The sequence below is a fragment of the Streptomyces sp. NPDC028722 genome (assembly GCF_040637655.1).
GTDB lineage: Bacteria > Actinomycetota > Actinomycetes > Streptomycetales > Streptomycetaceae > Streptomyces.
The window spans coordinates 57,672-114,126 of sequence record NZ_JBEZWU010000026.1 but is presented as its reverse complement, the minus strand read 5'-3'; the positions used below and the strand labels follow the sequence as shown (position 1 = coordinate 114,126).

The window sequence follows — 56,455 nt, the reverse complement described above, 5'->3', positions numbered from 1 at the left end:
ATGTGGACGAGCCGTCGCCGAAGGTGGACTGGTCGGCCGGCGCGGTGGAGCTGTTGACGGAGTCGCGGGAGTGGCCGACGGTAGAGGGCCGTCCGTGTCGCGCCGCGGTCTCCTCCTTCGGCCTCAGCGGCACCAACGCCCACGTCATCCTGGAAGCAGCCGGGACAGAAACCCCAGCGGACCGTGCGGCGGCTCCGGACGCCGTCGTACCGCTGCTGGTGTCGGGTATGTCTCCGGAGGCGGTGCGGGCTCAGGCCGAGGCGTTGGTGGCCCACCTGGACTCCGCTCGGGACGTGCTTCTCACCGACGTGGCGTACTCGCTGGCGACGACCCGGACGCATTTCGACCATCGTGCGGTGGTCGTCGCCGGGTCGGTGGGGGAGGCGCGGGAGGGTCTGGCGTCGGTGCGCCCGGAGAGCGTGGTGCGTGGCCGTCTGGGTGTGTTGTTCACCGGGCAGGGGTCGCAGCGGGTGGGGATGGGGCGTGAGCTGTACGGCGCCTTCCCGGTGTTCGCCGAGGCCTTCGATGAGGTGTGCGCGGCCGTCGACGGGAAGCTGGGCTGCTCGTTGAAGACGGTGGTCTTCGAGGGCGGGGCGCTGCTGGAGGAGACGGGGTACGCGCAGCCGGCGCTGTTTGCGGTCGAGGTGGCGCTGTACCACCTCTTACGGTCTTGGGGCGTGCGTCCTGATTTCCTGGCGGGTCATTCGATCGGTGAGGTGACGGCCGCGTATGTGGCGGGTGTGTGGTCGCTGGAGGATGCGGCCACGCTGGTCGTCGCGCGTGGTCGGCTGATGCAGGCGCTGCCGGCGGGTGGCGTGATGGTCGCGTTGGAGGCCACGGAAGAGGAGGTCGCGCCGCTGCTGTCGGACGGTGTGAGCATCGCCGCGGTCAACGGGCCGACCTCGCTGGTGCTGTCGGGGGCTGAGGGTGCGGTGTTGGCGGTTACCGAAGCCTTGCCCGGCCGTCGGGTCAAGCGGCTGCGGGTGTCACACGCGTTCCATTCGCCGTTGATGGACCCGATGCTGGAAGAGTTCCGCGAGGTCGCGGCCGGGCTGACGTACAACACCCCGGGCCTGCCGGTGGTGTCCAACCTGACCGGCGAGGTGGCGGACGCAGGGCGGTTGTGCTCGCCGGAGTACTGGGTGGAGCACGTACGCGGCACGGTCCGTTTCCACGACGGTGTGCAAGCCATGAAGGACCAGAGGGTCACCACTTTCGTGGAGTTGGGTCCGGACGGCATCCTCACCGGGATGGTGGCGGTGGACTGCGTACCGTCGTTGCGGCGTGACGTCGGTGAGGAGCGTGCCCTGCTGGCCACTCTCGGACAGCTGCACACACGCGGTGTAGCCATCGACTGGGAGCAGGTCTTCGCCCGCACCGGCGCACGCCGCGTTGACCTGCCCACGTACGCCTTCCAACACCAGCGCTTCTGGATCGAGGGCGACGGCCCGAGCGCTCCTGAGCCGGTCATCGACCCGGTCGACCCGGTCGACGCGGCGTTCTGGGAGATCGTGGACAGTGGGGACGCGGACTCGCTGGCGCGATCCCTGCGACTCGACGCGACCGCCCTGGACGGTGTGCTGCCCGCCCTGTCCGCGTGGCGCCGCCGTCATCGGGACCAGGCGGTGCTGGACGGCTGGCGTTACCGGATCACCTGGCAACCCGTCACGGACGCGCTCGACCCGGGTGCTGCCGTCGCCGACGGCACGTGGCTGATGCTGGTACCCACGGGACACGCCGACGCGACGGCGGTGGCCACGAGTGCCGCGCTGACCGCGCACGGTGGTCGCGTCGTGCGGGTGGACGTGGACGGTGAGGACCGGGAGACCCTGGCGAAGGTCGTACGGGCGCGTCTCGACGCGGAGTCGGGCACGACGGCCGGCGTCGTGTCCCTGCTCGCCCTGGACGAGCGGCCCGAGCCCTCCCATCCGGCGCTGTCGCGCGGTACGGCCGCCACCGTCACGCTCGTGCAGGCTCTCCATGACCTGGACGTCACCGCCCCGCTGTGGTGCCTGACCTCGGGAGCTGTCGCGGTCCGTGAGGACACGGAGGTGACGAGTGCGGCGCAGCCGATGATGTGGGGAGTGGGCACCGTACTCGCCCTGGACCATCCGAAGACCTGGGGCGGGCTGGTCGATCTGGCCGCCGAGCCCGACGGGGCCGCGTGGGGCCGGTTGGTCGCCGTGCTGTGTGGACGGCACGACGAGGACCAGGTGGCGATCCGGTCCTCGGGCTCGTACGCGCGGCGCATGATCCGCGCCGAGTCCGTCGCCGCGAGCGGTGACACCGGACCCGCCGAGGCCTGGACACCGCACGGTACGGTGCTCGTCACCGGCGGCACGGGTGGCATCGGTGCGCACGTGGCGCGCTGGGCCGCCGCCCGGGGCGCGGAGCACCTGCTCCTGCTCAGCCGTCGCGGCCCGGCCGCCGAGGGCGCGGCGGCGTTGGAGGCGGAGCTGACCGCGCTCGGCGCCCGCGTCACCATCGCGGCCTGTGATGTCACCGACCGTGCGGCGCTCGCGGAGGTGATCGCCCGAGTGCCGTCGGACCTGCCCGTCACAGCCGTCTTCCATACCGCCGGTGTCGCGCAGGAGCCGAAGAAGCTGCCCGACAGCACGTTGGCGGAGTTCGCCGAGGTCGGGCGGGCGAAGGTCGTCGGTGCCGTACACCTCGACGAACTGCTGACCGGCCATCCCCTTGAGGCATTCGTGGTGTTCTCCTCCGGGGCCGCCGCCTGGGGTGGTGCGGGTCAGAGCGGGTACGCCGCCGCCAACGCCTTCGTCGAGGGGCTGGCGCACCGCAGGCGTGCCGACGGGCGGCCGGCGCTCGCCGTGGCCTGGGGCGCCTGGGCCGGTGGTGGCATGGTCGACGACTTCGTGGCCGAGGAGTTCGCGGAGGTCGGCGTGGAGCTGATGCGGCCCGAACTCGCGGTCGAGGCCCTGGGCCGGGCGATGGCGAGCGGTGACGGGCATGTCGTGGTCGCGGGCATCGACTGGTCGCGGTTCGCGCCGTCCTTCACGGTCGCCAGGGAGCGTCCACTGCTGCGAGCCCTGCCCGAAGTCGCGGCCCTGACGCAGCCGGCCGGGGCCGGCGCCGGTGCGGACCAGGGTGCGGGCCAGGAGTCCGGGAACGACGGCGCGGCACTGCGGGCACGACTGCTGCGCGTGTCCCCGCGGGAGCGGCTGGCGGTACTGACCGATCTGGTGCTGGCGGAGGCGGGGCAGGTGCTCGGTCACGCCACGGGCTCGACGGCCGTCGAGGACGGGGTCGCCCTCCTCGACATCGGCTTCGACTCGCTGACCGGCCTGGAGCTGCGCAACCGGCTCAATCGGGTGTCGGGACTCGAACTGGCGCAGGGCCTGATCTTCGACTTCCCGACCGCCGGCATGATCGCCGAACTCATGCGGGACGCCCTGGAGCCCGAACTGACCGTCAGCCCGCAAACGGTGACGGAGGAGTTCAGCAAGCTGGAGCTGGCGGTGACCCCGGCGCTGCACGACGACGCGTCGCGTGCGCGGGCCGTCGCGCGGCTGCGCGAGCTGCTGTCCGAGTGGGACCGCCCGGAAGAGGGGAAGTAGCCGGATGTTCGAGGTCGAGACCTATCTGCGTCGCCTGGGCTTCAGCGAGGTGCCCGAGCCCAGCGTCGAGACGCTGCGCGTGCTGCACAAACACCACATGATGTCGCTGGCCTACGACAGCAGCGATTTCATCAAGAGCTTCACGGGCTTCCGCAACGTCGTCGACATCGACGTCGACGCGACCTTCCGGGCGATCGTCACGGGAGGCGCGGGCGGCGTGTGCCACGACCTGAGCGGCCTGTTCCGCAGACTCCTGACCGAACTCGGCTACGACGTCTCGATCCTGGCCGCGTCCCAGCGCTGGCCCGACGGGCGGTTCGGGCCGGACTTCGAGCACACCTTCAACTGTGTGCGGCTCGACGGCGAGATCTGGCTCGTCGACGTGGGCTTCGCCGGTCCGTCGTACCTGGAGCCGCTGCGGATGACCGACGAGGTGCAGCGGCAGTTCGGTTGCTCCTACCGGCTGACGACGGCCGGCACGTACCACGTCCTGGAGCGCAAGGCCGCCACCGGGGACTGGCGTTCGGTGTACCGGTTCGAGCTGACGGCCCGCGCCGTCTCCGACTGGGACAGTCCGCAGGACACCGCCGTCGAGCGGATCGTGAAGGACTCGCTGTTCGCCGGCACCGTGCTGCGGGGCCGCGCCACCGACAACGGGCAGGTCGTCCTCACCGGCAGGCGGCTGTTGCGGGTGGAGAACGGCCACGAATCGGCCCGCATGCTGATCGACAAGGCCGAGTTCGACGGCGTGGTGAAGGACATCCTCGCCGGCTCGGGCAACGGCTGAGGCGGGACCGGACGGAGATGACCATGGAGACGGAGACCAGCGGCGCCGGGACCGGAACGGTCGCCGCCACCGACACGGACGTGGCCGTCGTCGGCTACGGCCCGGTCGGTCAGGTACTGGCGATCCTGCTGGCCGCGCGCGGCTGGCGGATCACGGTCGTGGAACGCTGGCCCCGGCCGTACCCCATGCCGCGGGCGGTCGGCTTCGACGACGAGGCGGCCCGTATTCTCGCGGCTGCCGGCATCGGGCCCTTCCTCGACAAGTTCGGTGAGAACTCACGGGACTACGCCTGGCGCAACGCCGCCGGCGAGACCCTGCTGCACATGGAGAGCGCCGAGAACGGCCACTGCGGCTGGCCACAGGCGACCGCCATGTACCAGCCGGGCCTGGAGGCCACGCTCATCGACCGCGGCACCGACTTCCCGAACCTGCGGGTCGTCCGCGGGCAGGCGGTCGTCGAACTCGACGACCGTGGCGACCTGGTCGAGGTGATCTGCGAGGACACCGACGAACAGGAGCACACCTTCACCGCACGGTACGTCGTCGGATGCGACGGGGCGAACAGCTTCGTCCGGGAGTCGATGGAGAGTTTCCTCACCGACCTCGGATTCTTCTACGACTGGCTCATCTGCGACGTCGTGCTGAACGAGCCCCGCGACTTCCACCCCAACAACCTCCAGATCTGCGACCCGGAGCGGCCCCGGACCGCGGTGTCGGCCGGTCCGGGGCACCGCCGGTACGAGTTCATGCGGTTGCCGGGCGAGAGCATGGAGGAGCTGAAGCGGGACGAGACCCTCTGGCGCATGCTGGAGATGTTCTCCGTCCGCCCCGACAACGCGACCCTCGAACGGCACGCCGTCTACACCTTCCAGGCCCGCTGGGCGGCGGAGTGGCGCAAGGGCCGGCTGCTGATCGCGGGGGACGCCGCGCACCTCATGCCACCCTTCGCCGGGCAGGGCATGTGCTCGGGCTTCCGGGACGTCGCCAACCTGTCGTGGAAACTCGACCTGCTGCTGCGCGGCCTCGCCGACGACTCGATACTCGACACCTACACCGTCGAGCGCCGGGCGCACGTCCGGAACGCCGTCACCACGTCCGTGAAGCTCGGCAAGGTGATCTGCGTGACCGACCCCGCCGCGGCCGCCGACCGGGATGCGATCATGCTGGCCGGGCGTGACCGGGAGAGCGGCGGCGCGCTGCCGATGTCGACCGCGATCCCGCTCACCGACGGGCTGCTCCACCGTGCCGCCGACGGCACGCCGCTGCTGCCCGCCGGCACCCTGTTCCCGCAGGCGCGGGTGGCGGGTGCCGACGGGGACGGGCTGCTGGACGAGATCGTCGGCCTCGGCTTCGTACTGCTCACCGCCGCCGATCCGGCGACAGGCCTGGACGATCGACGGCGGGCCTTCCTCGACGGTCTCGGTACGCGCTACGCGCACGTCCTGCCCGCCGGCACATCACCGCGCGCACCCGGTGACGGCGCCGTGGTCGACATCGAGGACCGGTATCTGCCGTACCTGGCCGAGAGCGACGCGACAGCCGTGCTGGTGCGCCCCGACTTCACCGTCTTCGGCGCGGCGCACGGGCCACAGGAGCTGGGCGCGCTCGTGGACGAACTGGCGCACCGGCTGGGGGCGCCGCTCCTGGCTGCCGGCTGAGGCTTTCCCACCCTGACGAGCACGATGAGAGAGGAACCCGGATCATGGGCGCACGCGAGGACATGTACGGCTTGTTCACGAGTGTCAACGAGATCAATCTGACCGACGACCAGGACGGCCAGAGAGCCAAGGAGGGTGTGCACAAGAAGAACATCTCCACCAGCTACGACCTTCAGGCCAGGATGTCCAAGAAGGGCATCCTGTGGAACTGGGGCTACCACGACGACCAGGTGGCCAAGGAGATCAACGCCCGCATCCCCGGCTTCCTGCACTACGACACGGACGGCTTCTCCGAAGAGCTGTACTTCGCCGCGCTCAGGGAGGTGCCGATCGACCTCGACGACTACGCGGACAGGTTCGTCCTCGAAGTCGGCTGCGGGCTGGGCGAGGGACTGAACTTCCTCTCCCGTGTGATCCACGCGAGGAGCATGATCGGCCTCGACCTGTCGGAGCAGGCCGTCAACCGGGCGAACGCCGCGTTGTCCCGCAAGGGCCTGCGCTACGTCCAGGGCGACGCGGAGAACCTGCCCTTCGAGGACGGCGAGGCCGACGTCGTGGTGAACATCGAGAGCGCGCACAACTACCCGAGGCTGGAGAAGTTCCTCCAGGAGGTGGCACGGGTGCTCAAGCCGGGAGGCTACTTCACGCACGTCGACCTCTACACCACACAGCGGCACGCCTTCCTGAAGGAACTCCAGGCGAAGGACCTGGGCCTGGAGTGGGTGCTCGACCGTGACATCTCGTCCAACGTGCGGGCCGCGATCCACCGGCGTCTGTCTCCCGACGGCTCCTTCCACAAGGCGCTGCGCGAGCAGCGGGCCGGCGCCATCCAGCGTCACATGGCCAAGCGTGTCGGCCCGGAGGCCGTCGGCGGTTCCTTCGCCGGCTACACCGACAGCGGCTCCACCAAGCTGCTGAAGAGGATGGGCGTGCTGCCCTCGCAGTTCATGCCGCCGGTGGACAGCTACCGGCTCTACGTCGCGAAGAAGATCTGATCGTCGGGCGAGGGGCGGCCCGTGCCCGCGGCCACGGGCGGTCCCTCGGCGACGGCGTTCCGGTGCGCCCCGCCGGCCGGGCCGTTCAGCGCCGTGGCGCCGCCGCACCGGCCGCCGGGGTGACGTGTGCCGCGCTGCGGTACGTGCAGATACCCAGGGCCAGCAGCCAGTAGCTGAGGGCGGCCCCCATCAGGGCGGTCGTGCCCCAGCCGTTCGCCGCGTAGAAGAACGCGGGGTCGTTGCCGAAGAACAGCGACGGCACGAAGGCCAGGTTGAGGACGGCCAGGACGTACGCCGAGCGGCCGGTCCAGCGCGGCAGCAGGCGGGTGCGGGTGACGGCGTGGCCGACGGCGGTCAGGAAGAGCGCCAGCATGAGCCGGGAGACGGACCCGTAGAGGATGTAGGTGCCACTGACGTCGATGGTCGGGTCGATCGGATGGTCGACGGCGATGACCGCGCCCGCTTCGAGGCCCATCGAGACCAGGGTGACCGTGGCGTACACGAGGCCCGTGGCGAAGGCGATCGAACCGACCCATTCATGGACCGGCCCGACCCGCTTGACCAGCTCCCGGAAGGCCGTCACGAACACGATCAGACAACCGAACGCGATGATCCCGACGAGCAGCCGGGCCAGGACGTTGGTGTCCGGCGGCGGGCCCGAGTAGAGGAAGTACAGCGGTACCTGGACGATGAGGGCGACGGCGGCGACGACGGCGGCTAGGCCGGTCAGACGCCGGGCGAGTGCTTCGGACATGGGATCCCCCGGGTTCTCGGTACGGCCGATTCGGCGCCGGCGGGCACGAGCTGCTGCCCGTGCCCGCCGACCCCTGAAGCCTGCCGTTGCCGGGGCACGCGGTCCCTGGGCCTGAGCACCGGATCGGGGGTGGCCCCACCACCACCCCTACGGGTGTACCCCGGCCACTCGCTGACACGACGGAGCCCGGGCGGTGCGCACCCGTGCGCCGGGGTTTCGCCGTGCCGAGTGGGGGATCGCGGTCAGGGTGCCACGGCTCGGCCGGTCTGGGGGGAGATCCGGCCGGCGCACAGGCCCTTGCCCGCCAGCGTCTGTGCGATGCGCGGGATCGCGGCGAGCGTGTTGGCGGGCCACTCGTGCATGAGGATGATCTGGCCGTTGGCCAGCCTGGACGTGGCCTGCACGATCGCGTCGGTGCTCGCGCCGTTCCAGTCCTGCGAGTCGACGTCCCAGATGATCTGGGTCAGGCCGTACTTGGCCTCGACCGCCTGGAGCGTGGCGTTGGTCTCGCCGTAGGGCGGGCGGAACAGTTGCGGCGTACCTCCGCCGGCCGTGGCGATCGCCTGCTGGGTGCGGGACACCTCGGAGTCGATCTGCGCCTGGCTCTGCTGGGTGAGGTGGGGGTGGGTGTAGCTGTGGTTGCCGATCCACATGCCGGCGGCTGCCTCGGCCCGGACCTGGGCCGGGTAGGCCGCGGCGTACTGGCCCTCGTTGAACATGGTGGCCCGCAGGCCGTTCTGCCGCAGGGCGTTGAGCAGGGCGGGAGTGTGGGCGTCGGACGGCCCGTCGTCGAAGGTGAGTCCGACGTATCCGGTGCAGCCGGCGGCGTGTGCCGGGGCGGTGCCGACGGCTGCGGTGACGGTGCCGGCCACGGCCGTCGCGGCGACGGCCAGGGCGGTCAGCAGGGGGCGGTGTGCGGCGCGCATGCGGATGGGTCCTCCTCGTGGGGGGCGGCGTGACCGCGGTGGGGGTGCGGAGAGCGGGCGGGCGGGGACGGTCAGCCGCTCATCGTGATGTTGGAGTTGCCGCTGCTCTGGTATCCCTCGGTGGCGAGGATCATGTAGTAGCTGAAGCTGCCCAGCCGCATGCCGTAGCGGGCCCAGGCGTCGAAGTGGTTGCCGGTGGTGATGGTTCCGCCCGTCCTCTTCGACTGCCGCACGCTCCAGTACTGGTTGAAGGTCCTGGTGCCTTCCACGGAGGGGGCGTTGTACCGCGTCGTCTGGTAGACGTCGTAGGTGCCGCCGTCGCTGGTGACCGTGCCCTTGTAGGTCCCGGTGGGCCGGTAGGTGCCCCAGTTGTCGACGATGTAGTACTCCACGAGCGGGTTCGAGGTCCATCCGTACAGCGACAGGTAGCCGTTGCCGGACGGGTTGAAGCTGCCCGAGTACTGCACGTTCCTGCGCCCGCCGTTGCTCCAGCCCTTGCCGGCGACGAAGTTCCCGCAGTTCGTCCACGAGGTGCTGTAGTTGCCGCCGGACCCGAGGGTCATGGAGACCGATCCGCCGCCATCGGTCCAGAACGAGTAGTAGAAGCCGTTGTTGGTGCCGGTCTGGTTGGTGGTGATGGTCGTGGCGGCGTGGGCGGTGCCGGGCAGCAGCAGCCCGGACGCGGACGTCGCCAGCGCCAGGGCGCCGGCGCGGTTGATGAAGCCCCTGCGGCTCATCGGGCGGTCGAGGGCCTTGTCGTTGTCCATGTGGTTGCTTCCTCCTGGTGAGTACGGGTGAGTACTGCGTGAGCGCGAGTGCTGGGAGGGCGCTCAGTGGCCCTGTTTGGCACGTGCATGTCATATCCCGCGACGAAGCCGTACGGCGCCGGGGGAGCTGGGGGAGGGGGGTCGATTGCTGGAGAGTATGCGCCGGGCCCGAAACGGCGGTCAATGCGTCCGTTTCCGAAACTTCCTCGAAACTTCGAGGAAGATGACCGGAGTCTGGCACCGAAAGATTCGGATGCCTGTGATGCGGGAGGTCGAGGGCCCGTGAAGGGCTTCAGGACCTCTTGGCCGAGCTGGCGGGCCGATCTTCCGGGCGACGCGCAGCCTCCGACGATCTCGGTCGTGGCGGTTGACGGAGAGGGTGGGGTTGCCTACCGTGTCGCAACGCTCGGCATGTATACCGAATCTTTCGAACCGCCCTATGCGGAGCCGGAGCCGGAGCCAGGACGGCGATCGCCGAGGCGCGGAGGGACTACGCCGAGCCGGGAGGCTCGCGCAGGATGTCCCGCGTGATGTCGGCCAGTGACCTGCCCGTGCGGAAGGCCTCGGCGCGCATCAGGGCCAGCGCGTTCTCCGGGGTCAGTTCCCGGGTGGCCACCAGGGCGCCGACGGCGCGCGCGGTGTCGAACCAGTGTGCGCGGATGACGTCGACCGGTTCCCAGGACGGGGCCCGGTCCCCGGTGATGATCACGTCCCGGGTGGGCAGGAGCGCCGCCGCCACCGCGTCGGCCACGACGGACGCCCGCTCCAGCGCCTCCTCGTCGAGGGCGTGGGGGCGCAGCGCGAGCAGGTCGACGGAGCCGAGGACGTAGTCGCCGAAGAAGACGGGCAGTGCGTAGACCGACTCCACCTGCGGCAGTTTCTCCCGCATGGCGGCACCGAACAGCGGCCAGGGCGTCACCGCGCCGCGCAGCTCGTCCACCGCCACCGGCTCACCCAGGTGCGCGGCGGTGATGCACGGCCCCTCCAGCACGGTGAACTGGATCTCCTCCAGCAGCAGCGCGGCGTCGTTCGAGGCGGCGAGCAGCTGGCGCGAGGGTGTGTCGGTGAGCAGCGACAGGGTGGCGCCGTCCATCCCGAGTCCCTCGGACACCGCCGCGCACACCCGCCGGGGCACCTCCGTCAGGGGCGCGCCGTCCGCGGCCTCCGCGACCATCCGCACCGCCTTCGTCACGTCGTACGTCATCCGGCCCTCCGCGGCCCGCAGGGACGAGTGGTGAGGGCGCGCGCCGCGCACGGGGCGGGCCGGGGACACCGCCGGCGCGACGAGGGCGCCGGCTGACGAGGACAGACCATGCCCATGGAGTACCCGGCCCGGCCGTAGGCACGCCGCTGCGGTAGCGGGCCGGTATGCGGGTAGCCGGTAGGCCGACAGACAGAGACGGCCGAGTCGGCACAGACAAGGATGATCGTGGACGGACGTTCGCTTCGCGCGGTGGGCTGGGCACGCTCGCTGCCGCTCAACAGCCAGGTCAAGACGGCACGTGACTGGGCACGCTCCCATCTGGACGAGCTGGGCTGGTCGGACTCCGCCCCCGACACGGCGGACGACGTGCTGCTGGTCGTGTCCGAGCTGGTCACCAACGCCCAGATCCACGCGCACAGCACCGCGCAGCTGGTGATGTCGTGGGACAGCGACTGCCTGCACATCGCGGTGCACGACACGTCGCCGGAGCTGCCGTCGCCGCGGCAGCCCGACACCCTCCAGCCCGGCGGGCGGGGCATCCTCCTCATGAACGCCCTGGCCGAGAGCTGGGAGGCCCGGCCCTGCCCGCACGGCAAGACGGTCATCGCCTGTTTCCGGCCGTCTTCGCCGGTGGACGACGGACACCGCGCAGGGCGGTGACCCCGGCGAGCAGCGCGCCGACGGCGAGCACGACCAGCCCCCGCAGCCACACCCGGCCCTCGATCTGCGTGGCGAGCAGGACGCAGGAGGCCGCGCCCAGCACGGGCAGCACCGTCGGGGCCCGGAAGTGCCGCTCCGCGCCCGGTTCGCGGCGCAGTACGAGCACGGCGATGTTGACCATGAGGAAGACCACGAGCAGCAGCAGGACCAGGGTGGACGCCAGCGTGGCGACGCTCCCGGTCAGCGCGAGGACCATCGCCGGGACGGTGGTGGCCGCGATCGCGGCCCACGGTGTGCGGCGGCCCGGCAGGACCGCGGTCAGGGGTGCGGGGAGCAGCCCGTCGCGGGCCATGCCGAAGGCGAGCCGGGACGCCATGATGCCGGTCAGGAGGGCACCGTTGGCGACGGCGACGAGCGCGATCGCGCTGAAGAGGCGGACGGGGACGCCTCCCGCCTCCTTGACGACCTCCAGCAGCGGGCCGCTGGAGGCGACGAGCCGGCCGGTCGGTACCGCCGCGGAGGCGGCGACGCCCACCAGGACGTAGACCGCCCCGGCGGTGGCCAGGGCGCCGAACAGGGCCCGCGGGTACGAGCGGCGCGGGTTCCGGGTCTCCTCGGCGACGTTCACGGAGGTCTCGAACCCCACGAACGAGTAGTAGGCCAGCACCGAGCCGCTGAGGAGGGCGGTCGCGGCGCCCTCGTCCGCGGTGCCGAGCCGGGTCAGCCGTCCGGGGTCGCCGTCGCCGCGCAGCAGCAGCCAGGCGCCGAGGACCACGATGAGCACCAGTCCGCCCACCTCGATGACGGTGGCGACGGCGTTCGCCCGGGTGGACTCCTTGATGCCGCGCGCGTTGAGCAGGGCGAGCAGGGCGAGGAAGACCACGGCGACGAGGCCCACGGGCAGGGACACGAAGGCCGACAGGTAGTCACCGGCGAAACCGCGGGCCAGGGCGGCGACGGAGACGATGCCGGCGGCGAGCATGCAGAAGCCGGCCAGGAAGCCGGCGAACGGGCCGAACGCCCGCGTGGCGTAATGGGAGGCGCCGCCCGCCCGGGGATACTTCGTGGCCAGCTCGGCGTACGAGGCCGCGGTCAGCATCGCCAGGACGAGGGCGACGAGCAGCGGTGCCCACACCGCTCCGCCCACGTCGGCGGCGATCTGGCCGACCAGCACGTACACACCGGCGCCCAGGACGTCCCCGAGGATGAAGAAGTACAGCAGGGGCGTGGTGAGGGCCTGCTTGAGGACCGGACCGCCAGGGGCGGTCTCCGGTGCCTGTTCTCTCGCTATCGACATGTCGGTCCGTGTCCCCGCCGGCACGCGAACCACGCCTGTCTCCTGCGGACGGCGCGAACCGGGTCCGCGCGGGACGCGGGTTCGCGGGCGGCGGGGGCCGCGCCCCTCCCGAGCCGCGTGTGTCTGCGACCGGCGCGGGCCGTGCCTCTCCCGCAGGCGCGAGTTCAGTCCGGCGCGGGCGGCGCCGCGGTGCTCTGGCGCACCACCAGATGCGTGGCCAGTTCGATGCGCAGGGCGGCCTTGCGGGGATCCACGGGCCGCAGGAGCATCCGGGCCGCCTCCTCGGCCATGCGCCGCAGCGGCTGCTGCACGGTGGTGAGCGGCGGACTCGACCACCGGGCCGGCGGTACGTCGTCGTACCCCACCACCGACAGTTCCCGCGGCACGCTCAGGCCCAGCACCCGGGCCGCCTCCAGGACGCCCAGCGCCTGGAGGTCGCTCCCGGCGAAGATCGCCGTGGGCCGGTCCGGGCGGCGCAGCAGCTCCAGGGCGTGCTCGTAACCGCCCTGGACGTGGAAGTCGCCGTAGCGCACCAGCCGCGGGTCCGGTTCCAGGCCCGCCATCGCCAGTGCGGAGCGGTACCCGTCCAGCCGGGCCAGCGAGCACATCAGGTCCTCGGGGCCGGTGATGATGGCGACGCGTTCGTGTCCCTGGTCGGTGAGGTGGCGGGTGGCGGCCAGCCCGCCCGCCCAGTTGGCCGAACCGACGGACGGTACGTCCGGATCGGGATCGCCCGCCGGGTCCACGATGACGAACGGGATGGCCCGGGACCGCAGCCGCCTCTTCACGGCCTCCGGCACGGTGGAGAAGACCAGCAGCACCCCCAGGGGCCGGCGGCGCAGGACTCCCTCGATCCACTCGGGTCCGGGCGCCTGCCGTGTCCCGCTCTCGGTGAGCGCGACGGTGGCGCCGCTGCGCTGGGCGACGTTCTCCACGCCCCGGATCAGCTCCATCGCCCAGACGCTCTCCAGTTCGTGGAAGACGATCTCGATGAGCGGGGCCGGGGGCGGTCCCGGGGTGCGCCGGCGGTAGCCGTGGGCCTCCAGCAGGCGCTCGACCTTGTCCCGCGTGGCCGGGGACACATCCGAACGACCGTTGAGGACTTTCGAAACTGTCGGAAGGGAGACGCCGGCCTCTGCGGCCACGGCTGCCAGGGTCACTCTGCGGCCGACCTCGTCTTCTGCGCCCATGGCCGCAGCATAGGGCATGGCGTCCGATAACGGTTTGGCCGCGTGCGTGCACGACCGTTGACCATTTCTTCGGTCTGCTCCTACTGTCCAGCCGCAGGACTTTCGGCTTTACTGTCGAAACTTTCGGAAGGCGGATGACCATGCGTACACGGATGCCCCGGGTGCTCGCCTGCGGCGCGACGCTCGCCCTGGCGGCGAGCCTCGCCGCCTGCGGGAACAGCGGGGGAGGTTCCTCGGACGACGGCAGGATCCACGTGCTGGTCTACGGGGACGCCAGCAACAAGGTCGAGAAGCGGATCGTCGACACTTTCAACCGGACGTCCGACGTCAAGGCCGTCCTGGACACCATCCCCGGCGCCGACTACCAGCAGAAGCTCCAGACGATCATCAACACGCCGCAGGCGCCGGACGTCTTCTTCAACTGGGGCGGCGGCAGCATCCAGCCCTTCGTGAAGGCCGGGCTGCTGATGCCGCTGGACGACTTCGTGAAGAAGGACCCGAACCTGGACGACAAGTTCCTGCCCGCCGTCTACAACAGCGCCGTCATCGACGGCAAGCCCTACGGCATCCCGATGCGCGGCACCCAGCCGGTCCTGCTGTTCCACAACAAGGACGTCCTCGGCAAGGCGGGCGTGGACCGGCCCACGACCTGGCACCAGCTGGTCGACGCCGTCAAGAAGCTCAAGTCCCAGGGCACCACCCCCATCGCGCTCGGCGGCGGCGACCAGTGGCCGACGCTGATGTGGTTCGAGTACGTCTACGACCGCGTCGCCGGCCCGAAGCTGTTCCAGAAGGCCCTGGACGGGGACAAGGACGCCTGGGCGAGCGCGGACAGCCGCAAGGCGCTCGGCATGCTCCGGGAGCTGGTCGACGCCGGCGCCTTCGGCAAGAACTACGACTCCGTGAAGTACACCAACGGCGCCTCGCCCGCGCTGGTGGCCCAGGGCAAGGCCGGCTTCGAGCTGATGGGCTCCTGGTACTACGCGCAACAGCAGCAGGACGCCAAGGACTTCGCCGCCAAGGGCCTGGGCTACAGCTCGTTCCCGGCCGTCCCCGGCGGCAAGGGCGACCCGTCCGACGTCGTCGGCAACACCAACAACTTCTACTCGGTGCTGAAGAAGACCAAGCACCCCGAGGCGGTCGCCCGGTTCCTGAAGCTGATGTACTCCGACCAGTTCGTCAAGGCCCAGCTGGCCATCGGCAACCTGCCGACCACCACGAACACGCCGCACTTCCTCGGTACGTCGGCCAGCCCCGCCTACTCCCGCTTCCAGTACGGCCTCGTCGCCAAGGCGAAGTCCTTCCAGCTGTCCTGGGACCAGGCCTTCCCGCCGTCGGCCATGACGCCCATCCACCAGGCCGTCCAGCAGTTCTTCGACGGGCAGCTCGACACCGACGGCTTCATCAAGGCCATGCAGGCCCTCCCGGCCGAGTGAACCGCTCATGACGACACAGACCACGAGCGCCCCGCCCGCCGCCACGGCCCCGGGCAAGGCCCGGCGGGGGAGGGCCCGGCGGCCGGCGGAAGCCTTCTGCACCGCCCAGGGCACGCGCCCCGGCTTCCTCTGGGCCCTGCCCGCCACCCTGTTCTTCGCCCTCTTCGCCATCGTGCCGCTGATCATGGTGGCGGTGCTGTCCTTCATGAGCTGGAACGGCCTGGGGTCACCGCGGTTCGTCGGGACGGACAACTGGCAGCGCATCCTCGACGACCCCGTGATGATCAAAAGCGTCTGGCTCACCCTGCTGCTCACCGCCCTGGGCGTGGCCCTCCAGACCCCGCTGAGCATCGTGCTCGGCGTCTGGGCCGCCGGACACCGGCGCAACCGCGCCGTCCTCTCGGCGATCTACTTCGTCCCGCTGCTGCTGTCCTCCACCGCCGTGTCGGTGCTCTGGCGGGCGCTGCTCGACCCGAACTTCGGCATCCCCGCGCGGCTGACCTGGCTGTTCGGCGACGGCAACCTGTTCGGTGAGCAGACCTCGGCCATCGGCGTGCTGGCCTTCGTCAGCACCTGGCAGTTCACCCCGTTCCACACGCTGATCTACCAGGGCGCCGCCCGTGCCGTCCCGCAGGTGCTGTACCAGGCGGCGGCGATCGACGGCGCGGGGCGCTACCGCCGGTTCTTCCACATCACCCTGCCGCAGCTGCGCACCTCGGTGATCACCTCGATGATCCTGATGATCGTCGGCGGGCTCACCACCTTCGAGACCGTGCTGATCCTCACCCAGGGCGGACCGGGCACCGACACCACGATCAGCGCCTACTACATGTACCAGAAGGCCTTCAAGGGCTTCGACTTCGGCGCCGGCTCGGCCATCGCCCTCTGCCTGGTCGTCGCCGCCACGGTCGTCTCGCTGATCGTCGTCCGCGTCTCCGGCTACGACAGGATGCGCAGCTCCATGGAGGGGGTGTCATGAGGCAGCGCCCCAACTACCCGGCCGGCGCCGGCTCGCTCGTCTGGCTCGTCCTGGTGGGCCTGCCGCTGTACGTGATGCTCGCCGCGACCCTGCGCACCCGCGAGGACTACGCGAAGAACGGACCCCTGTCCTTCCCCCGCGACCTCACCCTGGACAACTACACCGGGGCCTTCGACTCGGGCTTCGGCCGGTACTTCCTCAACACCGTCGTCGTCACCGTCTGCGTCGTCGGCGTGGTGCTGCTGCTCGTACCTCCCCTGGCCTACGCGATCGTCCGCAGCCGGGGCCGGGTCACCTCGCAGATCTTCCGGTTGTTCCTGCTGGGCCTCGCCATCCCCGCCCAGGCCGTCATCGTCCCGATGTTCTACCTGATCAGCGAGGCGGGCCTGTACGACAACCTGCTCGGCATCATCCTGCCCACCGCCGCGTTCTGCCTGCCGATGTCGGCCCTCATCCTCAGCGGCGCCATGCGCGACATCAGCCCCGAGCTGTTCGAGGCCATGACGATGGACGGGGCGAGCCCGCGGCGGATGTTCTTCCAGCTCGTCGTACCGCTCTCGCGCGGCGGCCTCTCCACGATCGTGGTGTTCTCCGCGCTCCAGGCCTGGAACGGCTTCCTGTTCCCGCTCGTCCTGACCCAGTCCGACTCCACCAAGGTGATCACGCTGGGCCTGTACAACTTCCAGACCGAACACGGCATCGACATCCCCGGTCTGCTGGGCGCCGTGACGCTCTCCATGGTGCCCGTCCTGCTCGTCTACCTGTTCGCCCGCCGGGCCCTCGTCCAGGGCCTGATGGGCATGGGAGGAAAGTGACCGCCAACGTGGCCGTAGAGACCACCCCCGAAGTCCCCCTCTGGAACGACCCGGCCCAGGACACCGGCACCCGGGTGTCCGCGCTGATCGGCGCGATGACCGTCGAGGAGAAGATCGCCCAGCTGTACGGCGTGTGGGTCGGCGCGTCCGACGAGGGCGCCGAAGTCGCCCCGCACCAGCACGACATGGAGGACGCGGTCGACCTCGGCGCCCTCCTGCCGGCCGGCCTGGGACAGCTCACCCGCCCCTTCGGCACGGCACCCGTCGACCCCGCGCTCGGCGCGCTCTCCCTGCTGCGCACCCAGAAGCGGATCATGGCCGCGAACCGCTTCGGCATCCCCGCCCTGGCGCACGAGGAATGCCTGGCCGGGTTCGCCACCTGGGGCGCCACCGCCTACCCCGTCCCGCTGTCCTGGGGCGCCACCTTCGACCCCGGCCTGATCCGCCGGATGGCCGCCGCCATCGGCCGCGACATGCGGTCCGTCGGCGTCCACCAGGGTCTCGCGCCCGTCCTGGACGTGGTCCGCGACGCCCGCTGGGGCCGCGTGGAGGAGACCATCGGCGAGGACCCGTACCTCGTCGGCAGCATCGGCACCGCCTACGTCCAGGGGCTGCGGTCCGCCGGGGTCGTCGCCACCCTGAAGCACTTCGCCGGGTACTCCGCCTCCCGTGCCGGCCGCAACCTCGCGCCCGTCGGCATGGGCCCGCGCGAGCGGGCGGACATCGTCCTGCCCCCCTTCGAGATGGCCGTGCGCGAGGGCGGCGCCGACTCCGTGATGCACGCCTACACCGACACCGACGGAGTGCCCTCCGCGGCCGACGAGGACCTCCTGACCGGGCTGCTGCGCGACACCTGGGGCTTCGACGGCACGGTCGTCGCCGACTACTTCGGCATCGCCTTCCTCAAGACCCTGCACGGCGTCGCCGGCGACTGGGCGGAGGCCGCGGGGGCGGCCCTGCGGGCGGGCGTCGACGTGGAACTGCCCACCGTCAAGACGTTCGGCGCGCCCCTCGCCGAAGCCGTCGCCGCGGGCCGGGTCCCGGAGTCGCTGATCGACCGCGCCCTGCACCGGGTGCTCACCCAGAAGGCCCGGCTGGGCCTGCTCGACGCCGGCTGGGACCCGGTCCCGGCCGCCCTGCGGGGCGGCGATCTGGACGACCCGGACGCCCTGCGCGGCAGCGTCGGCCTGGACACCGCCGAGAACCGGGAACTGGCCCGCACCGTCGCTGAGGAGGCCGTCGTCCTGCTGGCCAACGACGGCACCCTGCCCCTGGACCGGCCCCGCCGTATCGCCCTGATCGGCCCCAACGCCGCCGAACCCACTGCCGTACTGGGCTGCTACTCCTTCCCCCAGCACGTCGGCGTGCACCATCCGGGAACACCGGCCGGCATCGGCCTGCCCACCCTGGAGGACGCCCTCCGGCGCGAGTTCCCCGACACCGAGATCACCCTGGCCCGCGGCACGGGCGTCGACGACGGCGACGTCTCCGGCATCGCCGAGGCCGTCGGTACCGCGCGCGGGGCCGACGTCGTCGTCGTGGCGCTCGGTGACCGCGCGGGCCTGTTCGGCCGGGGCACCAGCGGTGAGGGCTGCGACGCCGAGTCACTGGCCCTGCCCGGCGCTCAGCAGCACCTGCTCGACGCCCTGCTGGACAGCGGCACGCCGGTGGTGGCGGTCCTGCTCGCCGGCCGGCCCTACGCGCTCGGCCGCGCCGCGGACGAGGCCGCCGCGCTCGTGCAGTCCTTCTTCCCCGGCGCCGAGGGCACCACCGCCCTCGCCGGTGTCCTCAGCGGCCGGACCGGCCCCTCGGGGCGGCTGCCGGTCAGCGTGCCCCGCGGTACGGGCGGCCAGACCGCCACCTACCTCGGCGCCCGGCTCGCCCAGGCCGGCGACGTCTCCAGCATCGACCCCACCCCCGCCTTCGCGTTCGGGCACGGCCTGGCCTACACGACCTTCGGCTGGGAGGGCCTGACGGTCGAGCGGGCGGAGGCGGACACCGGCGGCGAGTTCGCCCTCGCCCTCACGGTGCGCAACACGGGGGAGCGGCACGGCACCGAGACCGTCCAGCTCTACCTGCACGACCCGGTCGCCTCCGTCGTCCAGCCGGTGCAGCGGCTCATCGGGTACACCCGGGTCCCGCTCGCCCCGGGCGAGGCCCGCCGCCTGCGCGTGACCGTACCGGCGGACCTGGCCTCCTTCACCGGCCGTGACGGGCGCCGGGTGGTCGAACCGGGCGAGCTGCACCTGCGTCTGGCGGCGTCCAGCAGCGACGTCCGGCTGACGGCGACGGTCGCCCTGACCGGCGTGGCACGCCACGTGGACCACCGCCGCCGGTTCCACGCGCACTTCGTGCAGGAGACGGCAGGACGGCCGGAACCGGAGCCGCACCCCGCCGTCTGACCGCCGGCGCGCCGTGGCCCGTCCCCCCGACGGGGAAGCGGGCCGCGGCGCGGTCCGTCAGCCGCGCTCGACGGTGACGGTCACCCGGCTGCCCGGTACGGCCCGCACCCACGCCCGGCCGGCCGTGCCGTGCCCGACGGCCGCGCCGCCGCCGGCCGTGATCCGCCAGGTGCCCGGCGGCAGGGACAGCGCGGTCAGCCGGGAACCGCGGCGTGCCGCGCGGTAGGAGAGCCGGTACACGCCCCGCCCGGCGTCGTACACGGCGGAGCGGACCGTGCCCGCGACGGCCTCCGCGTACGGCTCGGCGGTCAGCTCCTTGTGGGCGCGGAAGGCGCCGGTGCCGTCGACCGCGCAGTACCCGCCGCCGTAGCACCACTCATAACCCGCCCAGCCGGAGGTGTAACGGCCCAGGGAGGCCATCGCGTCCCGGTAGAACCGGCCCATGTTCGGCAGGGTGCTGTCGGGCGGCCCCCACTCGCCGACCACGACCGGGACCCCGTACCGCTCCGGGTAGACGGTGACGGCCCGCTCGTACGCCTCGATCCAGCCGGCGCCGGGGTCGTAGTCGGAGCCCGCCTCCATGGCGGTGTCGTAGAAGTGCGGCGCGTACACGACCCGGGGGTCCTCGACACGGCCGAGGCCGGTCGGTACGCCCTCGCCCACGACCGGGGTGGGCTCGACGAACAGCCAGGAGCGCCGGTCGGCCGAACGGACCGCGTCGGCCAGCCGGTTGTACATCGGCGTGAGCTGCTCGCGCTCGATGCGGCCCGCCGCCGTCACCGGATCCTCCCCCGGACGCGCTTCGCCCATCGGCTCGTTCAGGAGGTCGTAGCCGAGTACGGCCGGATGGCGGGCGAAGCGGACGGCGAGGGTCCGCCACATCCCGGCCTGGGCCCGGCGCAGGTCGGCGTCCTCGTAGAGATGGGTGAAGGCGCGCTGCACGGCGGGCTCGAAGTACTCGGCGAACCAGTCGTCCGGATGCGGCGTGAAGGGCAGTCCGTCGGTCCTGGTCGCCCACTCGGGGATGCCGCGGTGGCCGAAGGCGGGCCCGAAGACGTCCTGGTGGGCGTCGAGCACGACCTTCACGCCGTGGCGTTCGGCCCAGTCCAGGATCCGTCCGATCCTGCGCAGGTAGCCGCGGCTGTACTGTCCCGGTCTCGGCTCCAGGTCGTCCCAGAAGACCAGCAGCCGGGCGAAGCCGAAGCCCTGGGCGCGCAGGTCGCGCAGGTGCCGTTCGGTGATGCCGGTCAGCGCCTGGCCGCCGCGGTGCGCCTTGTCCTCGAGGTTCCAGCCGCGCAGGGTGAGGACCCGCCCCTGCCGGTCGGTGAGCGGGGGTATGCCCCGCCCGGGGTCCCCGACGGTGGCGGTGGCGGCGGCGTGAGCGGTGGTGGGGGCGGTGGCGGGGGCAAGCAGCGCGGCGACGGCCGCGCCCGCCGTCAGAATCGCTCGCAGCACAGGAGACCTCCGGGCCGGCGGTGTTCGTCGTGCCGCGCATCCCACCAGCAGTCGCGGCGCTTCTCAAGGGGCCCGGTGCCATCCGGCGTCTTCTGCTGTGTACTGGGTGCCGGGCCCGGCACGCCCCGACGGGGCCGTTATTTGTCCTTACATTCTGACCTGCTCGTGCAAGTATGTCTTAACAAAGTATTGACAGTGGGCCCGGCAGAGGCTTGTATCCCGTCCCAACGCAACAGCGTCCGTTCCCCCGTCGCACGCACAGTGAGGTGCAGGCAAGATGGACCGCTCTTCTCGCTCCCGCTCCCGCAGAGCGGCCCCCCTCGTGGCCGTGGCCGCGGCGGCGGCGCTCACCCTCGCCGGCTGCTCCAGCGGCTCCGGCGGCAAGAAGGCCGAGGAGGGAGCGGCGAACGCCTCCGCGGGCCGGGCCGACACGCCCCGGATGACCGTCGCGCTGGTCACCCACCAGGCGCCCGGAGACACCTTCTGGGACACCGTCCGCAAGGGCGCGCAGGCCGCGGCGGCCAAGGACAACGTCAAGCTCGTCTACTCCGCCGACCCGAACGCCGGCAACCAGGCCGGCCTGGTGCAGAACGCCGTGGACCAGAAGGTCGACGGCATCGCGGTCACCCTGGCCAAGCCGGACGCCATGAAGGCCGTGCTCGGCAAGGCCGAACAGGCCGGCATCCCGGTGGTGGGCCTGAACTCCGGTCTGAGCGACTGGAAGAAGCTCGGCCTGGTCGAGTTCTTCGGGCAGGACGAGGGCGTGGCGGGCGAGGCGTTCGGCGACAAGCTCGACACCACCCCCGCCAAGAAGATCGTCTGCGTGATCCAGGAACAGGGCAACGTCGGCCTCACCCAGCGCTGCGACGGCGTGAAGAAGACGTTCAAGGGCACCACCGAGACCCTGTACGTGAACGGCACCGACATGCCGTCCGTGAAGTCGACCATCACGGCGAAGCTGAAGCAGGACGACTCCATCGACACCGTCGTCACCCTCGGCGCCCCCATCGCCCTCACCGCGACCCAGTCCGTGGTCGACGCGGGCAGCAAGGCGAAGGTGGCCACGTTCGACCTCAACAACCAGCTGGTCAAGGCCGTCCGGAACGGCAGCATCGAGTTCGCCGTCGACCAGCAGCCCTACCTCCAGGGCTACCTGGCGGTCGACTCCCTGTGGCTCTACAAGAACAACGGCAACTACAGCGGCGGCGGAGTGCAGCCGGTGCTCACCGGCCCGGCCTTCGTCGACAAGGGCAACGTCGACAAGGTCGCCGAGTTCGCCGCGAAGGGCACCCGGTGATGAGTATGGCCCAGCAGGCTGAGCCGGCGGTGGGCACGCCGCCGGCGTCCGGACCCCGGCGGACCGACGGCCGCACCACCCGGCGCCCGCTTCCGCTCCGGCTGCTCGCCCGGCCCGAAGTGGGCGTCTTCCTCGGCGCCGCGGCCGTCCTGGTCTTCTTCCTGATCGCCGCGCCGCCGGTGCGCGACGGCAGCTCGATGGCGAACATCCTCTACCAGTCGTCGACCATCGGGATCATGGCGCTCCCGGTGGCCCTGCTGATGATCGGCGGCGAGTTCGACCTTTCCTCGGGCGTCGCGGTGATCTCCTCGGCGCTCACCGCGAGCATGCTCAGCTACCAGCTCACCCTGAACGTGTGGACCGGCGTGATCGTCGCCCTGGCCGTGTCCCTCGCGATCGGCGCCCTCAACGGCTGGATGGTCGTCAGGACCGGACTGCCCAGCTTCCTGATCACCCTCGGCACCTTCCTGATCCTCCAGGGCGCCAACCTGGCCGTGACCAAGCTGGTCACCGGGAACGTCGCCACCGACGACGTCAGCGACATGGACGGTTTCGGCCAGGCCAGAAAGGTCTTCGCGTCCTCCTTCGACGTCGGCGGGGTGCAGGTGAAGACCACCGTGGTCTGGTGGCTGGTCTTCGCGGCCCTCGCCACCTGGGTGCTGCTGCGCACCAGGTACGGCAACTGGATCTTCGCGGTCGGCGGCGACAAGGAGAGCGCCCGCGCCGTCGGCGTCCCCGTCACCTTCACCAAGATCAGCCTGTTCATGCTGGTCGGCTTCGGCGCCTGGTTCGTCGGCATGCACAACCTGTTCTCGTTCAACACCGTGCAGTCCGGCGAGGGCGTCGGCCAGGAGCTGATCTACATCGCCGCGGCCGTCATCGGCGGCTGTCTGCTCACCGGCGGCTACGGCTCCGCGATCGGCCCGGTCTTCGGTGCCTTCATGTTCGGCATGGTGCAGCAGGGCATCGTCTACGCCGGCTGGAACCCGGACTGGTTCAAGGCGTTCCTCGGCGTGATGCTGCTCGGCGCCGTCCTGATCAATCTGTGGGTCCAGCGCACGGCGACCCGGAGGTGACCCATGACTGACAACGGAACCGCACCCCACGGCACCGCCCGCCAGGACGGCGCACCCGCACCGGACGGCCCCCTGGTCGAACTGCGCGGCGCCGGCAAGTCCTACGGCAACATCCGCGCCCTGCACGGCGTCGACCTCCGGGTCCACGCCGGCCGGGTCACCTGCGTGCTCGGCGACAACGGCGCCGGCAAGTCCACCCTCATCAAGATCATTTCTGGGCTGCACCGGCACACCGAGGGCGAGTTCCTCGTCGACGGGCAGCCGGTGCGCTTCAGCACCCCGCGCGAGGCCCTGGACAAAGGCATCGCCACCGTCTACCAGGACCTGGCCACCGTTCCCCTCATGCCCGTGTGGCGGAACTTCTTCCTCGGCTCCGAGCTGACCCGGGGTCCCTGGCCCGTCCGCCGTCTCGACATCAGCCGGATGAAACGGACCGCCGACGAGGAACTGCGCCGGATGGGCATCGCCCTGGACGACCTGGAACAGCCCATCGGCACCCTCTCCGGCGGCCAGCGGCAGAGCGTGGCGATCGCCCGCGCCGTCCACTTCGGCGCCCGCGTCCTCATCCTGGACGAGCCGACGGCCGCCCTCGGCGTCAAGCAGTCCGGGGTGGTCCTGAAGTACATCGCCGCCGCCCGCGACCGCGGCCTCGGCGTCATCTTCATCACCCACAACCCCCACCACGCCTACATGGTCGGCGACCACTTCAGCGTCCTGCGCCTCGGCACCCTCGAACTGTCCGCCGAACGCGACGAGGTCACCCTGGAACAGCTGACCAACCACATGTCCGGCGGCGCCGAACTCGCCGCGCTCAAGCACGAACTGGCCCAGGTGCGCGGCGTCGACGTGGCGGAGCTGCCCGAGGACGGCGGTCCCGGCGCACCCGTGACGACCTCCCCGGAAGGAACCCCCTGACATGGACCGTCCCACCCCGCTGGACCGCATCCGGGTCGGCTCCGCCCCCGACTCCTGGGGCGTCTGGTTCCCCGACGACCCCCGGCAGGTGCCCTGGGAACGCTTCCTCGACGAGGTCGGCGAGGCCGGCTACGAGTGGATCGAACTCGGCCCCTACGGCTACCTCCCCACCGATCCGGCACGGCTGACGGAGGAAGTGGCCAGGCGGAACCTGAAGGTCTCCGCGGGCACGGTCTTCACCGGCCTGCACCGCGGCCCGGCCGTCTGGGAGGAGACCTGGGCCCACGTCAGCCAGGTCGCCGCGCTCACCGGGGCGATGGGCGCCCGGCACCTGGTGGTGATCCCCTCCTTCTGGCGGGACGACAGGACCGCCGAGATCCTGGAACCCCCCGAGCTGACCGCCGAGCAGTGGGCGCACCTGACCAAGGGCATGGAACGGCTCGGCCACGAGGTCAGGGAGGCGTACGGCCTGGAACTCGTCGTCCACCCGCACGCCGACACCCACATCGACACCGAGGCCCACGTCGAACGCTTCCTGGACTCCACCGACGGCGAACTGGTCAACCTCTGCCTGGACACCGGGCACTACGCCTACTGCGGCGGCGACAGCGTCAGGCTCATCGAGACCTACGGCGAGCGCATCGGCTACCTGCACCTCAAACAGGTCGACCCGGACGTCCTCGCCCAGGTGGTCGCCGACGGGGTGCCGTTCGGGCCGGCCGTGCGGCGCGGCGTGATGTGCGAACCGCCGTCCGGCGTGCCCGAGCTGGGCCCGGTGCTGGAGGCCGCGCAGAAGCTGGGCGTGGACCTGTTCGCGATCGTCGAGCAGGACATGTACCCGTGCGAGCCGGACGCGCCGCTGCCGATCGCGGTGCGCACCCGGCGTTTCCTGCGGTCCTGCGGGGCCTGAGGAAGGTGACGGACACCGAAGGAACCGGCCTAGGCCGGTTCCTTCGGTGTCCCAGGGGATTCGGCGCGGGCGCGGCCGGGAACCAACCGGGGCACGCGGGCGTTGTGCAGGAGACGGGGGACGCCCGCGCCGACGGGAGGACGAGATGACACACCGTACGGAACCTCGCACGACGCCCCAGGACGCCGCCGACGCCGCCGACCCGGCCGCCCTGCGCCGCGACCGCTTCGGCGCGTTGCCGGAGCGGATACGCCTGGAGGAGACGGTCGAGACGAAGCAGGCGACGACGCCGGACCCGGCGCGGGACACCTACAACCCGGACGAGTGGCTGATCCGGTACTGCGGCTGAGAAGCGGGCACGGCGCCGGGCACGCGCCCGGCGCCGCCTTCGGCTCCCGCCTGCCGGCTTCGGCTCACGCCCCGCGCACCTCCGCCGGCGTCACCGGGCGGTGCTCGCGCAGGGACAGCGTGCACGCCTCGGCGATCCAGGCCGCCTCCAGGGCGTCCTCGATGGTGCAGGGCGAGGGGCGGACACCGGCCACCACCTCGGTGAACGCACTGAGTTCGGCGCGGTAGGCGTCGGCGAAGCGGTCCATGAAGAAGTCGTGGGGGGTGCCGGAGGGGAAGGCCACCCCCGGCTCGGCCGAACGCAGCGGCAGCTTGTCGTCCAGGCCGACGGCCAGGGAGTCCGCGAAGCCGTGCAGTTCCATGCGGACGTCGTAACCACGGCCGTTGTGCCGGGAGTTGGACACGACCGCGATCGTGCCGTCGTCCAGGGTGAGCACCGCGCCGGTGGTGTCGGCGTCGCCCGCGGCCCTGATGTATTCGGCGCCCCGGTTGCCGCCCACCGCGTACACCTCGGTGACCTCGCGGCCGGTCACCCAGCGGATGATGTCGAAGTCGTGCACGGAGCAGTCCCGGAAGATCCCGCCGGACGCGGCGACATACGCGGCGGGGGGCGGCGCCGGGTCCAGGGTCGTGGACCGGACGGTGTGCAGGATGCCCAGCTCACCGGCGCGTACGGCGGCCCGCGCGGCGGCGAAGCCCGCGTCGAAACGCCGGTTGTAGCCGATCTGCACCGGCACGCCGCTGTCCCGCACGGCCTCCCGTACCGCCACACCCTCCGCGATCGTGCGGGCCACCGGCTTCTCGCAGAAGACCGGCACCCCGGCCTCGACGCCGGCCCGGATCAGCGCCGGATGGGCGTCGGTGGCCGCCGCGACGACGAGGCCGTCCACACCGGCCGCCAGCAGGGCCTCCGGCGAGTCCGCGATCCGCGCCCCGAACCGCCCGGCGGCGGCCTCGGCCGCACCCGGGAACGGGTCGGCCACGACCAGCGACTCGACGGCGTCCAGTCCGGAGAGGGTCTCGGCATGGAAGGCGCCGATGCGGCCGAGGCCGAGAATTCCGATACGCATGTGCACTCTTTCGGTCACAGGAGCGGAGCGGTCCTGTCATTCTTGTCAGCACAAACCCCTCGAACAACCAGCAGGCAGCCGTCAAAAACCCCTCAAGGAGCCGGGCCATGGGCCATCCGTTCCCCCTGCGCGAGATCGCGCGGCAGGCGGGCCTGAGCGAGGCCACCGTGGACCGGGTGCTGAACGGCAGGGGAGGGGTGCGCGAGAGCACCGCGCAGGAGGTGCGCCGGGCCATCGCGGACCTCGACCGCCAGCGCACCCAGGTACGGCTGGTCGGCCGCACGTTCATGGTCGACATCGTGGCGCAGGCGCCCGAGCGGTTCACCGCCGCCGTACGCGCCGCCCTGGAGGCCGAACTGCCGGCGCTGCACCCGGCCGTGGTCCGCTCCCGTTTCCACTTCAGCGAGACCGGGCCGGCCGGGGAGCAGGCCGGGACCCTGGACCGGATCGCCCGGCGCGGCTCCCAGGGCGTGATCCTCAAGGCGCCGGACGTCCCCGAGATCACGGCGGCCGTCGGCCGGCTCACCGCCGCCGGCATCCCGGTCGTCACCCTGGTCACCGACCTGCCCGCCAGCGGCCGTCTGGCCTACGTCGGCATCGACAACCGGGCCGCCGGCGCGACCGCCGCCTATCTGACCGGCCAGTGGCTCGGCGACCGGCCCGCCAACGTCCTCACCAGCCTCAGCAGCGGCTTCTTCCGCAACGAGGAGGAGCGCGAGATGGGCTTCCGCGGCGTCATGCGGGCCCGGCACCCGGAGCGGACGCTGGTGGAGATCACCGAGGGCCAGGGGCTCGACGCCACGCAGTACGACCTCGTGCGCGCCGCCCTGGAACGCGACCCGGAGATCCGGGCGGTGTACTCGATCGGCGGCGGCAACGACGCCACCCTGCGGGCCTTCGCCGATCTCGGCCGGGACTGCGCCGTGTTCGTCGCGCACGACCTCGACCACGACAACACCCGCCTGCTGCGCGAGCACCGCCTGTCCGCCGTGCTCCACCACGACCTGCGACACGACATGCGCGAGGCCTGCCACGAGGTGATGCGTTTCCACGGCGCGCTGCCGCCCGCGGCCCCGCTGCTGCCGTCCGCGATCCAGGTCGTCACGCCGTACAACATGCCCGCGCGGACGGCCGGGTGACGGGGGCCGGCCGGTACCGAGTCGGGAAGCCCGAGGGCGGGCGGTTCTCCGGCGCGCTCAGCCGCCGTCGACGTCCACCCACGAGCCGAGCCGGGCCGACCGCGTCATCGCGTCCAGCACGGTCGCGCTGTGCACGGCGTCCCCGACGGTGGCCCCGTACGGCGTGCCCTCGGCGATGGAGCGGACGAAGCGGTGCGCCTCGATCACCTTCAGGTCGTCGTAGCCCATCGCGTTGCCCGCGCCGGGCTGGAACGCGGCGAACTCGCCGTGGCCCGGGCCCACGTACACGGTGCTGACCGGCTGGTCCTGGTACGTCGTCCCCCGGCTCACGCCCAGTTCGTTCATCCGCCGGAAGTCCCAGAACACCGCCCCCCGGGTGCCGTGCACCTCGAAGCCGTAGGTGTTCTGCTCGCCGACCGAGACCCGGCAGGCCTCCAGCACCCCGCGGGCGCCCGAGACGAAGCGCAGCAGACAGCTGACGTAGTCCTCGTTCTCGACGGGGCCCGGTGCGCCGCCGGAGGCCACGGCGTGACCGGCCGTCGCCCCGGCCGGCCGGGCCCGCTCCGGCACGAAGACCGCCGTGTCGGCGGTCAGCGAGGCGATGTCGCCGAGCAGGAACCGGGCCAGGTCGGTGCCGTGCGAGGCCAGGTCGCCGAGCACCCCGTTGCCGCCGCGTGCGCGCTCGTACCGCCAGGTCAGGGCGGAGTCCGGGTGGGCGGCGTAGTCGCTGAACAGCCGGATGCGGGCGTGGGTGACCGCGCCGATCCCGCCGGAGACGATCAGCTCGCGGGCAGCCTCGACGGCGGGCGCGTTGCGGTAGTTGAAGCCGACCGTGCCCTGGACGCCGGCCCGGGCGACGGCGTCGGCGACCGCGCGGGCGTCCCCGGCGGTCAGGCCCACCGGTTTCTCGATCCACAGGTGCTTGCCGGCCTCGGCCATCGCCACGCCGATCTCGCGGTGCAGGAAGTTCGGTGCGGTGACGCTGACGGCCCGCACCCGCGGATCGGCCGCCACCTCGCGCCAGTCGCGGGTCGCCGACGCGAACCCGAACCGCTCGGCGGCCTCCTCGGCCCGGCCCGGCACCTCCTCGGCGACCGTCACCAGCCGGGGGCGCAGCGGGAGCCGCGGATAGTGGTGGGGGAGCCGGGCGTACGCCTGGGTGTGCACCCGGCCCATCCAGCCGAACCCGATGACGGCGACACCCAGCGCATCCACCATGACAGCCTCTCCCTGACCCGCGGGACCGGTCCACCTCTGTCCGGGCCACCTTTGTCCGGACATAGGTAGCGTGTCAACCCTCCGACAGGTGCCGGTGACCGGCGCGCTCAGAGACTGATCGCGTAGGCCTTGCGGAGGGTCTCGTGCACGGTCCACGTCGTCCGGTCACCCGCGCGCAGCACCGCCATGTCGCCGGGCCCCACCGTCAGCACCGGTCCGTCCTCGACCTCGATCGTCGCCGAGCCGCTGATCACCACGAACAGCTCGTCCGCCTCCGTGTCGGTGACCACGCCCGGCGTGATCTGCCAGATGCCGCGGATCTGCCGGCCGTCCGGTGACTCCCAGACCACCTTTCCGGTCACCTCCGGCTGCCCGGAGACGATCTGCTCCGGGTCGAGCGGCTCGGGTGCGAGGTCGGCGTCGGGGATGTGGAGCGCGAAGCTGTGCGTCATGCGGCCGACCCTAGCCCGCGCGCGGGTCGTGCCGCCGTCGACAGTGTGTGGGGCATCGGGCCTGATGAGGGGACACTTCGTCGCCCGGTGCGGTGGCGGGCGGGAGGGACGCGGGTGAACGTGGAGTGCATGTCCGACGACTCCCCGGCGGCCGGCACGCCGCCGCCCCGGCACCACGACGCCCGCGAGGCCATCCTGTTCGGCGGGGTGTACGGCGCCGTCCTCGCCAGCTCGATGGTCGCCGCGCTCACCCAGTACGGGCACACGTCCGCCGGGGTCCGCGGCTACGACGCCGCATGGGTGGTGGTGACCGCGCTCGCCTCCGCCCTCGCCCACGGCTACGCCCACTACGTCGCCGAGCGGGGCCCGCACCGCCGCCGGGACGTACTGCTCGCCGTGCGCGACGAATGGCCGCTCGTCGCGGCGGTGCTGCCCACGGCCTTCCTGCTGGCAGGCGCCTACTGGCGGTGGTGGCCGGCGAACGGTGTCGAGTACGCGGCGTTCGTCCTCAACGTCGTGCTCCTCTTCGTGCTCGGCCTCATCACCGCCCGCCGGTCGGCGCGGAGCTGGCCGGCCGCCGTCCTCACCGGACTGGTGGACGCGCTGCTCGGAATGATCGTGGTGGTGGCGAACGCGCTCATCAAATGACCGGCGCACCGGAGACGCCCGGCGGCCGGCGCGAGCGCGTCACGCGCGACCGCGCCGGTGCGGTAGGGTTGACCTGCGTGATCACGCGGAAGGCTCCGCGTGGGACCGCGACGGGACGTGGCGCAGCTTGGTAGCGCACTTGACTGGGGGTCAAGGGGTCGCAGGTTCAAATCCTGTCGTCCCGACTCGTGAGAGTCGCAGATCAGGGCCGGTTACGGAGACATCCGAAACCGGCCCTTGTCATTCCCCGGGACGGCCGGGGACCGGAGTCCGGTCGCCGGCCTTGCCCGTCCGGGTGGGGGTCCGGCGCGTCGTCCGGCAGTCGGTGACAGCGCTGGACAGCATGGGCCGAGCCGTTCCCGGCCGTCGGCACGGTCCGCGTGGCGGTGGATCCATCGGGTGCCGTGGCGAGGGGCACGAGGATGGACCGGGGCTCCTTCAGCCGCCGCAGCCTTCTTCAGGTGTCCGCCGCCGGTCCGACGACGGCCGCGGGCGCGGCCGTGTCCGCCCTCCGAGTCGACGGCGTTACGGCGCCTCGGTCACCGGCGTCCGCCCGCGCTGCCGGCGCGCCGCCATCACCGCGTAGACGATGATCCCGGCGAACAGGAACAACGCGCCCTGGTAGACCGCCGCGTAGCCGGCACCCGCCATCAGCCACACCGAGAACGCGGCGGCCACGGCGGTGACCACGGAGTCCCGGACCAGCCGCCCCCGGTCGACCGCCTCGGGACGGCCCGAGACGAGGTGGAAGATCTGCGCGGACGCGGCCAGCAGATACGGCACGGTCGCGGTGAACGTGGTGACCAGCACCAGGACCTCGAAGACCCGGCCCGAGCCCGACAGGTAGTTGTAGACGGTGAGCAGCGAGGCCAGGACGACGGTCACGCCGACCCCGACCGTGGGCACGCCCCGCCGCCGGCGCGTGAAGGCGGCCGGGAACAGGCCGTCGCGTGCCGCGGCGTACGGCGTCTGCGCGCTCAGCAGCGTCCAGCCGTTGAGGCAGCCGGTCATCGACACCAGTGCGGCGAGGGCCACGGCCGTGCCGCCCCAGCTGCCGCCGAACATCGTGTTCACGGCGTCCGAGAACGGCGCGGTGGAGGTCACCAGGCGGCCGTGCGGGACCGTACCGAACACGGACAGCGTGCCCAGCAGATATACCAGCGCGGCGCCCGCGGTGCCGATGACGGTGGCGCGCCCCACGTTGCGGCGGGCGTCCTTGACCTCGCCCGCGCTGACGGCGGCGGACTCCACGCCGAGGTAGGAGAACAGCAGCAGGGCGGCGGAGGCCGAGACCGCGCCGACCGCGCTGTGCCCGCCGGCGTTGAACGGGCCGAGCCTCGAAGGGTCGAAGAAGAACAGTCCGCCGACCGCGACGAGCAGCAGCGGCACGAACTTCAGCACCGTGGACACGAGCTGGACGGCGCCCACGTAGCGGGTGCCGGCGAAGTTGGCGAGGGCGGGCAGCCACTGGAGGGTCAGGGCGGCCAGACATGCGGTCCAGCGGTGCCCCTCGACCGGGATCAGCACGTCGAGATACCCGACGGCGGCCACGGCGAGCGCGGCGTTCGACACCCAGGTGGTGATCCAGTACGACCAGGCGGCGAGGAAGCCCGCGAAGTCGCCGAACGCCTCGCGGGCGTAGACGTACGGCCCGCCGGTGCGGGGGTCGCGGGCGGCGAGCCGGCCGAAGACCAGGGCGAGGGCGACGGCGCCGACGGTCAGCACCACGAAGGCGACCAGGCTGACCGTGCCGTACGGGGCGATGGAGGCGGGGAGCAGGAAGATGCCGCCGCCGATGATGTTGCCCATCACCAGCGCGGTGGCGACGGGCAGGCCGAACCGGCGGGCGTGCCTGCCGGACTCTCCGTGCGGGTCCTCGGCTGGGGCCGTGAGGGTCTCCGCGGGGGCCGGAGCCGACGGTGTGGCGGTCCCGGTGCTGTGCATGGGTGGTGCGCCTCTCATGGAACTGACGTTCCCGGGATCGCCGGGACGGGCCCATGGTCGGTGATGCGGCATTCCGGCGCAAAATCGCCGTTTGTTCTCCCGTGCGCCCGTCCCGGCGACGCAAAAAACACTGCGCTGTGGCCTGCCGGCCGCCAGATGTGCGGTGGCAGGAGGGACGCGGCGGGGGCCCGGCGGGGCTGACCGGGGCACGGCGGTGGGGGTGCGGCGGAACTGAGCGGGACAGGGCGGTGGGGTTCGGCGGGGATGGCGGCGGGGTGTCCGGTGGCGGAGGTGGCGGTCCGGTGGGGTGTGCGGTGGTGGCGTTCGGTGCGGGCTCGGCGGGTGCGGTGCGGGTGACCTCGGCGGGGGCCGGGTGACCTCGCCGGGGGCCGGGTGGCCGCGGTGGGGCGGGGTGGGGGTCAGTCCGTCGCTGCCCAGAGGCTGCGGACGTGCCCCAGGTGCCGGGTCATGATCGCGTGTACGGCCTTCTCGTCGCGCTCCAGCAGGGCGTCCAGCAGTTCCAGGTGTTCCTGGGCGGAGGCGAGCAGCCGGCCCGCCTCCACCAGCGCGGTCAGCCCGTACAGACGGGAGCGTTTGCGCAGGTCGGCGACGACCTCGACCAGGTGGGCGTTGCCCGCCAGGGCGAGCAGGCCGAGGTGGAAGCGGGTGTCGGCCTCGACGTAGCCGATCAGGTCGCCCGCCACCGCGGCGGTGACGATCTCCCGGGCCGCCGGGCGCAGCGCCTCCAGCGAGACGCGGTCGGCCGTGCGGGCCAGCTCCACCACGGTGGGGATCTCGACGAGGGAGCGGATGTGCGTGTACTCGTCCAGCTGTCTGTCGGAGACGGCGGTGACCCGGAAGCCCTTGTTGGGCACGGTGTCGACCAGTCCCTCCTTGGCCAGGTCCAGCATCGCCTCCCGCACCGGCGTCGCCGAGACACCGAAGCGGGTGGCGAGCGACGGCGCCGAGTACACCTCGCCGGGACGCAGCTCACCGGCGATCAGCGCGGCGCGCAGCGCGTCGGCGACCCGCTCGCGGAAGCTGCTCCGGCCGCCCAGCCGGGGAAGTGCGGGCGGCTCGGCGCCCTGCCGGTCCTGTGCCATGTCACGCATCACCCGGTGAGTCTAGAGGACGAACCCCTCCGGGAACGGGTCGGCCGGGTCCAGCAGGTACTGGGCGGTACCGGTGATCCACGCGCGGCCGGTGAAGCTGGGCAGCACGGCCGGGATCCCGGCGACCTCCGTCGTGCCCAGCAGCCGTCCCGTGAAGCGGGTGCCGATGAACGACTCGTTCACGAACTCGGTGTGCAGGGACAGTTCGCCGCGCGCGTGCAACTGCGCCATGCGCGCGCTCGTACCCGTGCCGCACGGGGAGCGGTCGAACCAGCCCGGGTGGATGACCATCGCGTGCCGGGAGTGCCGGGCCGTGGCGCCGGGCGCCAGGACGTGGACGTGGTGGCACCCGCGGATGGACGGGTCCTCGGGATGCACCGGCTCCGCCTCGGCGTTGATCGCCCGCATGAGCGACAGGCCCGCCGCCAGGATGTCGTCCTTGCGGGCGCGGTCGAAAGGCAGGCCGAACGCGTCGAGCGGGAGGATCGCGTAGAAGTTGCCGCCGTAGGCGAGGTCGTAGGTGACCGCGCGACCGTCGGGCAGGGTGATCTCGCGGTTCAGGCCGGCGGCGAACGACGGGACGTTCCGCAGGGTCACGTGTTGTGCGGCGCCGTCCGCCACCGCCACCTCGGCGACCACCACCCCCGCCGGGGTGTCGAGCCGGATGGTGGTCACCGGCTCCACCACCTCCACCATGCCCGTCTCGACCAGCACGGTCGCCACCCCGATCGTGCCGTGCCCGCACATCGGCAGATAGCCGGAGACCTCGATGTATATGACGCCCCAGTCGCAGTCCGGCCGGCTCGGCGGCTGGAGGACGGCGCCGCTCATCGCGGAGTGGCCGCGCGGCTCGTTCATCAGCAACTGCTTGAGGTGGTCGCGGTGTTCGCGGAAGTACAGCCGGCGTTCGTTCATCGTCGCACCGGGGACGGTACCGATCCCGCTGGTGATCACGCGGGTCGGCATGCCCTCGGTGTGCGAGTCGACGGCGTGCAGGACGAGCTTGCTGCGCATGGCCCCGCCCTCCTTACGCGAGGCCCGCGGCGACGGTCTTCTCGGTGGCCGCGCGGACCGCGGCCTCCTGCTCGGGCAACAGCGGGACGCGCGGCGGGCGCACCGGGCCGCCGTAGCGTCCGACGACGTCCATCGACACCTTGATCGCCTGGACGAACTCCGTTCTGGAGTCCCAGCGCAGCAGCGGGTGCAGCTGCCGGTACAGGGGGAGCGCGGTGGCGAGGTCACCGGCCACCGCGGCACGGTACAGCTCCGCCGAGGCCCGCGGCAGCGCGTTGGGGTAGCCGGCCACCCAGCCCTTGGCACCGGCCACCGCCAGTTCCAGCAGGACGTCGTCGGCACCGGCCAACAGGTCGAGATCGGGAGCGAGTTCGGCGATGCGGTAGGCGCGGCGGACGTCTCCGGAGAACTCCTTGACGGCTTGCACGAGCCCCTCGCCGTGCAGCCGGGCGAGGAGTTCGGGCACCAGGTCGACCTTGGTGTCCACCGGGTTGTTGTACGCCACCACCGGCAGGCCCGCCCGCGCCACCTCCCGGTAGTGGGCGAGGACGGACCGCTCGTCGGCGCGGTAGGCGTTGGGCGGCAGCAGCATCACCGACCCGCAGCCGGCCTCGCCCGCCTGCTCGGCCCAGCGGCGGGCCTCGGCGGAGCCGTACGCGGCGACACCGGGCATCACCCGCTCACCGCCGACCGCGGCCACGGCGGTCTCCACCACCCGCCGGCGTTCGTCGGGGGTGAGCACCTGGTACTCGCCGAGCGAGCCGTTCGGTACGACGCCGTCGCAGCCGTTGGCGACGAGCCAGGCGCAGTGCTCGGCATAGCGGTCGTGGTCGACGCGGAGGCCGGCGGTGAGCGGGAGGGCGGTGGCGACGAGGATGCCGCGCCAGGGACGCTTCGGTGCCTCGGACATGGAGGTTCTCCCCTTCGATAGGGTGTGACATAGCACTAATGGGACTTGTGTACAGCTGTGGCGCCGGCTCAGTCCGTGCCGGGTCCGGCTTCGGTTCCGGGCAGCGCGGCCAGCACGCCGAGCGGTACCGGCCGCGCGAACGGCCGGCGTCCGGCGGTCGGCGGGCAGCCGGTCAGCCCCGCCACCCCGGGCGCGCACATCCGGCCCTGGCACCAGCCCATCCCGGCCCGGGTGAGCAGCTTCACGGTGCGCAGGTCACCGGCGCCCAGCGTGCCGACGGCCTCCCGGACCTCCCCGGCGGTGACCTCCTCGCAACGGCACACCACCGTGTCGTCCGTGACCGCCTCCACCCAGCCCGCCGGCGGGGCGTACACCGCGTCGAGGGCCGTGGCGAACGCCCGCAGCCGGGTCCTGGCCCGGGCGGCGGCGGCCCAGCGGCGCGGGTCGGGGGCGGTGCCGCACAGGCGGGCGGCGGCCGAGCGGCCCGCGATGTGGCCCTCGGCGAGCGCGAGGGCCGCCCCGCCCACACCGGTCGTCTCCCCGGCCGCCCAGACGCCGGGTACGTCGGTGCGCTGCTCGTCGTCGACCCTGACCCCCGTGCCGGAAAGAGCGCAGCCGAGGGTCTCGGCGAGGTCGGTGTGCGGCAGCATCCCGTGCCCGACGGCGAGGGTGTCGCAGGGGATGCGCCGCGCGCTGCCGGGCCGGGGGCGCCCGTCGCGGTCGAGTGCGGCCACCGTCACGGCCTCCAGACGGTCGGTGCCGTGCGCCTCCACCACGGTGTGCCGGGTCAGTGTGCGCACACCGTGCCGCAGCAGCCGTACCGCGTACCCGGCGCCCTCGGCGAGTTTGCCGGGCTGCGCGGCCAGGGCGGGTGCCGTGCGCAGCAGCGCGCCGGGGCCGGCGGACTCCACCAGCGCCGTGACCCGGGCGCCGGCCGCGGCGAGCCCGGTGGCCACCGGCAGCAGCAGCGGCCCGGTGCCCGCGATCACGGCCGTGCGGCCGGGCAGCACCAGGGCGCCCTTGAGCATGGCCTGCGCGCCGCCCGCCGTGACCACCCCGGGCAGGGTCCAGCCGGGGAAGGGAAGGACCCGCTCGTAGCCGCCGGTGGCGAGGAGTACGGCGTCGGCGCGGGCGGTGCCGCCCTCCTCCTGTGCGGGGCCGAGCAGGCTGTGCACGGCGAACGTTCCGGTAGCCGCCTCCCGTGCCACGCACCAGACATGATGATCCGTCAGGTGAATGATCCGGCCGGCCGCGCGGTGCCGGGCGAGACCGTCCCGCAGCCTTTCCCAGGTGCGCCCCTGAGGGTGCGGGGCGCGTGCCGGGCGGGCGGCGAGGGCCGGGGCGGGCTGCCGGTAGAACTGTCCGCCGGCCCGGCCGCCCGCGTCCACGAGGGTCACCCGTGCGCCGCGGGCGGCGGCGGCCAGGGCCGCGGCGAGCCCCGCCGGGCCCGCGCCGACCACGGCGAGAGTCGGTCGTTCACTCATGGCCCGGCCCCGCGTCCCGCGGCCGGCTGTCGGCCCATCCCGTCCCCGGCTGGGTGCGGATGGCGTCGCCCGGGCGCACCGGGACCAGACAGGCCCGCTGGTTCGGGCGGTCGTCGACGGTCACCAGGCAGTCGAAGCACACGCCGATCCCGCAGAACACCCCCCGGGGCCGGCCCGCGCCGCGGGTGTCGCGCCACGCGGTCACGCCGGCCGCCCACAGGGCCGCCGCGACCGTCTGCCCGGACAGCGCCGGCAGGGGCCGGCCGTCGAAGGTGACGGTGAAGGCCCCGTCCGGCCGGGCCGGGGCCGGCTCCGGTGGGTGCGTGGGCTGCCGTCTCAGTGGACGCACGGGTTCTCGCCTCCGTCGGTGTCGAACCGTTCCGGCCGGAACGGCATGAGGTCCAGCTCCGGCGCCTCCCCGGTGAGGGTCTGGGCGACCAGCCGTCCGGTGGCAGGGGCGAGCCCGATGCCGGCGCCCTCGTGCCCGCAGGCGTGGAACAGGCCGGGCACCCGCGGGTCGGGGCCGATCGCCGGCAGGTGGTCGGGCAGGTAGGGCCGGAAGCCCGCGTACGTCCGCAGCGCGCGGACCCGCGCCAGGAACGGGAACAGTCCGACGGCCCCGGCCGCGAGCGCCCGCAGCGCGGGCAGGGACAGCGAACGGTCGAAACCGACCCGTTCCCGGCTCGCGCCGATCAGTACCGGACCCGCGGCGGTCGCCTCCACGACCGGTGAGGTGCGCAGGCCGGCCGAGTCGCTCGCCACGTCGGCCACGTAGTCCGCGGCGTACACCTTGTGCCGGATCACGCGCGGCAGCGGCTCGGTGACCAGCACGAAGCCGCGCCGGGGGAGCACCGGCAGCCGGACACCGGCGAGCGCCGCGAGGTCACCGCCCCAGGTGCCGGCCGCGTTCACCACCGCCGGGGCGTGGATGTCGCCCCGGTCGGTGCGCACGCCGTACACCGCGCCGTCCGCCGTGCGCAGCACCCCGGTCACGGTCCGGCCCGTGTGCAGCCGGGCGCCGGAGGCGCGGACCAGGTGCGCGGCGGCCAGCGCGGGCATCACCTGGGCGTCCTGCGGATAGTGGACCCCGCCCGCCATGCCGGGCGCCAGCCGGGGTTCGAGGGAGCGCAGTCCGTCCGCGTCGACCGGTACGGCCGTGACCGAGGCGGCCCGCTGGCCCGCGGCGAACTCGCGCAGGGCGGACAGGGCTTGGGGCGTCCGGGCGACCACCAGGCCGCCCTTGGGCTCGTACTCGATCGCCGTGCCCAGCTCCTGCGCCAGGTCCGCCCACAACACGGCCGACAGCAGGGCGAGTCGCAGTTCGGGGCCGGGCTCCTTGTCGGAGACGAGCACGTTGCCCTCGCCCGCGCCGGTGGTGCCGCCGGCCACCGCGCCCCGGTCCACCAGCCGTACGTCGAGGCCGGCCCGTGCGGCGTACAGCGCACAGGCCGCACCCACCATCCCGGCTCCGACGACCACGACATCACAGGTCGGTCGCTTCGTCACGGCAGTACTATGTCACATACCGCAGCGACTGAGGAGACCTCGCGAGAGACCTCATGCGTCCTTGGCGCAGCCCTCGCCGGCCCCCGCCCACCCGCCCGCAGTTCCGGGCGTGGACGCCCCCTTGACGCCGCGGGACGGCGGATCGACACTCCAGGGAGGGAATCCTAGTGAACAGGTAGGAAATCATGGCGCGCCTCGAAGCGGTCACCGGCCGAACGGGCCGGACGCCGTCGCGCGCACTCCTGCTCACCTCCCGCCGTCACATCGACCTGCTGCGGGTCTGTAGCGCGATCAGCCTCCACCGCTGAGCCGGGGGCCCCACCGCGCCCACCGCCCGGCGGTACACCCGCCACCCGGCCGTACGCCCACCGCCCGGCCGCATCCGTGCCCGCGCACTCGTCCGCACGCCCATCACCCGGGGAGACGCATGTCCATCACTCCGCTCACCGCCACGCCGACCGTCCACCGCGCCACCCCTCTGTTCCGGGGCCGGATCGGCCGGGACGCCCGCAGCGGCCACTACGCCGTGCCGCACCGCTACCGGCTCCACCTGTCGACCGCCTGTCCCGGCGGACTGCGCCTCGCCGTCGGACACAGCCTGCTCGAACTGGACACCAGCTGTCCGGTCACCCTCCTGCCCGCCGTCCCGGACCAGCCCGGCGGCGGCCACACGGCGCTGCGCCCGCTGTACGAGGCGAGCGCCCACCACCACACCGGCCCGGCGCTCGCACCCGTGCTCAGCGACGACTGGTCCGGGCGCATCGTCAGCACCCACGCCCCGGACATCCTGCGCGACCTGGACCGCTTCCGGCACACCGGCCACGCCGAACTCCACCCCCGCGGCCTGGAGTCCGTGATCGAGGCCGTGGAGCGGATGTGTGCCGAGGGCGTCGAGGAAGCCGCGCAGCGCGCCGGCCGGGCCGATGCCGCCCCGGCCGAGCGGGCCGCCGCCCTGGAGGTGCTGCTCGACACCCTGGACCGGCTGGAACGGCGGCTGAGCGGGGAGGAGTACCTGGTCGACGGCCGGCTGACCGCCGCCGACATCGAGCTGTGGGTGTCCCTCCTACAGCTGGACACCGTCCACCGCTGCCACCTCGACGCCGGCGCCGTGCACCGCATCGCCGGCCACCGCGCGCTGTGGGCCTACGCCCGCCGCCTGACCGCCCGTCCCGCCTTCGGCCGCCATCTCGACCTCGACGGCATCGCCCGCCGCCACCACGGCCGCTGCCAGGGCCTGGAGGCCGCCGGAGCCGCCGTCCAGATCCTGGACTGGGCGGGTCACGCCGCGGAGGCCCCGGACGCTTCTCGCAGGTGAGCGTGGGCTGTTGGCGTCCAGTGCGCGGACAGCCGTTGACATTCGAACGGACGACTGCCTTACTTACGGCTCAGAACGGTCATGAGCGTCAGCGCCAAGCCCTGGCTCGCTGACCGGCAACCCTCGCACCGCGGTGGGGTGCCCCAGGTGACGACCGGACCGGATGACGTTTTTCGGTAAGCGCGAGGCCCCACGGGCCGGAACAGTGACAGGTGACGCCATGTACGCAGCTCCCAGGACGGCCGACAGCCGCCCCCAGGGCTGCGTACCGTCGTACGCCGGCCTCCTCGTCGCCGACCGTGCCGTCGACCTGCTCCGCGTGAACAGCGCACTGTGTACCGCGCCGGGCCTCGCCCGCTGCCGGGGCTGACGCCTCCTCCCAGCCCCCCGCGTTCCCGCCGCACACCGTCCTCGTGGTGTGCCGTTGTCCACCCAGCTCCCGGTTCCGCGCGTTCCCGTGCGCCGCCCCGCGCCCAGTGCCGTCGGGGCCCGCACCCGCTCGCCGCCGTCCCGGGGTGTCCGATCCCGCCGGAGTCCGCCATGAGTGAACCCCCAGGCGCCGCCCTCTCCCTCGCCGAGGCGCCACCACCCACCGACGCCCCGTCAAGACCGCTGACCGCACAGCGGGTCCAGCCGCTGCGCCGGCCCGGCCGGTGGATCGTCACCGCCGTCGTCCTCGTGCTCGTCACGCAGATCCTGCACGGGCTGGCCACCAACCCCTTCTACCAGTGGGACCGGTTCCGCTACTGGTTCCTGCGCCCGGCCGTTCTCGACGGACTCCTCGTCACCCTCGAAGTCGCCGCGCTCAGCGCCCTGCTGGGCCTCCTCGGCGGCGTCCTGCTGGCGCTCGCCCGGCTCTCCGGCAGCCCGGTGCTGCGCGCGGTCAGCTGGACGTACACCTGGCTGTTCCGGTCCGTGCCGCTCATCGTCGTGCTGATCTTCCTGTACAACTTCAGTGCCCTGTACAAGACGTTGAGCCTGGGCGTGCCGTTCGGCCCGGCCTTCGTCAGCTTCGACGAGTCCAGGCTGGCCACCGACATGACGATCGCCGTCGTCGGCCTCAGCCTCAACGAGGCGGCGTACGCGGCCGAGGTGGTCCGCGGCGGCCTCCTCTCCGTCGACCAGGGCCAGCACGAGGCCGCCGCCGCGCTCGGCCTGCCCAAGGGCTACCAGTTCCGCCGGATCGTCTTCCCGCAGGCCCTGCGCTCCATCACCCCGAACTACGTCAACCAGCTGATCGGCCTCGTCAAGAGCACGTCCCTGGTGTTCTACGTGTCCCTGCTCGACCTGTTCGGCTCGGTGCAGTCGCTGGGCAGCACCTACCCCGGCGACGTCGTGCCGCTGCTGCTGGTCGCCACCGTCTGGTACCTGATCCTGACCAGCGCCGTGTCCGTCGTCCAGTTCTACGTCGAGCGGTACTACGCCCGGGGCGCCACCCGCACCCTGCCGCCGACACCGGCACAGCGGGCCCGGGCCGCGCTGGCCGGCCTGCGGGCCCGGCTGCGCGGGGAGGCCGCCGTATGACCACCGCCGACACCCTCGACAAGGCCGTCCCCGCCGCGCTCGAACTGCACGACGTCCACAAGTGGTACGGCGCCCACCGCGTCCTGGACGGCATCGACCTGACCATCCGGCCCGGCGAGGTCACGGTCATCCTCGGCCCGTCCGGCTCCGGCAAGTCGACCCTGCTCAGGGTCGTCAACCACCTGGAGAAGCCCGAGATCGGCCACGTCAGCGTGGGCGGCGAACTGATCGGCGTGAAGCGGCACGGCGAACGGCTGAAGGAACTCAGCGAGCGTGCCATCCTCGCCCAGCGCAGCCGCATCGGCTTCGTCTTCCAGAACTTCAACCTGTTCCCGCACCTGACCGTCCTCGACAACGTCGCCGCCGCTCCCGTCGCCACCGGGAAACTGACCAGGCCGGCGGCCCGGGAACTCGCCCGCGAGCTGCTCACCCGCGTGGGCCTCGGCGAGAAGACCGGCGCCTACCCCCGGCAGTTGTCCGGCGGCCAGCAGCAGCGCGTAGCCATCGCCCGCGCCCTCGCCCTGCGGCCCGGGGTGATCCTCTTCGACGAGCCGACCTCGGCGCTCGACCCCGAACTCGTCGGCGAGGTACTGGCCGTCATCAAGGATTTGGCGACCAGCGGCACCACCCTGGTCATCGTCACCCACGAGATCGGCTTCGCCCGCGAGGTCGCCGACCGGGTCGTCTTCATCGACGGCGGCCGGATCGTCGAACAGGGCCCGCCCGGCGAGGTGCTGGACCGGCCCCGCCACGAACGGACCCGGGACTTCCTCGCCAAGGTGCTCTGACCCCCCGTCCTCCGGCGGCGCACCCACGACCTCCCCCCACGGCACCACTCCCACCACTGTCATCAGCGAGACAAGCGAGACAAGGACAGCCACGCCATGCCTACCCACCTCTCCCGACGCAGCCTGATCCGGGGCATCACCGCGGCGACCGCCGCCGCCACCCTCGCCACCGGGCTCACCGCCTGCGGGGGCGACAGCGAGGCCGCCACCACCACCGATGCCGCGGGAACCGTCACCGTCGGACGGCTGTCCAACGGGGCCGCCAAGGAGACCACGCTGAAGGTCTCCGAGGTGAAGGCCATCCGCGCCGAACTGCCCGCGTCCGTCCGCAGGAGCGGCAAGCTCGTCATCGGCATCGGCGGTCTGCCGGCCGGGTCCGCGCCGCTCGACTTCACCGGCACCGACCAGAAGACCCTCACCGGCTCCGAGCCCGACTTCGGCCGCCTGGTCGCCGCGGTGCTCGGACTCGAGCCCGAGATCAGGAACTTCACCTGGGAGAACCTCTTCGTCGGCGTCGACAGCGGCAAGGTCGACGTGGCCTTCTCCAACGTCACCGACACCGAGGAACGCAAGAAGAAGTACGAGTTCGCCTCCTACCGCAAGGACAACCTCGCCTTCGAGGTGCTGAAGAAGAGCACCTGGAACTTCGACGGCGACTACGAGAACCTCGCGGGCAGGACGGTCTCCGTGGGCGCGGGCACCAACCAGGAGAAGATCCTCCTGGAGTGGAAGACGCGGCTGGCCAAGGAGGGCAAGAAGCTCACCGTCAAGTACTTCCCGGACCAGAACGCCATCAACCTGGCGCTCAGCAGCGGCAAGATCGACGCCTTCCTCGGTCCCAACCCCTCCGTGGCCTACCGGGCCAGGCAGACCGCGAACACGCCCAGCCCGACCCGCAACGCGGGCACCTTCTCCGGCGCCGGCGAGACGCTCCAGGGCCTGATCGCCGCCACCGCCAAGAAGGACAGCGGGCTCGCCAAGCCGCTCGCGGACGCCGTCAACCACCTCATCGAGCACGGGCAGTACGCCAAGTGGCTGGCCGCCTACAACCTCTCCAACGAGGCCGTCGCCAAGTCCGAGGTCAACCCGCCCGGGCTGCCGCTGACCAACTCCTGACCCCGACCCCGTACCCGCCGGAAGAAGAGAGGACCCCGCCTTCCGTGGCACACCCGAACGACGTGCGCGCGGGCGGCGCCCCGACCGCCCCGCCCGGCGGCAGTCCGCTGGACAACGCCGTCTGGGCCGCGCTCGACGGCCCCCACGCGCACCTCGCCGAACGGTACGGGCGCGCGGCCCGCTACCGGGCGGACCTGTACGCCTTCGCCGCCCTCGCCGACCCGGCGGACCCGGCCGCCTGGGCCGACCTGCACACCCTGGCCGGACCCTCGGCCACGGTACGGGTCAAGCCCGTCGACCGGGTGCCGGACGGCTGGGAACTGCTCGGCGAGGGGGAGGGCGTCCAGCTCGTCGACACCGCGCTGCGCGCCGAACCGGCCCCGGAGGCACTTCCGTTGGGCCCCGCCGACCTGCCCGAGATCCTCGATCTGGTCGCCCGCACCCGGCCGGGCCCCTTCCTGACCCGGACCGTCGAGCTGGGCTCCTATCTCGGCATCCGGCACCACGGCAGGCTGGTCGCCATGGCCGGGGAGCGGCTGCGGCTGCCCGGCTGGACGGAGATCAGCGCCGTGTGCACCGACCCCGCACACCGCGGCCGGGGACTGGCGACCCGGCTGGTGCGGGCGGTCGCCGCGGTCATCCGGGACCGCGGGGACACCCCGTTCCTGCACGCCGCCGCCGGCAACACGCCCGCGATCCGGCTGTACGAGTCGATCGGCTTCACCCTGCGCCGCCGCTCCCGCATCGCGCACCTGCGCACCCCGGGAACAACCGCCCCCGGCCGGGCGTTGACCGTCGTGACGAGATCCGCCGGGCGGACGCCGATCGGGCCCGCCTCGCCCGACCGAGGGAGGTGACGGCCGTGACGCCCGTACGACCGCGGCAGCGCCCGCTGTGCCTCCCGCACCCCTACCGCTCCGTCCGTCTGCACTCCCGGCCGCACATCGACCTCCAGCGCGTGTCCGCCGCGCTCTGTCGCCGCTGACCCTGTCCGCGGCCCCCGGCCCGGTTCTCCTCCTGCCGCGCTCGCCCCTCGCCGCACCCGGCCCGCGAGCCGGACCTCTCGTACGGACATCAAGGAAGGCACCGACGTGTCCTCGACTCCCTCCGCACACCTGCATCTCGCCGTCGCCCTGGACGGCACCGGCTGGCACCCCGCGTCCTGGCGCGAGCCGGTCGCCCGCCCCCGCGACCTGTTCAGCGCCGGCTACTGGGCCGATCTGGTCGCCGAGGCCGAACGCGGCCTGCTCGACTTCGTCACCCTGGAGGACGGCCTCGGTCCGCAGTCCGACCAGCTCCTGGCACCCGACGAGCGCACCGACCGGGTCCGCGGCCGCCTCGACGCCGTCCTCGTGGCCTCCCGCATCGCCCCGCTCACCCGGCACATAGGCCTGGTCCCGACCGTGGTGGCCACGCACACCGAGCCGTTCCACATCTCCAAGGCCATCGCCACCCTGGACTACGTCAGCGCCGGACGTGCCGGCCTGCGCGTGCAGATCACGGCCCGCCCGAACGAGGCCGCCCACTTCGGCCGCCGTACGGTCCCCCGGATCACCGGCTTCGACAGCCCGGGCGCGCAGGAACTGGTCAGCGGCCTGTTCGACGAGGCTGCCGACCACGTGGAGGTCGTGCGCCGGCTCTGGGACAGCTGGGAGGACGACGCCGAGATCCGGGACGCGGCCACCGGCCGCTTCATCGACCGGGACAAGCTGCACTACATCGACTTCGAGGGCCGCTTCTTCAGCGTCAAGGGCCCCTCCATCACACCCCGCCCGCCGCAGGGTCAGCCGCTGGTCACCGCACTCGCCCACCAGACCGTCCCCTACCGGCTCGTCGCCCGCCAGGCCGACATCGGCTACGTCACCCCGCGCGACACGGAACACGCCCGCGCGATCGTGGCGGAGATCCGCGCCGAGCAGGAGGCGGCGGGCCGCGCCGGCGACACCCTGCACGTCTTCGGTGACCTCGTCGTCCTCCTCGACGACAGCGAGGCCGAGGCCGAGGCCCGCCTCGGCCGCCTCGACGCCCTCGCCGGTGAGCCGTACACCAGCGACGCCCGCGTCTTCACCGGTACGGCCGCCCAACTGGCCGACCTGCTGGAGGAACTGGCGGCCGGCGGGCTGACCGGGTTCCGGCTGCGCCCCGCGGTCGCCGGCCACGACCTGCCGCGCATCAGCCGCGAGCTGGTGCCCGAACTCCAGCGCCGCCACCGCTTCCGGGACGCCTACGGAGCGGGCACCCTGCGCGGCCACCTCGGCCTCGCCCGCCCCGCCAGCCGCTACGCCGCAGCCACCGCCTGAGCCAGGAGGACCGCCCCCATGAGCAAGCCGCTGAAGCAGATCCACCTGGCCGCCCACTTCCCCGGGGTCAACAACACCACCGTGTGGAGCGACCCGGCCGCCGGCAGCCACATCGAGTTCGAGTCGTTCGTGCACTTCGCGAAGACCGCCGAACGCGCCAAGTTCGACTTCCTGTTCCTCGCCGAGGGGCTCAGGCTGCGCGAACAGGGCGGCAAGATCTACGACCTGGACGTGGTCGGCCGCCCCGACACCTTCACCGTGCTCGCCGCGCTCGCCGCCGTCACCGACCGGCTCGGCCTGACCGGCACCATCAACTCCACCTTCAACGAGCCCTACGAGGTGGCCCGCCAGTTCGCGAGCCTCGACCACCTCTCCGACGGCCGCTCCGCGTGGAACGTCGTCACCTCCTGGGACGCCTTCACCGGCGAGAACTTCCGCCGCGGCGGCTTCCTGCCGCAGGAGGAGCGCTACTCCCGCGCCAAGGAGTTCCTCGCCACCACCCAGGAACTCTTCGACTCCTGGCACGGCGACGAGATCCTCGCCGACCAGGCCACCGGCGCCTTCCTGAAGGACGCCGCGGCCGGCGCCTTCGTCCACCAGGGACAGCACTTCGACATCCACGGCCGGTTCAACGTGCCGCGCTCCCCGCAGGGCCGCCCCGTCATCTTCCAGGCGGGCGACTCCGACGAGGGCCGCGAGTTCGCCGCCTCCACCGCCGACGCGATCTTCAGCCGCTACGCCACGCTCAAGGAGGGCCAGGCCTTCTACACCGACGTCAAGTCCCGCCTCGCCGCGTACGGCCGCCGCCCCGACCAGCTGCTCATCCTGCCCGCCGCGACCTTCGTCCTCGGCGACACCGACCAGGAGGCCGCCGAGCTCGCGCGTGAGGTCCGCCGGCAGCAGGTCAGCGGCGCCACCGCCGTCAAGCACCTGGAGTTCGTCTGGAACCGTGACCTGTCGGCGTACGACCCGGAGGGCCCGCTGCCCGACGTCGACCCGGTGGTCGACGAGGAGCACATCTCCCGGGGCCGCGCCCAGGTGCGGATGTACCGCGACCCGATCGCCATCGCGCGCGAGTGGCGGCAGCTCGCCGAGGCCAACAAGTGGTCCATCCGCGACCTGGTGATCAACACCGGCAACCGGCAGACCTTCGTCGGCACCCCGGCCACCGTCGCCCGGACCATCAACGACTTCGTGCAGGCGGACGCCTCCGACGGGTTCATCCTCGTCCCGCACATCACACCCGGCGGACTCGACCCGTTCGCCGACAAGGTGGTCCCGCTGCTCCAGGAACAGGGCGTGTTCCGCACCGACTACGAGGGCACGACCCTGCGCGACCACCTGGGACTCGCCCACCCCGACGCCGCCGGTGTCCCGGCCGAGCGGGCCGCGTCGTGAGGTTCCTCGCGATCACCCTGATCGTGCACCGGCCGGACCCGGTCACGGGCGTGCGGAAACCGACGTACGACCGGTTCCGCGAGGTCCTCGACAGCGCGGTGCTGGCGGAGGAGCTGGGCTTCGACGGGTTCGGCGTGGGGGAGCGGCACGAGCGGCCGTTCCTCTCCTCCGCGCCGACGGTCGTGCTGAGCCATGTCGCCGCGCTCACCCGGCGCATCCGGCTCTTCACCGCCGTCACCACGCTCAGCCTGCTCGACCCGGTCCGGGCCTACGAGGACTACGCGACGCTGGACCACCTGTCCGGCGGCCGGCTCGACCTCATCATCGGCAAGGGCAACGGCACCGCCCAGCGGGAGTTGTTCCAGGTCACCCCCGAGGACCAGTGGGAGCGCAACGCCGAGAGCCACGAGGTGTTCCGGCGGATCTGGCGGCAGGACCGGGTGACCGCCGACACCCGCTTCCGGCCGCCGCTGAAGGACGCCGAGGTGTGGCCGCGGCCGTACCAGCAGCCCGTCCGCGTCTGGCACGGCAGCGCCACCAGCAAGGAGTCCGTGGACCTCGCCGCCCGGTACGGCGACCCGCTGTTCTCGGCGAACGTCACCCACCCGATCGAGCCGTACGCCGAACTGGTCCGCCACTACCGGGAACGCTGGGAGCACTACGGCCGCGACCCGGCGGACATCGCGGTCGGCGCCGGCTCGGCGGGACTGTGCGTGACCCGCACCTCCCAGGAGGCGCTGGACCTCTACCGCCCGGTGTTCGAGAGCAACCTGGCCTTCCACCGTGACGCGGGCCTGCCCGTGCCGTTCGGCACGCTGGAGGACTTCGTGGCGCGCAGCTCCGCCCTGATCGGCAGCCCCGAACAGGTCATCGACAAGGTCCACCGCTACCACGAACAGTTCGGGCACAGCGTGCTCCACGTGCAGGCGGACGCCGGGGGACTGCCCGGCGGCCGGCACCGGGACTCGCTGGAGCTGTTCCAGTCGGAGGTGGCACCGGTGCTGCGCCGGGACATCCCGGACCCGCCGTTCCCATGGGCACCGGTGCTGCCCGCGCCCGGACGGGCGGACGACTCCCGGCCCGATCCCGTGCCGGCCGACCGCTGAGCAGTCACCCCATGTCCGCCGCCGTACCCCTCGGCGTCCTCGACCTGGTGCCCGTCGCGTCCGGTCACCGCACCGCGCCGGCCACCGTCGAGCTGTCCGGTCCGGTCGACGCGCCGCGCCCCGGCCGCCCGGACCTCGGCCGTGCCCACACGCCCCGACGCACGGCGTTCGCGTCGAGGGCGGTGGCGTGGCCGCGGACGTCACCTCCCCCGTGGGTGACGTCCGCGGCCGTTCCCCCGGCGCCGGACTGTGGCCGTGTGCCGTCCAAATGCCGTCACCAGCACATGACGGCCGTCTCTCCCGAACCCCAGGTGGAGTACAGGCGGACCCGGACGGTGTAGCGGCGGCCCCTGACGAGCCGGACCCGGACGGCGGCGTTGTCCGGCGTGCCGCCGTCGTCGTGCCCCGCGAGGAAGCGCGGTTCCCCGTCACGCTCCTCGAAGACCACCAGCACGGTGTCGGCGTCGCCGAAGGTCCCCACGCTGTACTCGCGGGTCTCCGGCGGCGCGACGGTGAAGTCGGCCTGCCCGCCCGGTCCGAGTCCGAGCGGCGCCGACCGGAACGGCACCAGCGCGGCCGGCTCGGACAGCCCGGTGGGCGGGTACCAGCGCAGCACGAACTCCTTGTCGGCCGGGGACGGCGAGCAGGGCGGGCGCAGCCCCCCGCGGTACTGCTCCGGCTCCAGCACCAGCCCCGGCCCGATCGGCAGCGTCATCACGGACTGCGGGTCCCACACCGAGCCGTCCGCCGCGCAGGCGTCCAGCCGGCGCAGCACGTTCGTGTACGTGGTCTCCCGGCTCCAGAAGTTCGGCGGGCCCGCCAGCTCGGCGTACACGGCCTCGTCGTCCCAGTGGAGCCCGGCGAACGGGCTCTGGTGCTCGTGCACCATGCCGAGCGCGTGCCCGATCTGGTGCAGGACCGTGCCGCGCTCCCCGGGCGCGGTCACGTCCCAGCCGAGGTTGACGGTGCGCTCGCCGCGCCCGGCCGACAGCGCCTCCCGGCCGACCGCCGACCAGGAACCGGCACCTGCCTGGAACCCGATCCGCAGCTCCGCCTCGTGACGGTCGCCGACCTCGGTGAACGTGACGCCGATGCCGAGGTCCTGCCACTCACGGAAACATCCGCGGACCACGTCCCGCTGCTCCGCGCCGCCCGCCCACGGCACCCGGCGCAGCTCACCGGTCCCGGGGACCGGGATCACCGAGGCGTCGGAGCGGGTGTCCAGGAAGCTGTAGTGCAGGACCGTGCCGTTGACCCACATTCGCCGCCCGGCGAGCAGCGCGCCCAGCCGCCCGGCGGTCAGCCCCGGTGCGAAGGACGGGGCCGGCTGCCGCGGAAGCGAGCAGAGGCGTCGGGTCATGCGGTCAGCCTGCCGCACCGCCCGGCGGCACGCCTGAGTCGGGGGCTACTCAAGTCACCCTGTATCAAACCTGAGTACGCGCGCTCAGGATGACGTGAGAACTGACGAACAGGACGCGAGCACGCCCGCACCGCTCTGGCCGTTCACGGGCCGGACGGACGAACTGGAGCTGGTGCGCGGGGCGTCGGCCGCCGGCCGGCCCGGCATCGTGGTGACCGGGCCGGCCGGCCGCGGCAAGACCCGGCTGATCACGGAGGCGGTGCGGGGCACGGACCACACCCGGGTGACCGGTACCCCCGAGGCCCGCGGCCTGCCCTTCGGCGCCTTCGCCCCGCTGCTCCCCGGCACCCTCTCGCTGCACCACGCGGTCCGCGCCCTGTCCGGGGTACGGCTGCTCGTCGTGGACGACGCCCAGCTGCTGGACGAGGCCTCCGCCGCGCTGGTCCACCAGCTCGCCGTGCACGGGCGCACCCGCCTGCTCGTGGCCGCCGCCGACGAGGTGCCCGCGCCGGGCGCGGTGTCCCGGCTGTGGACCGGGGAGCTGCTGCCCCGGCTGGCCCTGGCCCCGCTGTCCCGCGAGGACACCGCCCGACTGCTCGCCGGCGCCGCGCTGGAAGCGCTGACCGTGCGCCGGCTGCACCAGGCGTGCCGGGGCGACCTGCGGCTGCTGCGCGACCTGGTGACCGGGCTCGACGCGTCCGGACGGCTGACGCCCGTCCCGGGCACCGGCGAGCGGGCCTGGCGGGGCGCGCCACCGGTCACCCCGGCCGTCCGGGAGCGGCTCGCCCCCGCCCTGGAGCGGTCCGGCCCGGCCGAGCGTGACGCCCTGGAACGACTGGCGTTCGCCGAACCCCGGCCGCTGCCGGTGGACGGGCTGGACCTGGACGCCCTCGAACGTCTGGAGGCGGACGGCCTCGTGGACGTCGACGACCAGGGTGCCGTCACCCTCGCCCACCCCCTGCACGGCCCCGTGCTGCGTGCCACGGCCGGCCGGCTGCGGGCCCGCCGGCTGGGCCGCGGGCCCTTCGCGTACGGACCGGCGCTGGCCGCCGAACAGCGGCTCCTCCTCAGCCGGTTGGAGCGGTTCGACGTACGGACGGTACCGGCGCCGGTGGGGGAGTGGCTGGTGGCGGAGGGCGGTCCGCTGCCCGCCGGGTACGCCGCGGTCCGCGCCCGGTTCGCGCGGCTGCGGGGCGAGCTGCGCGAGGCGGCGGCCTGGGCCAGGGAGGGGCTGCGGGAGGCACCCGGGGACACCGGGTGCCGGACCGAACTGGCCCTGGCGGAAGGGGAGCCGGGCGAGACGGCCGACCCCGACGACGTCCACGCGCTCTACGGCGCCGTACGCCTCGGTGCTCCCCGGGAGGCCGTCGGACGGCTGCCGGCCGGCAGTGTGTTCGCCCGGCACGCAGAGGCGCTGGCCCGCGGCGACGGGACCGCGCTGGACCGGGCCGCGCAGGCGCTCGCGGGGCGGGGTTTCCTGCTGTACGCGGCGGAGGCCCACGCCCAGGCCGCACGGGCCCACCGCGACCCGCGTGCCGCACGGCTGTCCCGCACCCGGGCCGTCGCCCTGGCCCGCCGCTGCGAGGGAGCCCGCACACCGGCCCTGACCGGGCTCCTCCTCGGCGAACTCACCGCACGGCAAAGGCAGATCGTCGCACTGGCGGCGGCCGGGCTCAGCAACCGGGAGATCGCCGAGAAGCTGACCCTGTCCGTACGGACGGTGGGCAACCATCTGTACGGCGCCTACACCCGGCTGGGCACGGCGGGCCGCGGCACCCTGCCCTGGCTGGTGGACGTGCCCGAGCGGGAGACGGCGTAGAGGCGCGCCCGCGCACCGCCCCGCACGCCACCCTTCACGCCGTCCCGCAGGCCCGTCCCACGCACCGCCCTTCACGCCGCCCTTCACGCCGCCCCGAACGCCGCGAACGCCCAGCCCGTCGCCTGGTGCACCGCGTCGCCCGGCAGCGTCGTACGGGCGTCCCGCAGGGCCTCGGCCAGGGAGAGGCCCGCGCCGAGGCCCTTGTGCAGGGCCAGCATCAGCGGCACCACCGCCGCGTCGTTGACCGGCGCGCTGCTGGCCACCACCCCGGCCGTACCCAGCGGCAGCAACGCGGTGACCAGGCCCAGCAGTTCGTCGGCGCCGACCGAGGCGAGGCGCGCGGTGTCGCAGCTGGAGAGGATGATCCGGTACGGGCTGCGGGACAGTCGCTCGAAGTCGTGGACGATCAACGGCCCGTCGGCCATCCGCAGGGCGGAGAACAGCGGGCTGTCCGCGCGGAACGTGCCGTGCGCCGCGAGATGGGCGAGGCCCGCCCCGTCGAGTTCCGCCAGCACCCGCGGCACCTGCGCGTCGTCGCCCTCCAGGACCGTCGCCGTGCCGTACCGCCCGGCCAGTTCGGGCACCTCCGCACCGCCCGTCGCCAGGCCGGGACCGCGCACCAGCACCGGCCGGCCCTCCGGCGGCGGTTCCGTCTCCCGGGCCCGCAGCCAGCTGCCCGCCGACGGCGACACGCTCAGCACCCGCTCCCGCAGCGCGGGCAGCAGCGCCCACGGCACCCGGTGCAGCGCCCCCGGCGGCACGATCACCACGGGGCCCGGACCGAGCCACTTCGCCGCCCCGGCCAGCAGCAGCTCCTGCAACCGCCGGCCCGCCGCCTCCACCAGCGGCAGCCGCGCCTCGGCACCCGGGTGCGCGAGCCGCCGCAGCCCGGCCTGCACATGCCCGGCCTCCGCCACCGCCTCCGCCAGCGACCCGCCGGCGAACCGCCGTACCCGGCCCTGCCCGCACAGCAGCACGTGCACCCGGCCGTCCACGACGGCCAGTTCCACCAGCCACCCGTCATCGAGCCGGTCCAGCAGCCGGGGCACGTCCAAGCGGTCTGCCGCGCCGGTGGCGGCGCCGCCCATGTGCCGGGTCCGGGAGCGGATCTCCCGCTCCAGGCGCCGCTGTTCGCGCTCCAGCGCCGGAACCGGGCGGCCCTCCATCCGGGCGGCCTCCGCGCGGGCCGCGATCTCCCGGTAGGCGGTCAGACCGCTCAGCAGCGCCGGATCGTGCGGCGGCCGGGCCGGCGGCGCGGACAGCACGGTCGCCCGCCACCGCTCGCTCCACACCAGCAGCCGTCGCGGACTGCCCTGGGCGAGGCTCACCTCCTGCGCCAGCGCGGCCAGTTCGGCGCCCTGCGCGGTGGCGTGGGCGCGCAGCTCCGAGGCGCCCAGCGTCATCCGGTGGTCGTCCAGCACGTCCAGACCGCGCCGGCACGCCTCCAGCACACCCCGCCGCGAACCGGCGGCCCGCGCCCGCAGCGCCTGCGCCGCCCAGCCGGTCATCCGGGCCGGTGGCCGCCCGCAGTTCCGGCTGCGGGCGGCCACCGCCAGATGCCGCTCGGCGTCGGCCGTCCAGCCCAGCTCCAGTGCGATCCGGCCCGCGAGCAGCGAGGCCTCGGGGGCGGCGGGCGACCCGAAGGAGGCCAGCCGCTCGGCGACCGCCGCCGCGTCCCCGACCAGCCGCCCCGACCGCCGGCCGGCCGCCACCCGCGCCTCGATCAGCACCAGCCGGGCGTGCGTCTCCCACCACGTCCGGCGCTGCGCGGCGAACAGGCGTACGGCGACGGCGGCGCGGGCTGTCGCGGTGTGCGGGTCCCCGGCCGAGCGGGCGGCCCGCGCCGCCGCGAGCAGCAGCTCGGCCCTGCGGGTGGACTGCCCGCCGATCCGGTCCAGCACCGCGCCGGCCGCGTCCGCCTCGGCCAGCGCCTCCGGGGCGAGCCCCGCCGCCATCAGCACCTCGCACCGCCGGATCGACAGGTTGTAGGTGGGCGTGCCCAGCTTGGCGTACCGCTCCTCGGCCTCGTCCAGCAGCCGCAGCGCCGCCGGGATGTCCCCGGACCGGAACGCGGCGAGCCCCCGGCTCTCCACCGCGTCCGCCTTGTCGTGCTCCTGGCCGGTGGTGTCCCACAGCCGCTCCGCCGCCGTGAAGTCCGCGACCGCCCGGTCCACCGCGCCGAGCGCCAGATGCACGGTCGCCCGCAGGGTCAGCGCCCGCGCGGTCCAGATGTCGTCGCCGGCCTGCCGCAGCACCGGCAGCGCCCGCCGTACGTCCTCCAGCGCCTCGCGGTGCCGCCCCAGCACCCACCACACGTACGCCCGCCGGAACAGCACCCGGGCCCGGGTGTGCCCGCTGCCCCGGGCGACCCCCCGCTCGAACGACGCGAGCCCCTGCCGCGTGCGCCCCGCGTGCACCAGTGCGACCCCCAGCGTCGCGAGCACATCGGCCTCCCGGTCGGCCGACTCGGCGCGCGCGGCCAGGTCCCGGGCCCGCCGCAGATGCCGGAGCGCGATGCGCAGATCCCCGAAGTCCCGCTGCCAGATGCCGAGCACCTGGTGGGCCACGCTGGCGTGCAACGGCGGCGCGGCGGAGCGCAGGACGTGTTCGGCGCGTGCCCGGGCCTCGCCCGGATCGGCGAACACCATGGGCAGCAGTTCGAGCACCGACTCGCTTCCCGCTGTCACGTCTCGCATGGTAGTGGCCTGCTGTATCAGACGGCGGTCCCGCGGCTCTCACTGTCGGACACCGTCCCGAGGGGGAGATCACGACATGGCACCACAGCGATTCCACGAGCAGTTCGAGCACATCCGGCGCTCCCTGCCGGACGTCCCCCTCACCATGGGGCCCGACGACACCCCCGGCCTCCTCTACGAGAAGGGTGTCGTCCTCGTCCGGGGCGGCGAGGACGCCCGGTTCGTCGAGGACGCCGTGCGCGCCCACTTCACCGAGACCCCGGGTCTCGTCCCCGACCACGTGGGCCGCGTGGACCCGCCGGCGGACCGCACCGGCGTCACCCGCGTCCGGGTCGGCGACCCGGCCGGGGGCGAGGACACCGTGCCGCACGCCCTGCGCGCCGTACGGGCGGCCGAGCGGCGCCGGGGCCGCCGGCTGGCCGGCCGCAACCACGTGCTGCACATCGCGGTCAACGCCTGCCCCGGCGACGAGCCCGTGCCCGCCCCGCGCACCGAGGCCGCCAACCCGGCCGTCTCCGGGGCCCGTCACGACCCGGCCACCGCCGTCGGCGTCCTCGTGATCGACACCGGCCTGGTGCACGACCACCTCGCCTACCCGCCGCTCGCCCACACCACCGGCGACGCCCAGCTGATCGAGACCGACGGCGACGGGGTCCTCCACCAGTACGTCGGCCACGGCACGTTCATCGCCGGGATCCTCGCGGCCCTCGCGCCCAACACCGACATCACCGTCCGGGGCACCCTCAACGACGCCGGTGCCGTGCTGGAGTCCGAGTTCGCCGGCCGGCTCTTCGAGGCCGTCGACCGGGACGGCTGGCCGGACATCATCAGCCTCTCCGCCGGCACCCCCGGCGCGGACACCGACGGCCTGATCGGCCTCGACACGTTCATGCGGGAACTGCGCGAGCGGCGCACCCTGCTGGTCGCCGCCGCCGGCAACAACGGCAGCGACACCCCGTTCTGGCCCGCCGCCTACGCCGCCCTGCCCGAGTACGCGGACTGCGTGCTCTCGGTCGGCGCCCTGCGGGCGGACGGCGAGTCGGGGGCCTGCTTCACCAACCACGGCCCCTGGGTGCGCGTCCACGCCCCCGGCGAGCGCCTCACCAGCGCCCTCACCGGCTTCGTCACCCCCGTGCCGTACGTCTACCAGCACTCCACCTACGACGACTGCCGGTTCGGTTCCGACTACGCCTGCACCTGCCAGTACCCGCGCCACACCGGCGTGCTGAGCGAGGGACGGGAGAACACCGGCGGCAAACCCGACCAGGTGATGTTCGACGGCCTCGCGCAGTGGAGCGGCACCTCCTTCGCCGCACCGGTGGCCGCGGGACTCGTCGCCGCCCGGATGACGGCATACGCCGAGCGCGACCCGCGGGTGGCCGCCGCCCGGCTGCTGGCGGCCGGCACCCACCGGGCCAAGGTGCGCGGGGCGCACGTCCGCGCGCTCCGCCCGCCCACCTGGCGCCCTGTCCGCACCGTGATCCCGGCGCTGCCCGCATGACGGCCGGAACCCTCCGCTCCGCGGCGTACGATGACGTGCCGTACACAAGGGGTGGAGCCGTGGACCGAGGAGAGGTCGGCGCGCTGGTCCAGTCCGCCGTCGACGGGGACGCCGCGGCCTGGAAGGCGCTGGTGGAAGGGATGAGTCCGCTGGTGTGGTCGGTCGTGCGCGCACACCGGCTCTCGGACGCCGACGGGCACGAGGTCTTCCAGACCGTGTGGTTCCGCTTCGCCCAGCATCTGGGCCGCATCCGGGAACCCGACAAGACCGCCGCCTGGCTGGCCAGTACCGCCCGCCACGAATGCCTGAAGGTGCTCAGGCAGCTGACGCGGCTCACTCTCACCGACGATCCGCAGCTGCTCGACCGGGCCAGCCAGGACCGGACGCCGGAGGAGTCGCTGATCGACACCGAGGAGGCGGCGGACCGGGCCGAGCGGATCCGCCGGCTCTGGCAGGAGCTGGACTCACTGGGTGAGCGCTGCCGGCAGCTGCTGCGCGTGCTGATGGCATCGCCCCCGCCCAGCTACGGGGAGATCTCCGCCGCCCTCGGCATCGCGGTCGGCAGCATCGGCCCGCTGCGCCAGCGCTGTCTGCGCCGGCTGCGGGCCCGGATGGACACACGGGGTGCGCTGTGAACGACGACGAGCTGCGCCGGGAAGCGGCCCCGGACGACGACGGGTACGCGGACACGCTCCTGGAGGAGGAACTGCGCCTGGCCGCCGCCGTCCTGGACCCCGTCCCGGCCGAACTGCTCCAGAACGCGCTGGACGCCTACGCCCTGCACGACCTGGACGCCCGGCTCGCCGAGCTGACCTTCGACTCGCTCGTGGACGCGCTGCCGGTCCGGGGCGGCACGGACGCGCCGCGCATGCTGACGTTCCGGGCGGGCGAGGTGACCGTCGACGTCGAGGTCACCGCCGACGGGCTGATCGGCCAGGTGCTGCCGCCGCAGCCGGCCCGGATCGAGGTGCTCGGCGGCCCCCGGGCCCCGCGCCCGGTCGCGGCCGACACCCTCGGCCGGTTCACCAGCGACACTCGGCCGGCCGGCCCGTTCGCCCTGCGGCTGCGCGCCGGCGCGGAGGTGATCGTCACCGAGTGGCTGCGGGCCTGACCCCGCTCACCGGGTCACGGGGCAGGACCTGGACTACAGGGCGTCGACGAGCGTGGCCAGCGCAGAGGCGAGCCGGTCCAGGCCCGGCCCGGCGGGGCCGCCCGGCTCGGTCATGTAGACGTCCCGCCGGATCTCCACCATCAGCGCGCCGACCCGGGCGTCGGTGCCGTAGAACTCCAGCGGTACGTACGTCCCCGCGAACGGGCTGTCCAGTCCGGTCTCCCCGCACCCGGCGAACGCCCGGCGCGCGGCCTCGGTCAGCGCCGGCGGGGTGTGGAAGGAGTCCGTGCCCAGGCACACCGGCGGGCGCGGCCCGGCCCCGTGCAGCTCGTAGGGGAGCGGCGCGGCCGGATACGAGTGCACGTCGATGATCACGGCCCGTCCGGTGGCGGCCAGCCGTCCGGCGACCGCCTGAGTCATGGCCTCGGCGTACGGCCGGAAGTAGCGGGCGAGCAGCGGCTCCGGGTCGGTGTCC

At 73.1% G+C, this 56,455-nt stretch carries 50 protein-coding genes, 1 tRNA gene, 1 pseudogene and 1 riboswitch (2 of these 53 only partly in view); of the genes and pseudogenes, 32 read left to right on the top strand and 20 right to left on the bottom strand.

Going from position 1 to position 56,455, the window contains the following annotated elements; all coding sequences use genetic code 11:
- The 4 genes in view from AB0F03_RS30595 to AB0F03_RS30580 are tightly spaced (at most 44 nt apart) and all read left to right on the top strand, a layout consistent with a single transcriptional unit that may run on beyond the window.
- On the top strand, positions 1–3,578 hold the 3' portion of the coding sequence (locus tag AB0F03_RS30595) for a type I polyketide synthase (protein WP_361997694.1). The gene continues 994 nt to the left of window position 1, outside the view; only the last 3,578 of its 4,572 coding nucleotides appear in the window; its start codon lies beyond the left edge, outside the window; the stop codon is at positions 3,576–3,578.
- A gap of 4 nt (positions 3,579–3,582) precedes the next feature.
- The gene (locus AB0F03_RS30590) at positions 3,583–4,365 is read left to right on the top strand and encodes an arylamine N-acetyltransferase (protein ID WP_361997693.1); all 783 of its coding nucleotides are present in this window, start codon (positions 3,583–3,585) and stop codon (positions 4,363–4,365) included.
- 23 nt (positions 4,366–4,388) lie between these two features.
- A complete protein-coding gene (locus tag AB0F03_RS30585) occupies positions 4,389–6,023 on the top strand; it encodes a bifunctional 3-(3-hydroxy-phenyl)propionate/3-hydroxycinnamic acid hydroxylase (protein WP_361997691.1) in 1,635 nt (544 codons plus the stop codon).
- 44 nt (positions 6,024–6,067) lie between these two features.
- The gene (locus tag AB0F03_RS30580) at positions 6,068–7,018 is read left to right on the top strand and encodes a methyltransferase domain-containing protein (protein ID WP_361997689.1); all 951 of its coding nucleotides are present in this window, start codon (positions 6,068–6,070) and stop codon (positions 7,016–7,018) included.
- An 85-nt stretch (positions 7,019–7,103) separates the two neighbouring features.
- On the opposite strand, the gene AB0F03_RS30575 is transcribed toward AB0F03_RS30580, so the two are convergent.
- The 4 genes and pseudogenes from AB0F03_RS30575 to AB0F03_RS30560 form a co-directional block, all read right to left on the bottom strand.
- Positions 7,104–7,772: a hypothetical protein gene (locus AB0F03_RS30575; RefSeq protein ID WP_361997687.1), complete on the bottom strand. Its 669-nt coding sequence runs from the start codon at positions 7,770–7,772 to the stop codon at positions 7,104–7,106.
- A 245-nt stretch (positions 7,773–8,017) separates the two neighbouring features.
- A pseudogene (locus AB0F03_RS30570) lies at positions 8,018–8,704 on the bottom strand (polysaccharide deacetylase family protein); the annotation flags it as partial.
- A 65-nt stretch (positions 8,705–8,769) separates the two neighbouring features.
- Entirely contained in the window at positions 8,770–9,465 is a 696-nt protein-coding gene (locus AB0F03_RS30565; protein WP_361997685.1) for a glycoside hydrolase family 11 protein, read from the bottom strand.
- 490 nt (positions 9,466–9,955) lie between these two features.
- Positions 9,956–10,669, bottom strand: coding sequence for a GAF domain-containing protein (locus AB0F03_RS30560; protein ID WP_361997683.1), 714 nt, complete (start codon positions 10,667–10,669; stop codon positions 9,956–9,958).
- A gap of 225 nt (positions 10,670–10,894) precedes the next feature.
- Here AB0F03_RS30560 and AB0F03_RS30555 point away from each other — a divergent pair, with 225 nt between their 5' ends.
- Positions 10,895–11,329 carry an ATP-binding protein gene (locus AB0F03_RS30555; protein ID WP_361997682.1) on the top strand — a complete coding sequence of 145 codons (435 nt, stop codon included), beginning with the start codon at positions 10,895–10,897 and terminating at the stop codon, positions 11,327–11,329.
- Here the strand turns inward: AB0F03_RS30555 and AB0F03_RS30550 are convergent.
- Together AB0F03_RS30550 and AB0F03_RS30545 are read right to left on the bottom strand one after the other, a co-directional pair.
- Positions 11,271–12,626, bottom strand: coding sequence for an APC family permease (locus AB0F03_RS30550; RefSeq protein WP_361997680.1), 1,356 nt, complete (start codon positions 12,624–12,626; stop codon positions 11,271–11,273). The genes AB0F03_RS30555 and AB0F03_RS30550 overlap by 59 nt on opposite strands.
- 164 nt (positions 12,627–12,790) lie before the next feature.
- Entirely contained in the window at positions 12,791–13,816 is a 1,026-nt protein-coding gene (locus AB0F03_RS30545) for a LacI family DNA-binding transcriptional regulator (protein WP_361997678.1), read from the bottom strand.
- A 134-nt stretch (positions 13,817–13,950) separates the two neighbouring features.
- On the opposite strand from AB0F03_RS30545, the gene AB0F03_RS30540 reads away from it, so the two are divergent.
- From AB0F03_RS30540 to AB0F03_RS30525, 4 genes are read left to right on the top strand one after another with little or no spacing between them, the layout of a single operon-like run.
- Complete coding sequence (locus tag AB0F03_RS30540) at positions 13,951–15,252, top strand: extracellular solute-binding protein (protein ID WP_361997676.1); 1,302 nt, start codon at positions 13,951–13,953, stop codon at positions 15,250–15,252.
- 7 nt (positions 15,253–15,259) lie between these two features.
- Complete coding sequence (locus AB0F03_RS30535) at positions 15,260–16,231, top strand: sugar ABC transporter permease (RefSeq protein WP_361997674.1); 972 nt, start codon at positions 15,260–15,262, stop codon at positions 16,229–16,231.
- Positions 16,228–17,046, top strand: a complete 819-nt coding sequence (locus tag AB0F03_RS30530; protein ID WP_361997672.1) for a carbohydrate ABC transporter permease — start codon at positions 16,228–16,230, stop codon at positions 17,044–17,046. The genes AB0F03_RS30535 and AB0F03_RS30530 overlap by 4 nt, the downstream gene beginning before the upstream one ends.
- A complete protein-coding gene (locus tag AB0F03_RS30525; RefSeq protein WP_361997670.1) occupies positions 17,043–19,448 on the top strand; it encodes a glycoside hydrolase family 3 N-terminal domain-containing protein in 2,406 nt (801 codons plus the stop codon). Before AB0F03_RS30530 ends, AB0F03_RS30525 begins: the two co-directional genes overlap by 4 nt.
- A 57-nt stretch (positions 19,449–19,505) precedes the next feature.
- Here AB0F03_RS30525 and AB0F03_RS30520 read toward each other — a convergent pair whose 3' ends face one another.
- Positions 19,506–20,903 (bottom strand): cellulase family glycosylhydrolase, encoded by a 1,398-nt coding sequence (locus AB0F03_RS30520; RefSeq protein WP_361997668.1) that lies wholly within the window; start codon positions 20,901–20,903, stop codon positions 19,506–19,508.
- 277 nt (positions 20,904–21,180) lie between these two features.
- Here AB0F03_RS30520 and AB0F03_RS30515 point away from each other — a divergent pair, with 277 nt between their 5' ends.
- The 5 genes from AB0F03_RS30515 (at position 21,181) to AB0F03_RS30495 (ending at position 25,450) form a co-directional block, all read left to right on the top strand.
- Complete coding sequence (locus AB0F03_RS30515) at positions 21,181–22,200, top strand: substrate-binding domain-containing protein (RefSeq protein ID WP_361997666.1); 1,020 nt, start codon at positions 21,181–21,183, stop codon at positions 22,198–22,200.
- Complete coding sequence (locus tag AB0F03_RS30510) at positions 22,200–23,276, top strand: ABC transporter permease (RefSeq protein WP_361997664.1); 1,077 nt, start codon at positions 22,200–22,202, stop codon at positions 23,274–23,276. Before AB0F03_RS30515 ends, AB0F03_RS30510 begins: the two co-directional genes overlap by 1 nt.
- Positions 23,277–23,279: 3 nt before the next feature.
- Positions 23,280–24,191 (top strand): ATP-binding cassette domain-containing protein, encoded by a 912-nt coding sequence (locus tag AB0F03_RS30505; RefSeq protein WP_361997662.1) that lies wholly within the window; start codon positions 23,280–23,282, stop codon positions 24,189–24,191.
- A gap of 1 nt (position 24,192) precedes the next feature.
- The gene (locus AB0F03_RS30500) at positions 24,193–25,101 is read left to right on the top strand and encodes a sugar phosphate isomerase/epimerase (protein WP_361997660.1); all 909 of its coding nucleotides are present in this window, start codon (positions 24,193–24,195) and stop codon (positions 25,099–25,101) included.
- Positions 25,102–25,246: 145 nt separating this feature from the next.
- On the top strand, positions 25,247–25,450 hold the full coding sequence (locus AB0F03_RS30495; RefSeq protein ID WP_361997658.1) for a hypothetical protein: 204 nt from the start codon (positions 25,247–25,249) through the stop codon (positions 25,448–25,450).
- A 64-nt stretch (positions 25,451–25,514) separates the two neighbouring features.
- On the opposite strand, the gene AB0F03_RS30490 is transcribed toward AB0F03_RS30495, so the two are convergent.
- Positions 25,515–26,519: a Gfo/Idh/MocA family oxidoreductase gene (locus tag AB0F03_RS30490; protein WP_361997656.1), complete on the bottom strand. Its 1,005-nt coding sequence runs from the start codon at positions 26,517–26,519 to the stop codon at positions 25,515–25,517.
- A 107-nt stretch (positions 26,520–26,626) separates the two neighbouring features.
- On the opposite strand from AB0F03_RS30490, the gene AB0F03_RS30485 reads away from it, so the two are divergent.
- Positions 26,627–27,658, top strand: coding sequence for a LacI family DNA-binding transcriptional regulator (locus AB0F03_RS30485; protein ID WP_361997654.1), 1,032 nt, complete (start codon positions 26,627–26,629; stop codon positions 27,656–27,658).
- Positions 27,659–27,715: 57 nt separating this feature from the next.
- Here AB0F03_RS30485 and AB0F03_RS30480 read toward each other — a convergent pair whose 3' ends face one another.
- On the bottom strand, positions 27,716–28,876 hold the full coding sequence (locus tag AB0F03_RS30480) for a Gfo/Idh/MocA family oxidoreductase (RefSeq protein ID WP_361997652.1): 1,161 nt from the start codon (positions 28,874–28,876) through the stop codon (positions 27,716–27,718).
- Between the two features lie 107 nt (positions 28,877–28,983).
- Positions 28,984–29,328 (bottom strand): cupin domain-containing protein, encoded by a 345-nt coding sequence (locus AB0F03_RS30475; RefSeq protein ID WP_361997650.1) that lies wholly within the window; start codon positions 29,326–29,328, stop codon positions 28,984–28,986.
- Positions 29,329–29,457: 129 nt separating this feature from the next.
- On the opposite strand from AB0F03_RS30475, the gene AB0F03_RS30470 reads away from it, so the two are divergent.
- Together AB0F03_RS30470 and AB0F03_RS30465 are read left to right on the top strand one after the other, a co-directional pair.
- Positions 29,458–29,976, top strand: a complete 519-nt coding sequence (locus AB0F03_RS30470) for a hypothetical protein (protein WP_361997648.1) — start codon at positions 29,458–29,460, stop codon at positions 29,974–29,976.
- A gap of 111 nt (positions 29,977–30,087) precedes the next feature.
- A tRNA-Pro gene (locus AB0F03_RS30465) sits at positions 30,088–30,161 on the top strand.
- A 340-nt stretch (positions 30,162–30,501) separates the two neighbouring features.
- On the opposite strand, the gene AB0F03_RS30460 is transcribed toward AB0F03_RS30465, so the two are convergent.
- The 7 genes from AB0F03_RS30460 to AB0F03_RS30430 all read right to left on the bottom strand — a co-directional run bounded on the left by AB0F03_RS30460 (position 30,502) and on the right by AB0F03_RS30430 (position 37,946).
- Entirely contained in the window at positions 30,502–31,920 is a 1,419-nt protein-coding gene (locus tag AB0F03_RS30460) for an amino acid permease (RefSeq protein ID WP_361997646.1), read from the bottom strand.
- A 419-nt stretch (positions 31,921–32,339) separates the two neighbouring features.
- Positions 32,340–33,023 (bottom strand): GntR family transcriptional regulator, encoded by a 684-nt coding sequence (locus AB0F03_RS30455; RefSeq protein ID WP_361997701.1) that lies wholly within the window; start codon positions 33,021–33,023, stop codon positions 32,340–32,342.
- Positions 33,024–33,044: 21 nt separating this feature from the next.
- Entirely contained in the window at positions 33,045–34,046 is a 1,002-nt protein-coding gene (locus AB0F03_RS30450) for a proline racemase family protein (protein ID WP_361997644.1), read from the bottom strand.
- A 13-nt stretch (positions 34,047–34,059) separates the two neighbouring features.
- Complete coding sequence (locus tag AB0F03_RS30445; RefSeq protein ID WP_361997642.1) at positions 34,060–34,956, bottom strand: dihydrodipicolinate synthase family protein; 897 nt, start codon at positions 34,954–34,956, stop codon at positions 34,060–34,062.
- Between the two features lie 68 nt (positions 34,957–35,024).
- Positions 35,025–36,440: an NAD(P)/FAD-dependent oxidoreductase gene (locus AB0F03_RS30440; RefSeq protein WP_361997640.1), complete on the bottom strand. Its 1,416-nt coding sequence runs from the start codon at positions 36,438–36,440 to the stop codon at positions 35,025–35,027.
- Positions 36,433–36,780 carry a (2Fe-2S)-binding protein gene (locus tag AB0F03_RS30435; protein WP_361997699.1) on the bottom strand — a complete coding sequence of 116 codons (348 nt, stop codon included), beginning with the start codon at positions 36,778–36,780 and terminating at the stop codon, positions 36,433–36,435. The genes AB0F03_RS30440 and AB0F03_RS30435 overlap by 8 nt, the downstream gene beginning before the upstream one ends.
- Positions 36,777–37,946, bottom strand: a complete 1,170-nt coding sequence (locus AB0F03_RS30430) for an FAD-binding oxidoreductase (RefSeq protein WP_361997638.1) — start codon at positions 37,944–37,946, stop codon at positions 36,777–36,779. The genes AB0F03_RS30435 and AB0F03_RS30430 overlap by 4 nt, the downstream gene beginning before the upstream one ends.
- A gap of 185 nt (positions 37,947–38,131) precedes the next feature.
- Between AB0F03_RS30430 and AB0F03_RS30425 the strand changes: the two genes are divergently transcribed.
- From AB0F03_RS30425 to AB0F03_RS30375, 11 genes are all read left to right on the top strand, one after another.
- Entirely contained in the window at positions 38,132–38,254 is a 123-nt protein-coding gene (locus AB0F03_RS30425; RefSeq protein WP_361997636.1) for a putative leader peptide, read from the top strand.
- Positions 38,255–38,373: 119 nt separating this feature from the next.
- On the top strand, positions 38,374–39,261 hold the full coding sequence (locus AB0F03_RS30420; protein ID WP_361997634.1) for a glutathione S-transferase C-terminal domain-containing protein: 888 nt from the start codon (positions 38,374–38,376) through the stop codon (positions 39,259–39,261).
- A gap of 77 nt (positions 39,262–39,338) precedes the next feature.
- Positions 39,339–39,450: riboswitch (SAM riboswitch) on the top strand.
- 31 nt (positions 39,451–39,481) lie between these two features.
- Positions 39,482–39,631 (top strand): hypothetical protein, encoded by a 150-nt coding sequence (locus AB0F03_RS30415; RefSeq protein ID WP_163010620.1) that lies wholly within the window; start codon positions 39,482–39,484, stop codon positions 39,629–39,631.
- Between the two features lie 170 nt (positions 39,632–39,801).
- On the top strand, positions 39,802–40,785 hold the full coding sequence (locus AB0F03_RS30410; protein ID WP_361997631.1) for an amino acid ABC transporter permease: 984 nt from the start codon (positions 39,802–39,804) through the stop codon (positions 40,783–40,785).
- Positions 40,782–41,573 carry an amino acid ABC transporter ATP-binding protein gene (locus tag AB0F03_RS30405; protein WP_361997629.1) on the top strand — a complete coding sequence of 264 codons (792 nt, stop codon included), beginning with the start codon at positions 40,782–40,784 and terminating at the stop codon, positions 41,571–41,573. Before AB0F03_RS30410 ends, AB0F03_RS30405 begins: the two co-directional genes overlap by 4 nt.
- A 96-nt stretch (positions 41,574–41,669) precedes the next feature.
- Entirely contained in the window at positions 41,670–42,689 is a 1,020-nt protein-coding gene (locus AB0F03_RS30400; protein ID WP_361997627.1) for an ABC transporter substrate-binding protein, read from the top strand.
- 44 nt (positions 42,690–42,733) lie between these two features.
- Positions 42,734–43,546 carry a GNAT family N-acetyltransferase gene (locus tag AB0F03_RS30395; protein WP_361997625.1) on the top strand — a complete coding sequence of 271 codons (813 nt, stop codon included), beginning with the start codon at positions 42,734–42,736 and terminating at the stop codon, positions 43,544–43,546.
- A 5-nt stretch (positions 43,547–43,551) separates the two neighbouring features.
- Positions 43,552–43,674 (top strand): putative leader peptide, encoded by a 123-nt coding sequence (locus tag AB0F03_RS30390; protein WP_361997623.1) that lies wholly within the window; start codon positions 43,552–43,554, stop codon positions 43,672–43,674.
- Positions 43,675–43,780: 106 nt separating this feature from the next.
- Entirely contained in the window at positions 43,781–44,989 is a 1,209-nt protein-coding gene (locus tag AB0F03_RS30385; protein ID WP_361997622.1) for an LLM class flavin-dependent oxidoreductase, read from the top strand.
- An 18-nt stretch (positions 44,990–45,007) separates the two neighbouring features.
- Positions 45,008–46,387 (top strand): NtaA/DmoA family FMN-dependent monooxygenase, encoded by a 1,380-nt coding sequence (locus AB0F03_RS30380; protein ID WP_361997620.1) that lies wholly within the window; start codon positions 45,008–45,010, stop codon positions 46,385–46,387.
- Positions 46,384–47,493 (top strand): LLM class flavin-dependent oxidoreductase, encoded by a 1,110-nt coding sequence (locus AB0F03_RS30375; RefSeq protein ID WP_361997618.1) that lies wholly within the window; start codon positions 46,384–46,386, stop codon positions 47,491–47,493. Before AB0F03_RS30380 ends, AB0F03_RS30375 begins: the two co-directional genes overlap by 4 nt.
- 274 nt (positions 47,494–47,767) lie before the next feature.
- Here the strand turns inward: AB0F03_RS30375 and AB0F03_RS30370 are convergent, their stop codons facing one another.
- Complete coding sequence (locus AB0F03_RS30370; RefSeq protein WP_361997616.1) at positions 47,768–48,853, bottom strand: M12 family metallopeptidase; 1,086 nt, start codon at positions 48,851–48,853, stop codon at positions 47,768–47,770.
- A gap of 94 nt (positions 48,854–48,947) precedes the next feature.
- On the opposite strand from AB0F03_RS30370, the gene AB0F03_RS30365 reads away from it, so the two are divergent.
- Positions 48,948–50,672: a LuxR C-terminal-related transcriptional regulator gene (locus AB0F03_RS30365; RefSeq protein ID WP_361997614.1), complete on the top strand. Its 1,725-nt coding sequence runs from the start codon at positions 48,948–48,950 to the stop codon at positions 50,670–50,672.
- An 83-nt stretch (positions 50,673–50,755) separates the two neighbouring features.
- Here the strand turns inward: AB0F03_RS30365 and AB0F03_RS30360 are convergent, their stop codons facing one another.
- Positions 50,756–53,368 (bottom strand): CHAT domain-containing tetratricopeptide repeat protein, encoded by a 2,613-nt coding sequence (locus tag AB0F03_RS30360; RefSeq protein ID WP_361997612.1) that lies wholly within the window; start codon positions 53,366–53,368, stop codon positions 50,756–50,758.
- Between the two features lie 76 nt (positions 53,369–53,444).
- On the opposite strand from AB0F03_RS30360, the gene AB0F03_RS30355 reads away from it, so the two are divergent.
- From AB0F03_RS30355 to AB0F03_RS30345, 3 genes are read left to right on the top strand one after another with little or no spacing between them, the layout of a single operon-like run.
- Entirely contained in the window at positions 53,445–54,869 is a 1,425-nt protein-coding gene (locus AB0F03_RS30355; RefSeq protein ID WP_361997610.1) for a S8/S53 family peptidase, read from the top strand.
- Entirely contained in the window at positions 54,866–55,504 is a 639-nt protein-coding gene (locus AB0F03_RS30350) for a sigma-70 family RNA polymerase sigma factor (protein WP_361997608.1), read from the top strand. Before AB0F03_RS30355 ends, AB0F03_RS30350 begins: the two co-directional genes overlap by 4 nt.
- Positions 55,501–55,980 (top strand): hypothetical protein, encoded by a 480-nt coding sequence (locus AB0F03_RS30345; RefSeq protein WP_361997607.1) that lies wholly within the window; start codon positions 55,501–55,503, stop codon positions 55,978–55,980. Before AB0F03_RS30350 ends, AB0F03_RS30345 begins: the two co-directional genes overlap by 4 nt.
- 33 nt (positions 55,981–56,013) lie before the next feature.
- Here AB0F03_RS30345 and AB0F03_RS30340 read toward each other — a convergent pair whose 3' ends face one another.
- Positions 56,014–56,455, bottom strand: partial view of an N-formylglutamate amidohydrolase gene (locus AB0F03_RS30340; RefSeq protein ID WP_361997605.1) — the 3' portion only. The gene runs 338 nt beyond the window's last position; the window shows 442 of its 780 coding nt (coding positions 339–780); its start codon lies off the right edge, out of view; it ends in the stop codon at positions 56,014–56,016.

Coding starts and splice junctions, on each gene's coding strand:
- AB0F03_RS30590 (WP_361997693.1), top strand. CDS start 3,583: ATGTTCGAGGTCGAGACCTATCTGCGTCGCCTGGGCTTCAGCGAGGTG.
- AB0F03_RS30585 (WP_361997691.1), top strand. CDS start 4,389: ATGGAGACGGAGACCAGCGGCGCCGGGACCGGAACGGTCGCCGCCACC.
- AB0F03_RS30580 (WP_361997689.1), top strand. CDS start 6,068: ATGGGCGCACGCGAGGACATGTACGGCTTGTTCACGAGTGTCAACGAG.
- AB0F03_RS30575 (WP_361997687.1), bottom strand. CDS start 7,772: ATGTCCGAAGCACTCGCCCGGCGTCTGACCGGCCTAGCCGCCGTCGTC.
- AB0F03_RS30565 (WP_361997685.1), bottom strand. CDS start 9,465: ATGGACAACGACAAGGCCCTCGACCGCCCGATGAGCCGCAGGGGCTTC.
- AB0F03_RS30560 (WP_361997683.1), bottom strand. CDS start 10,669: ATGACGTACGACGTGACGAAGGCGGTGCGGATGGTCGCGGAGGCCGCG.
- AB0F03_RS30550 (WP_361997680.1), bottom strand. CDS start 12,626: ATGTCGATAGCGAGAGAACAGGCACCGGAGACCGCCCCTGGCGGTCCG.
- AB0F03_RS30545 (WP_361997678.1), bottom strand. CDS start 13,816: ATGGGCGCAGAAGACGAGGTCGGCCGCAGAGTGACCCTGGCAGCCGTG.
- AB0F03_RS30540 (WP_361997676.1), top strand. CDS start 13,951: ATGACCATGCGTACACGGATGCCCCGGGTGCTCGCCTGCGGCGCGACG.
- AB0F03_RS30535 (WP_361997674.1), top strand. CDS start 15,260: ATGACGACACAGACCACGAGCGCCCCGCCCGCCGCCACGGCCCCGGGC.
- AB0F03_RS30530 (WP_361997672.1), top strand. CDS start 16,228: ATGAGGCAGCGCCCCAACTACCCGGCCGGCGCCGGCTCGCTCGTCTGG.
- AB0F03_RS30515 (WP_361997666.1), top strand. CDS start 21,181: ATGGACCGCTCTTCTCGCTCCCGCTCCCGCAGAGCGGCCCCCCTCGTG.
- AB0F03_RS30510 (WP_361997664.1), top strand. CDS start 22,200: ATGAGTATGGCCCAGCAGGCTGAGCCGGCGGTGGGCACGCCGCCGGCG.
- AB0F03_RS30505 (WP_361997662.1), top strand. CDS start 23,280: ATGACTGACAACGGAACCGCACCCCACGGCACCGCCCGCCAGGACGGC.
- AB0F03_RS30500 (WP_361997660.1), top strand. CDS start 24,193: ATGGACCGTCCCACCCCGCTGGACCGCATCCGGGTCGGCTCCGCCCCC.
- AB0F03_RS30495 (WP_361997658.1), top strand. CDS start 25,247: ATGACACACCGTACGGAACCTCGCACGACGCCCCAGGACGCCGCCGAC.
- AB0F03_RS30490 (WP_361997656.1), bottom strand. CDS start 26,519: ATGCGTATCGGAATTCTCGGCCTCGGCCGCATCGGCGCCTTCCATGCC.
- AB0F03_RS30485 (WP_361997654.1), top strand. CDS start 26,627: ATGGGCCATCCGTTCCCCCTGCGCGAGATCGCGCGGCAGGCGGGCCTG.
- AB0F03_RS30480 (WP_361997652.1), bottom strand. CDS start 28,876: ATGGTGGATGCGCTGGGTGTCGCCGTCATCGGGTTCGGCTGGATGGGC.
- AB0F03_RS30475 (WP_361997650.1), bottom strand. CDS start 29,328: ATGACGCACAGCTTCGCGCTCCACATCCCCGACGCCGACCTCGCACCC.
- AB0F03_RS30470 (WP_361997648.1), top strand. CDS start 29,458: ATGTCCGACGACTCCCCGGCGGCCGGCACGCCGCCGCCCCGGCACCAC.
- AB0F03_RS30460 (WP_361997646.1), bottom strand. CDS start 31,920: ATGCACAGCACCGGGACCGCCACACCGTCGGCTCCGGCCCCCGCGGAG.
- AB0F03_RS30455 (WP_361997701.1), bottom strand. CDS start 33,023: ATGGCACAGGACCGGCAGGGCGCCGAGCCGCCCGCACTTCCCCGGCTG.
- AB0F03_RS30450 (WP_361997644.1), bottom strand. CDS start 34,046: ATGCGCAGCAAGCTCGTCCTGCACGCCGTCGACTCGCACACCGAGGGC.
- AB0F03_RS30445 (WP_361997642.1), bottom strand. CDS start 34,956: ATGTCCGAGGCACCGAAGCGTCCCTGGCGCGGCATCCTCGTCGCCACC.
- AB0F03_RS30440 (WP_361997640.1), bottom strand. CDS start 36,440: ATGAGTGAACGACCGACTCTCGCCGTGGTCGGCGCGGGCCCGGCGGGG.
- AB0F03_RS30425 (WP_361997636.1), top strand. CDS start 38,132: ATGGCGCGCCTCGAAGCGGTCACCGGCCGAACGGGCCGGACGCCGTCG.
- AB0F03_RS30420 (WP_361997634.1), top strand. CDS start 38,374: ATGTCCATCACTCCGCTCACCGCCACGCCGACCGTCCACCGCGCCACC.
- AB0F03_RS30415 (WP_163010620.1), top strand. CDS start 39,482: ATGTACGCAGCTCCCAGGACGGCCGACAGCCGCCCCCAGGGCTGCGTA.
- AB0F03_RS30410 (WP_361997631.1), top strand. CDS start 39,802: ATGAGTGAACCCCCAGGCGCCGCCCTCTCCCTCGCCGAGGCGCCACCA.
- AB0F03_RS30405 (WP_361997629.1), top strand. CDS start 40,782: ATGACCACCGCCGACACCCTCGACAAGGCCGTCCCCGCCGCGCTCGAA.
- AB0F03_RS30400 (WP_361997627.1), top strand. CDS start 41,670: ATGCCTACCCACCTCTCCCGACGCAGCCTGATCCGGGGCATCACCGCG.
- AB0F03_RS30380 (WP_361997620.1), top strand. CDS start 45,008: ATGAGCAAGCCGCTGAAGCAGATCCACCTGGCCGCCCACTTCCCCGGG.
- AB0F03_RS30370 (WP_361997616.1), bottom strand. CDS start 48,853: ATGACCCGACGCCTCTGCTCGCTTCCGCGGCAGCCGGCCCCGTCCTTC.
- AB0F03_RS30360 (WP_361997612.1), bottom strand. CDS start 53,368: ATGCGAGACGTGACAGCGGGAAGCGAGTCGGTGCTCGAACTGCTGCCC.
- AB0F03_RS30355 (WP_361997610.1), top strand. CDS start 53,445: ATGGCACCACAGCGATTCCACGAGCAGTTCGAGCACATCCGGCGCTCC.
- AB0F03_RS30350 (WP_361997608.1), top strand. CDS start 54,866: ATGACGGCCGGAACCCTCCGCTCCGCGGCGTACGATGACGTGCCGTAC.